Here is a 57,671-nt window from a genome sequence, read left to right as displayed (position 1 = left end):
TAACTTAGTAAGTGGATTGGGAATTGAAATTCCAAAAGCCTTGTTAACGATTCCATCGCAAGGTGGTATGGTGAACTTACCAGCAGTTATTGTTACATTGGTGATAACTTGGCTATTATCACGAGGTACGAAAGAAAGTAAGCGTGTGAATAATATAATGGTATTAATTAAAATTGGTATTGTTGTTTTATTCATCGCAGTCGGTGTATTTTACGTGAAACCAGAAAACTGGGTACCATTTGCACCGTACGGTTTAAGTGGAGTTTTCGCGGGGGGAGCAGCAGTATTCTTTGCTTTCTTAGGATTTGATGCATTAGCAACTTCAGCAGAAGAAGTAAAAAATCCACAGCGTGACCTTCCAATTGGTATCATTGCTTCGTTAGTTATTTGTACGATCATTTATGTTGCGGTTTGTCTTGTTATGACTGGTATGGTTTCTTATAAAGAATTAGATGTACCAGAAGCGATGGCTTATGTACTGGAAGTTGTAGGGCAAGATAAAGTGGCTGGTGTAATTGCTATTGGAGCTGTAATTGGTATTATGGCTGTAATTTTTGCATACATCTACGCAACAACACGTGTATTCTTCGCTATGAGCCGTGACGGTTTATTGCCAGAATCTTTCGCGAAAATTAACAAGAAGACAGAAGCGCCAACATTTTCAGTTTGGTTAACAGGAATCGGTAGTGCTTTAATTGCTGGATTTATCGATTTAAAAGAATTGTCGAATTTAGCGAATATTGGAGCGTTATTAACATTTGCGATGGTTGGTGTATCAGTAATCCTTCTTCGTAAAACACATCCGAAATTACAGCGTGGATTTATGGTGCCACTTGTGCCAACTTTACCGATCATTTCAATCGTGTGCTGTCTATTCTTAATGGTAAACTTACCATTAACGACATGGATATACTTCGGTGCTTGGTTAGCAATTGGAGTAGTCGTATACTTTGTTTATTCGAAAAAACACAGTCATTTAAAAGAAGATGAAAGTTCGCAAGATAGCTTAGAAAAAGCTAATTAAGGGGATATAAAACATGTAAGCCTTGTGCGTCTAGGGAGCGCGCAAGGCTTTTTCTTTTGGCCAAAGGAGGAGAAAATAGCAACTTATGGAATTTGTATGTTGAAATATTCAAAGGGGTGAAATGATGGTTGTAAAAGAAGAATTAAAAATCGTTGTGGGTGCAGGGGAATTTAACAATAACCCGGGTTGGTTACATACAAATGAAGAAGAATTAAATTTATTAAAAAGAGAAGATTGGATAAAAAAGTTTGATCCTAGCTCTTTAGCAGTAATTTTAGCAGAGCATGTATGGGAACATTTATCATATGAAGAAGGCATAGAAGCAGCGAAAGTATGCTATGAATTTTTGAAGCCGGGTGGTTATATTCGATGTGCGGTTCCGGATCGCTTTTTCCCAGATGAAGAATACCAAGAAGGGGTAAAAGTTGGAGGACCTGGACCGTTAGATCATCCAGCAGCGAGCCATAAAATTGTTCATAATTATAAAACGATGACATCTATGTTTGAGAGTGCGGGGTTTCAGGTGAAACTTTTGGAGTATTGTGATGAAGATGGAGAGTTTCATTATAATGATTGGGATGAGAAGAAAGGGTTTATTTATCGTTCTAAGCGTTTTGATTATAGAAATCAGGACGGAAAGTTAGGGTTTGTTTCTTTAATTGTTGATGCTGTGAAGAGTGAATAGATAAGAATAAAGAGGATGTGCTAAAGGGATACGGTTTTAGCAACATCCTCTTTTGTATGAAGCATATAAAGTGTGAGGAGAATATGTTATATATGCTTTCGTTTAAATGTGAACAAAATGTTCGAAAAAATGATTGTGGATTTTATTGACACATATGAACGGACGCTCATATAATAAAGGTATAAGATATATGAATGGCTGTTCATATGTTTAGATAAAGAGGTGAGCTATAATGGCTGAAAATAAAGTGGAAACATGCCAAGAGGCGTGTTCTCAAACGATTATCCATGAAGACGTTGTGGATCAAGTGAAACAAACAATTCCGAATGATGAAAGCTTAAGTAAAGTAGCTGAGTTATTTAAAGTGTTAGGCGACCGTACACGTACGAGAATTTTACACGCATTATTTGAAGCAGAAATGTGCGTGTGTGATTTAGCATATTTACTTGGAATGACACAGTCGTCTATTTCACATCAGCTTCGTGTATTAAAACAAGCAAAGCTTGTGAAAAACCGTAAAGAGGGAAAAGTGGTTTATTATTCATTGGCGGACCATCACGTAATCGGTATCTTTGAGCAAGCATTTGAACACGTAAATGAAGAAGAATAGAAAATAAAAGCACAAGGAGGGAGAAAGATGGCAGAACCACTAGTGAAACGAAAACTTGTGTTAGAAGGACTGGATTGTGCGAACTGTGCGATGAAAATCGAAAAAGGCGTTGGGGGATTAGATGATGTCTTATCTTGTTCCGTGAACTTCGCAACTAAGACAATGGTGTTAGAAACAGAACAAAATAACGAAAAACATGTTATTACTGAGGCGATGCAACTTGTTACGAAATTAGAGCCTCATATTAAAGTACAGGAAGAACAACAATCAAAAGTTGCGAAAGAAGTATTTGTATTAGAAGGATTAGATTGTGCGAATTGTGCGATGAAGATTGAAACAAAGGTAAAGGAAATGCCTTCTGTTTCAAATGCTACAGTGGATTTTGTATCGAAGAAATTAAAAATAGAAGTTGCAAATAAAAAAGAACTTGAAACGACAGTACAAGATATCAAAATGATTGTTCATAAGTTAGAACCAGATGTAAAAGTTGTTCGCGAAGAGAAGGAAAGCCATAATCATAGCCACGACCATGGTGAAGGAAATGTGAAGAAAATGATTTGGCGTTTAGCAATTGGTGGCGTTTTAACAGGGATAGCTGCACTAGCGGGATTACCACAAATGATGACAATTCCACTTTTTGTTATTGCGTACCTACTAATTGGTGGAGATATCGTTTGGCGAGCTGTAAGAAATATAACACGCGGCCAAGTATTTGATGAAAACTTTTTAATGGCGATTGCCACACTTGGAGCTTTTGCGATTGGGCAGTATCCAGAAGCAGTTTCTGTTATGCTCTTTTACCAAGTAGGTGAATTATTCCAAAGTATCGCTGTAAATCGTTCTCGAAAATCAATTACTTCATTAATGGATATTCGTCCTGATTATGCAAACGTGAAAGTTGGAAACGAAACAAAACAAATTTCACCAGAAGATGTTAAAATCGGTGACTACATTATTGTAAAACCAGGTGAGAAAGTACCGTTAGATGGAAAAGTAGTTGAAGGAGCATCGATGGTAGATACTTCAGCGTTAACAGGCGAATCTGTACCGCGTGAAGTAGAGGTTGGTAATGATGTATTAAGTGGTTTCGTGAATCAAAATGGTGTATTGACAATTGAGGTAACGAAAGAGTTTGGTGAATCTACAGTATCTAAAATTTTAGACTTAGTGCAAAATGCAAGTAGTCGAAAAGCACCAACAGAAAACTTTATTACGAAATTTGCTCGTTACTATACGCCAGCTGTCGTAATTACAGCTGCAGTACTAGCGTTTGTTCCACCTCTCATTTTAGAAGGTGCTACATTCTCAGATTGGATTTATCGAGCTTTAGTATTCCTTGTTATTTCTTGTCCTTGTGCGTTAGTGGTGTCCATTCCACTTGGATTCTTTGGCGGTATTGGTGGAGCATCTAAAAACGGGATTTTAATCAAAGGTAGTAACTATTTAGAAGCGCTAAATGATGTGAAATATATCGTCTTTGATAAGACAGGAACATTAACAAAAGGTGTTTTCAAAGTAACGAAGATGGAGCCAAGTGGAACAACTACAAAAGAAGAGCTTCTTGAGTATGCGGCATTTGCAGAAGTGTACTCAAATCATCCAATTGCGCAATCTATTCGGAGTAGCTATGGAAAATCAATTGATGAAAATATGATTGAAGATTATAGTGAAATCTCTGGTCATGGTACAGTTGTAAAAGTGCAAGGTAAAGAAATTTTTGCAGGTAATGCAAAATTAATGAAAAAAGAAAGCATTACATTTGAGCAGCCACAAACTGTAGGTACTCTTGTTCACGTTGCTGTAGATGGTGCATATGCAGGGTATATTGTCATTTCGGATGAAGTGAAAGAGGACTCAAAACAAGCGATTCAAAAATTAAAAGAGCTTGGGATTAAGAAAACAGTCATGTTAACAGGTGATGCAAAGTTAGTTGGAGAAGCGGTTGGTAAAGAGCTTGGTTTAGATGAAGTTCATGCTGAATTATTGCCACAGCAAAAAGTAGAAGAAATTGAAAAAATTGATGGGGCAAAACAAGCAAAAGAAAAAATTGCGTTCGTTGGCGATGGTATTAATGATACACCAGTATTAGCAAGGGCAGACGTCGGAATTGCGATGGGTGGATTAGGATCTGATGCAGCGATTGAAGCAGCGGATATTGTAATCATGACAGATGAACCTTCTAAAATCGCAACGGCTGTCAAAATTGCCAAACGTACACGCAATATTGTATGGCAAAATATTATCTTTGCACTTGGTGTAAAAGGGCTTGTCCTATTACTTGGTGCATTCGGAATTGCAACAATGTGGGAAGCAGTTTTCTCAGACGTGGGTGTTACATTACTTGCTGTATTGAACGCGATGCGTGTGCTTAGAGTGAAAGATTTGTAAAATAAAAAGAGAAGCGAAGGCTTCTCTTTTTATTTTTGTATATTTTTTGCAACTTGATCTCGTACTGTTTGAATATAATTCATTTTATGATCCCAGCACTCTTGACTTAAATCTACAGGATATTCTTCGGGATTTAGCGTTCTCATATATTCTTCCCAGAATAGTGCTAAGCTGCTTTTAGTGTATTTTTGAATGTCTAATATATTTGGTAATTCGTATGTTCTTCTACCATTTGTGAAAATGGCATGATGAAGCTCGCGTGCTTCAAAGTTTGTTACGAATTTACTAATATACGTATGAACAGGATGGAACATTTTTAAACGCTCTTCCTGTTGAGGTTCTTCGGATTCTAAAGCGATATAATCACCTTCTGCATGATTGTTCACGCGATTAATGATTCGATAAATTCGTTTTAATCCTGGTGTTGTGATCTTTTCAGGGTTAGAAGAGATTTTAATTGTGTCATTTAATATGCCATTTGCATCTTCAATCGCAACTAATTTATAGACAGCGCCTAATGCAGGTTGTTCAAATGATGTAATCAGTTTTGTTCCGACGCCCCATACATCAATTTTTGCTCCCTGTGATTTTAAATGCATAATTGTATATTCATCTAAATCACTAGAAGCAATAATTTTTGTATTTGTAAACCCAGCTGCATCAAGTAGTTTTCGTGCTTCTTTTGATAAATAAGCCATATCGCCACTATCGAGACGAATGCCATAAAAATCAATGTGGTCACCGAATTCCTTAGCAACGCGAATCGCATTTGGTACACCAGATTTTAACGTATCATATGTATCAACGAGAAAAACACATTTTTGGTGCGTTTCAGCATACTTTTTAAATGCAACATATTCATCACGATACGCTTGGACAAAGGAATGAGCATGCGTACCAGCAACTGGAATACCAAAGCGTTTTCCAGCACGGACATTGCTTGTAGAAGAAAATCCACCGATAAAGGCCGCTCGTGTACCCCAAAGGGCAGCGTCAAATTCGTGAGCGCGGCGGGTACCAAACTCTAAGAGTTCATCATTGTCCGCTGCATGTTTCATGCGAGCTGCTTTTGTAGCGATTAATGTTTGGTAATTCACAATATTTAACAAGGCGGTCTCAATAATTTGAGCTTCACCAAGAGGTGCGTCAACACGCAATAATGGTTCGTTATTAAAAACAACTTCTCCTTCTTGCATACCACGAATTGTCCCAGTAAATTTCATGTTTTGTAAATAATGTAGGAACTCTTCTTCAAATTGTAGTTCTTTTAAATAAGCGATGTCACTTTCGGTAAAACGAAAAGTCTCTATGTATTCTATAATTTTTTCAAGACCAGCAAAAATGGCGTAACCATTTTCGAATGGGAGCTTTCGGAAATATAAATCAAAAACAGCACGGCGATTATGAATCTTGTCTTTCCAATATGTATAAGCCATGTTGATTTGATATAAATCTGTGTGTAAGGCGTAACTATCATCTTTATAATGATTCATTGTGAAAACACCTCCGTAATTTGGTTATATTATATCGTTTATTTGTAGTTTATCCCGCATTAACCGGCAGTAATACTTTCACCTCAAAATTCAGCGAAAGCATTGTCCGGCTAATAATCAGAGGGGGATGAAGCCCCCTCTGATTAAAGTTTCACTTTATGCCAAAGCAGCTACTTCAATTAAGAGTAGATTTTACCCGGGATTATGCAGTTAATAGAACAATTCCAAAAATGAGCACGAGAGGACCGAATAAAATCCCCCATGCTATGGGGCGAGCGAAATTGAAAGTCCATCCAAGTCCAAAGCGCTTTTCTAACATGAGTGTAGGATCATTTCGATTGTAATAAAATTGTCCCAGTTTCCAAAAATGATCATCATCTTGTTGAATAGAAAAATTTTCATTGCTTGATAAAGTATCTTGATTTATTGGTTTTCGTGCAATAATGATTGCCCAAGTAATTGTTATTGTAGTTATGATAATGGTGCTAATGATTAATTTAAGAGGTGAAAATGGAACGATATAAGAAATTTGGAACAAAGTGAATAGAAATACAGACAGCAAGGAAGATCCAATCATAAATAATGACCACTTTCTGCGGGATTGAATGCTAGAAATTTTAGATGCATCTGCATTTTGAACATTGAGTTGTTGCTTAGCGCGTTTTAATAGTATATTGATACCCATAAAAAGCAGAATTGTTACGAATTGAATAAGTGGAAAAACAGAGAAAAGCCCGATTGTTTTTTCACTATAGGTTGTTATAGTGCCATCCCAATTGAATTTCGTTGGAATTTGATTTGGCAATTCAGGATAGAACGAGATAGTAATAAGAATTGTTATAAAACATATGAATGCATGAATGGAAAATAATCCGTTAGAATAGGTTAATTTTTCATTTCGAAAAGATGTATCAATTACAATAGGTTGCTTTTTTTCAATAGCCCAATTCATATTATTTCGGATGACTTTCATTTTTTTATGACAATGTAAATAAATAAAAAAATCGGCAATTAGAAATCCGATAATACAAATAATAAGGCCTGTTGCTTGTGCTGCTTCATTTGAAAAATATACTGAAATACTGATGAAAAAGATTGTAAATAACAAGCTGAAAAGCAAGTGGGTGTTCCGAAATTTTTTACGCAAGAGGACAATTTCATCTAAGTTATATGCGTTTTCGGGGATTCGGATACCAAAACTATATATATTTGGAGTCATTTGTGGTGTAAAAGTAATAATGAGGAAAAATGGTGCTAGTATCGCTACAAATAGAATGATATTAATCCATATGTCCATGTTTTGTTTCCTCCCATTCAAAATGATTCGCTAAAGATTGTACAAATTGCAAGAGTGCTTTTTTTGAAATACCACGACATTTTGCTTCTGCTATAAATGGTTGTAGATTTAGTTCACTCCTCTCAAAAAATGCGGAGTTATCATGTAATTGTGTTGTATTTACAGTAGCTCCTTTTTGTCGATGAATTTGAATAAATCCTTTTTGTTTTAGCAGCTGATACGCTTTATTAACAGTGAGCATATTTACACCTAAATCAGAAGCAAGTAATCGAACAGAAGGTAAAGTTTCGCCTTCTTTTAGTTCTTCTTTGGCAATTCCTTCGATAATTTGATGAACGAGTTGTTCGTATATTGGAATATCAGACTGTATGTTAATCGTTATAAACATGCTGCACCTCCTTTGTCGCTATAACTGTTATACATATAATATAACAGTTATAGCGACAAAGGGCGAAAAATGTTTAGAAAATTTACATTTATCAATTTATATTTTTGGCATTTTTATGTATTATTAAAGTAGTGGGGGTAAATGAGAATGGAGGAGGACAATGCAACAAACATTAGAGAAAATCGGGAAACAAGTTTTTTATAAGCGACTGCAGCAAAAAATGACACAAGAAGAATTATGTCAGGGCATTTGTTCCGTCTCATATTTAAGTAAGATTGAAAATGGAAAGATAGAAGCATCAGAAGAAATCTTGCAGCTGCTCTGCGCGAGGTTAGAGATTGCTGTGTCGGATTTGAGAGATGTAGAAGAAGAAGTGAAAGAGAAGTTAGATGATTGGTTAAACGCGTTAGTTCATTTGGACAAAGGGCAAGTTGAACGCATATATAATGAGTTACAAGGTGAAATGAAGCATGTTTTAGATTTTGAAATCATAAACTATTATAAATTACTCTATACTCGTTATTTAATTATGAAAAGAGATCTTCCTGCACTTGAAGAAGAACTAGAGAAGTTGAGAAAAATGTATAAGAAGTATTCTCCGTTTCAAAAAATGTTATATACGTATAGTAGAGGGATATTATATTGTTTGCAATATAAGTGGAAAGATGGCCTCGATTATTTACTAGAGACAGAAGTGATGGCTAAAGAACAAGGGTATTATGAAACTGGGATTTATTATAATATTGCTCTTACATATACTCATTTAGAAATTCATCATCTTGCACTGCATTTTGCTAATGTTGCATTAGAGGGATTTCGAGGTGAATACAAGTTTAGGAATGTGATTAACTGTCAAATTCTTATTGCACTAAGTTATGCGGAAAAAGGTCAATATAAAGAGGCTTTGGAAATGTACGAAAGTATATTGAGAGAAGCATCATCTTTTGCAGACGAAGATGTACTTATAGCTATTACTTTAAGTAACATTGGAAATATATACTATAAAAAAAGACAGTATCAGCGGGCGAAAGAATGCTATTTAAAAAGTTTGCAATTTCAGAATCAAATAGATTTAAATTATATAGATACATTATATGAAATGGCATTACAATGCATTAAACTAGAGCAGCTAGAAGAAGCGAAAGAATGGATTGATAAGGGAGTTATTGCTGCTAAGCAGGAAGAAAGATTTAATACAAAGTTATATCTACTTCTCATGCTTCGGTATAAATATTTTGAAGACGCAAAAGCCTATAAATCATTTTTGGAAGCAGAAGCTATTCCTTTTTATAAGTCGGCAGGAAATAAAATTGAATTAAAGAAAGTATATATAGAGCTTGCGGAATATTTCGCTCGGTTACTACATTTTGAAGAAAGTAATCGATATTATAAGTTAGTTATTGAAGTGTTAGAAGATCATAAGGAGGGTTAAAATGAAAAAAATATTAGCAGGAATTTTAGTGGTCGCAGTAGTATTTACCGTGGTAGGTGGTGTGCAATATACGAGTAAACCTGATACTTTTGGATTAGACTCTAATTTATCACAAACAGTAAATGTATAATAATAACCAAAAGGCCCTTTCCAAATTGGAAAGGGCCTTTCTCAATAATTGCTCCCCAAAATTCTACAAAACTTGAGAAAAGAATTTTTTGAATTTTTAGTATATAAATAGTGGAAACTAGATGATAATATAAAACTACTCTTTTTCAAAAAATTTTTTATTAGGGGGAAGGTTATATGAAAAAGAAGAGTTTAGCATTTGTATTAGCGGCAGGAATGGCAGTTACAACATTTGGAGGGACAAGCTCTGCGTTTGCAGATTCAAAGAACGTGCTCTCTACGAAAAAGTACAATGAAGCAGTGCAGTCACCTGAGTTTATCTCTGGAGATTTAACAGGAGCAACTGGAAAGAAAGCAGAATCTGTTGTGTTTGATTATTTAAATGCAGCAAAAAAGGAGTATAAGTTAGGAGAAAAGAGTGCAGAGGATTCTTTCAAAGTGAAACAAGTGAAAAAGGATTCTATAACTGATGCAACAGTGGTACGTATGCAACAAGTATATGAAGGTACACCGGTATGGGGGTCTACCCAACTAGCGCATGTTAGTAAAGATGGTTCATTAAAAGTATTATCTGGAACAGTTGTACCGGATCTAGATAAAAAAGAAAAATTAAAAAATAAAAATAAGATTGAAGGTAAAAAAGCGATTGAAATCGCACAGCAAGATCTAGGGTTAACTCCTAAATATGAGGTAGAGCCATCAGCGGATTTATATGTATATCAAAATGGTGAGGATACAACTTATGCATATGTTGTGAAATTAAATTTCTTAGATCCGAAGCCAGGTAACTATTATTATTTCATTGAGGCAGATAGCGGTAAAGTGTTAAATAAATACAATACAATTGATCATGTAACAGATGAGAATAAATCGCTAGTTAAGCAAGAGGTTGCAAAACAAGATGCGAAAGCAGCTGCAAAACCTGTTACAGGAACAAATAAAGTTGGGACAGGTAAAGGTGTACTAGGAGATACAAAATCTATTAATACAACATTATCTGGATCTACTTATTATTTACAAGATAATACACGTGGAGCGCAGATTTTCACATATGATGCGAAGAACCGCACTACGTTACCAGGAACGTTGTGGGCAGATACAGATAACGTTTTCAATGCAAGCCGTGATGCGGCAGCGGTAGATGCCCATTATTATGCAGGAGTAACATATGATTATTATAAAAAGACGTTCAATCGTAATTCATTTAATGACGCTGGAGCACCGTTAAAATCAACGGTTCATTACAGTAGTGGATATAATAATGCATTCTGGAATGGCTCACAAATGGTATATGGAGACGGGGATGGCTATACATTTACTGCATTATCAGGTGGATTAGATGTAATTGGGCATGAGTTAACGCATGCGGTTACAGAATATAGCTCAAACCTGATTTATCAAAATGAGTCAGGAGCATTAAATGAAGCGATTTCTGATATTTTTGGTACTTTAGTAGAGTACAGTGATAATCGTAATCCAGATTGGGAAATTGGAGAGGATATTTATACGCCTGGTACATCTGGGGATGCACTTCGTTCTATGAGTGACCCAACAAAATATGGTGATCCAGACCATTATTCTAAGCGTTATACTGGTTCAAGTGATAATGGTGGCGTTCATACGAACAGCGGTATTATCAATAAAGCGGCTTACTTACTTGCAAATGGTGGTACGCATTATGGTGTAACAGTGAATGGTATTGGTAAAGATAAAGTAGGTGCAATTTATTATCGTGCAAATACACAATACCTCACTGAATCTACTACATTTAGTCAAGCGCGTGCTGGCTTAGTACAAGCTGCAGCTGATTTATATGGTGCAAGCTCTGCTGAAGTTACAGCAGTGAAGCAGTCATATGATGCAGTTGGTGTAAAATAGGTTCCACTCCTGTGGATTGTAAATAAAGTTTGATAAGGATTGCCCTTAAAGATGGAATGAAATTGAATATTCATTCCATCTTTTTATTGTTCATCATATCACTTTGTGATATATTATCTTTAGATATATCACAAAGTGATATAATGAAGGTAGGGAGAAAATGAAATCATTAGAACAGTTAACCGATTCTGTGTTTTATATTATGGCAGGATTTACAACACCAAGACATGGCTATGCAGTGATGAGCTTGATTGAAGAATTAACAAAGGGGAAAGTAGTAATTGGGCCCGCATCACTATATACAATTATTAAAAAGTTAATAACCGAATCCTACATTGAATTATTTGATGATTCAGACTCACGTAGAAAAGTATATGTTTTGACAGATAAAGGTAGAGAAGTGTTGGAACAGGATATTTTGAGACGTAAAACGATGCTTGATTTTGCTGAAAATGGATTAAAAGGGGAGTACTAAAATGGGGAAAACAAAATACATAATGTCAAATGGGATTGCTTTTTCAGAAGAACAAGATTTAAAAAAGCTAAGAAAGTATGCTGCAAAAGGATGGATTGTGAAACGTTTTAAACGAATGGGATATGAATTAGAAAAGGGTGCTGCTGAAGATACTATATTTAGTCTTGATATAAGACCATTAGCAGAAAACGAATTAGAAGAATATATTGAAATGTTTGAATTGTCAGGTTGGGAATATGTTTGTTCGAGTTATTATGATGTGCACCTATTTAAGGCCAAACCTGGTACAAAACCAATTTATACAGATAAAGAAACAAAACAGGAGAAAATAAAAACACTTAGACAACCAGTTATGTCAGCAGTTGCAATTAGTATGGCTATGCTGATTGTAAGTTATTTCGTTCATTCGGTAAGTTCAGGTGTATTAAGTACAATATTTTCGATAGTTTTCTTATTTTCCCTTGTCATTACCATTCCAATGTTAATGACATTAATGGCGACCTACTACCATTCGTTTAGAACAAAATAGTATAGAAAGAGAATTTCTAAGCTTATAAAGAAGTGGTAGTTATTATAATTTATTTTCCTGTTAAAATAAGCAATCTTTTTATAAAATTTTTGAAAGATAAGTTAAAAATCCCTTATGTTTTGATCAACCTTTGTTCAAAATATAAGGGATTTTTTTATGGTGAAATGAATGTTTTCAGCAACTCCCTTTGATAGAGAATAAAAAAGGAGCAATTGCTCCTTTTTTTATTTTTTCTTCCACTTCTTCCATACATATAATACTCCGATACAACCAGCAATCGTTATAATCCACTTCGCTTCGCTTGTTCCGTTCATTACATGGTATGCAGAATACACTTCAATGAATAATGCTGGTACTTTTCCTATTGCACTTGCAATACTGAAAGAGAATAACGACATTTTTCCTAACGCAGCAAATAAGGTAATAATGCCAGATGGAATAAATGGGACAAGTCGGAATGATAGAACGAGAAAAAATGCTTCTTTACCTTGTACATAAAGAAGACGTTCTACTTTTGGATAGTTGTTTATTTTGTTATGGGCCAATTTTTGAAAACCTAGTCGATAGAAATAAAATGAAACAATTGCTCCCGATACTTCGCCTGCGATCGAAATTATTGTTCCGTCTGTTAAGCCAAAAAGCTGTATGTTGATTGCTGTTAAAAATATGCTTGGAATAAAGCCTGCCAAACTGATGATGATATTGAATAGAATACTAAGTGGAATTGCAATCGTGTAATGCTCTGTGAGTAAATTGTGAATCATTTCTTGCATATCGTTATAGTCCTTTGTCTTTTTTTGCATTACACCACATTTAATCAGTATAGGCAAGTGTAGATTTTAATAGAAAATATAAATTTTCATAATAAAAACCGAAAAATATACCCATTACAGGTATATGGTACGGAAGGTAGGGGGTATATTTTTCGGTTATTTCTTAAATCAAGAGAAGGTAATTCCATACATGGATAGGAAGAAGCTGAGAAAGTTGTAAAATGTTTAAAAAAGATAGAGTATAGATTAGAAAAAAACATTTAAGAAAGTCAGTATTATGTAGACGGACTGATTCACCCCTTTTCTGTGCAAGTAATATGAAATAAATGAGTTTTTTCGTTGTTAAGCGACATGCAAATCATTGGTGTACGCTTTTTTTATATAAAATTGACTTTTTGTGAAGTTATGACGATAATCATGAAAGAGGTGATATGATGAAACGATTATGGAGTATTTTCTTAAGCGGATTACTTGCGATGATACTTGTTTTAAGTGGTTGTGCAGGACAAGAACAGAAAAAAGAAAGTCCAAAAGGAAGCGATTCAGCATCAATAGGGAAAATTAATGATAATATTTTAGATGAAATGGAAGGACCGCCGAAAAATGGTCATACGATAGAACGTCATGTCGGAAAGACAGAAGATCAGCTAAAAGAACGATTACGTACAGATAAAGTATCGGCCGCAAGTACATACTACGATAAAGAGACGGCAACAAAAGCTGTTAAAGATAGTTTGAAACAGCATGAGCAGGAAATTGAGAAGTGGTTAAAGAATTCCAAAGAAAATCGTCTCGTATTAAATACGAAGCATTCGTTTCCTGTTGGAAAAACGGTATTAAAGAAAGATATGAGTGTAAAAGATAAGCTTATGAATACAGTTACTGTTTTAGCAAGAGATAAATCAGGGTCATTAGGATTTAAAATCATTACTTCCTATCCATCAGACAAGTAAGAAAGGGAGAGTAGTATGTATCCAACACTTCAATATTTCTTAAAAACATATTGTACGTTAAGTGTGCATGAGGATGAGATAATCAATGTAATGACTGAGTTCTTAGAGGAAGAAGAGCAAGAAACCGTTGCTAAATTACAACATGAGCTATTACATATAAAGCAAGCGAAGGCATGGGAAGAAGGATCTTTATTAGCGGCTAAACAAGGAAACCGTATATGGTCGTTAGAAGAGGCGAGGGAACATATAGAGGCATTTATACGTTTACTGCAAAACAAAAAGGCGTGAATCATCACGCCTTTTTGTATACACTTTTTGAGATTTGGCCATTTGAGATCACTTGACCGTTTTGTGTTACTTTTTTATATGTAACAGCTGTAATTTTATTTCCAGTATCACTAATTACTTTTGATGAAACTTCTACGTCCTTACCAGTAGGTGTACCGAAAATACGTGTAGTTATACTGCCACCATTAGAGAAGGCTTGAATGTAAATATATTTTCCCGTATTGTTTTGGAATTTTAGATCCGGTCCATAATCTGCTACAGCGGCATCTTGGCCAAGTGGTAAGTAATGAACAGGCATAGAGTGGTTACTACGAGCAACAACTCCTAAATCAGCACGTAATGCTGCACCATATAGCGTACTACTAACTTGACACACACCCCCACCAGCACTTTGGACAACTTTACCATTCAAATATACAGCAGCGGATTTATAGCCATGCGCAGCATCTGTAATACCGACGCGTTCATTGAAACTAAATGTTTCACCAGGTGCTACGAGTGCTCCACTTAAAGTATTAGCAGATTTGTTTACATTAAAGGATTGGCTCCCGTTTCGACCAGCCATAGGAGTAGAATATTCAGCGATTACTTGTGTAATACCCATGTTTTTTATATCTTCTGTAGATCGTTCGGGTTTTGTGGATGCAATTGGAAGTTGAATATCTTGTGTACCAGTAGTAATTGCTTTTGCCGTTAATTCTTTTAATTTTTCTTTATCAACTTTTTCGCCATTTTGACTTTGACTAATGTTTACTGTTGTTCCGGAAACACTTAATTCAGCGTTTACAGGTTCCTTTAATGTTTCGTTATATTTTTCTTTTATAAAAGCCTCATAAGCTGTTGAGTTCAGTTCAGGTGTTAGTTTATATTCACGTTTTAACTCGCCGTTTTCAGCTTGTTTTCGCATGTTATAGCGATTCATAACATTCCCTTTTTGCTCGTTAAAGATTTTTTCGAAAATGTCTTTTTCTTTATAGTCAACACCTAAGTCTTTCCACGTATAAGTTTGTGTATTACTCGGTAATGCATAGTTAAGAGATTTTTTGTTTAATTCATCTACTTTTTGTTGAATAATTTCTTGCACGTCTTTTTTACTTTTACCATCAAGAGAAGTACCTTCAAATGTAGTGTGCGGTAATACGGTTGTATCGAGTTGTTTGTTTAACTTAGAAACGTATTGATAACCACCAATCCCACCTGCACATAGCAATATTCCACCTGCGACAGCAGAACCAATCAGTAAGTTACGTAGCTTCATTTACTTCCCCCCAAAAAGTTAATATATAAGGTTATATGTATTCGTTTTTTATGTATGAATGATAAAAATAGTATTATGTACTAGTATACTATTATTTTAATTATTGGTGTAATGTTTTTATAAAAAATGTTACATTGTTGTAATAATTGTCTCTTTTTGTCATTATTTGCGTAAGAAAATGGAAGTATTTTGTTGGAAATTATAATAAAAAGGCTACTGGGAAAGTCCTAGCAGCCTTTTTATTATAATTTTTTATGTTCAGTTTTATTCGTAACATCGAGATGTTCTTTTAATGTTTTGGATATGTCCTGTACACTTTTTTCATTAGGAATGTAGTAGTAGATGCCGCCGATATATTTATCGCTACCTTTTACTTGGAGTTTATCCATCCTTAAGTTTGATCCCATAATGTTTGTCGTAATTGTCATCATGTCATCAAATGTTAAGTTTGTTTTTAAATCGTGATCAACAGCATCTAATAAGCTGCCAATTTTATTAATAGAGTTTATAGATAGTGCTTTTTGAGCAATTGCTTCCAAAACAAGTTGTTGACGCTGACCACGCATATAATCACTATCAATGTGACGTGTTCTTGCTAAAGCAAGTGCTTCCTCACCATTTAAATGTTGGCGTCCTTTTTTTAGGTGAATGGCACCAGGCTCATCCTTACTATTTTGTTCTGTAAACTCAACAGGAACGTCTACGTCGATGCCACCAAGAGAATCGACAATTTTTATAAATGATTTAAAATTAAATTTTACATAGTAGTCGACAGGAACATTTAAAAAGTTTTCGACTGTATTAATTGTACTATCTACGCCCCCAAATACGTGAGCATGTGTGATTTTATCTTGTTTATCACGTGATTTAATATATACGCGAGAGTCACGGGGGATACTAACAAGTTTTACTGATTTATCATTTTTATTAATTGTAGCAAGCAATAATGCATCTGTACGTGTTGCTTTGCCGTAAGATTTTTCACGAAGGTCACTTTCATCTACCCCCATAATAAGGACAGAAACGTTGTCGGTCATCGGTTTAACAGCTTTATCTCGTTTATCAGATTTATCTCCTCTATCTAGTTCGGAATATGCATTATTTACAATTGATTTTGCTTTACTGTATATGTGGAAGAAATAGCTTCCACCCCCAATTGTTACAATGAGTAATGGAATGAGAACAAACCATAGTAGGCGTCTTTTCTTAAATCTCCTCTTTGAAGTTCTATTTTTGTTTTCTACATCTGAATTCATTCTTTAGTTCTCCTTCAAATCATTCAATTTGTATATTTTCTTATAATGTGTAAACGAGACACATAAAAGATATTGTACGCTAAATAGATATTGTTGTACATGTATAAAAAATAGATGTCTCGATTATTTATGAGACATCTATCCGTATTGTATATAAAAAGGATGAATAAAAAAAAGGATAAAAATTTACCTTCTTATAGCATAATGCTTACCATAATTGCGGATAAAATGCTGACGAGTGTTGCGCCGTACAACAGTTTTAAACCGAAACGAGCAACGACATTCCCTTGTTCTTCATTTAATCCTTTAACGGCACCAGAAATAATTCCGATAGAAGAGAAGTTTGCAAAGGATACAAGGAAAACTGAAATAATACCTACTGTACGAGGAGAGAGACTGGTTGCAAGTTTGCTGAGATCCATCATGGCTACAAACTCATTCGTTACAAGCTTTGTAGCCATAATACTTCCTGCTGTGACAATTTCTTTACTTGGTACACCAATAAGAAAAGCGATAGGTGAGAAAACATAACCAAGTAACTGCTGAAATGTAATTCCAAAAATAAGATGGAATAAATCATTAATACAGCTAATTAAGGCAACAAATCCAATCAACATAGCGCCAACAACAACAGCAACGCGAAATCCATCTAGAATATATTCTCCGAGCATCTCAAAAAAGGTTTGCTTTTCGCCTTTAATTTCTAGAATGTCCTCTTCTTCTCTAACATCATACGGATTAATAATGAGTACGATAATAAAGCCACTAAATAAATTTAAGACAAGAGCGGTTACTACATATTTTGGCTCAATCATTGTCATGTAAGCACCGACAATTGACATCGATACGGTCGACATGGCAGAAGCGCAAAGTGTATACAAGCGATGTTTTGGAATTTGCGCAAGCTGTTTTTTTACGGTAATGAATACTTCTGATTGGCCTACAATAGCAGAGGCAACGGCGTTGTAAGATTCCAGTTTCCCGAGTCCGTTTATTTTGCTAAGGAAAAACCCAATCCAACGAATACAAAATGGCAATATTTTAAAGTGTTGCAAAATACCAATTAGGACAGAAATGAAGACAATTGGCAAGAGAACATTTAAGAAGAAAGGCATTTCGCCTTTATTCGCAATACCACCAAATACGAAATTCACCCCGGATGCAGCATAGTTCAATAACTTCGTAAATAAATTAGAAATCAAGGTTACAAGCACAAGTCCAATTTCTGTATTTAATAACAAATAAGTTAAAATCAACTGTATAATAAGCATGATGAAAATGGGTTTGAATTTAATATGCTTTTTATTATTACTTGCGATAAAGGCAAGAAAGAAAACAACGGCAAGGCCGAGAAAAAAAGTAACAAATTTCATAGTAAACCTCCTTATGAGATGTTCTGTTACATAGGTTTTTCATTTTGAGGGAGAATATGCATGTTTGATAACGAGAGGAATGACGTAGAGCGTGGATATATCTAAAGTGCATCATATTGCAATTATATGTTCTAATTATAAAATATCTAAAAAATTTTATACTGAAATATTGGGATTTAAGGTGTTGAATGAAGTTTACAGGGAAGAAAGGGATTCTTATAAATTAGATTTATGTGTAGGAGGACAGTATCAAATTGAGTTATTTTCATTTTCAGATCCTCCTAAACGGAAAAGTTTTCCTGAAGCAGCTGGTCTTAGACATTTAGCATTTGCAGTTACAGATATACAAGAAGCTGTTCAGCATCTAAAGCGATGCGGAATAAAAACAGAGCCAATACGTGTGGATGAAATAACAGGGAAACAGTTTGTGTTTTTTCAAGATCCAGATGGTTTACCATTGGAGTTATACGAGGATTAAAAATTGGGGAAATTTATATAGGTTTGCTTTTTAACAAATGAAGAGAATAAGAACAAAGTGAAACTTCCATTCGTTTTTTATTCATTCATTTGTTTTGATTGAGAGAAAACTTCTTTTAAAAAGGAGGTGTAACTTTAGCTAAGAAAAGCTAAAGGTGTTCTTTGGAAATTACTAAATTAATCATGGTTGTTATTCTTATTGCATTAACTGGTTTTTTTGTGGCAGTTGAATTTGCAATTATAAAAGTACGCAGTAGTCGCGTGGATCAGCTTGTAGGAGAAAAAAAACGAGGGGCATTAGCAGCTAAGAAAGTGATTTCAAATTTAGACGAATATTTATCAGCATGTCAGCTTGGAATTACAATTACAGCTTTAGGATTAGGGTGGTTAGGCGAACCGACGATAAAGCATTTATTGGAACCGTTATTTTTAAAGATGGAACTTTCACCTGCGATTGCAAGTACAGTTTCGTTTATTATTGCCTTTGCTGTTATTACATTTTTGCATGTCGTGATTGGAGAGTTGGCCCCGAAAACACTTGCCATTCAAAAAGCGGAACAAGTAAGTTTGTTACTATCTCAGCCGCTTATTTATTTTTATCGTATTATGTATCCGTTTATTTGGGCTCTCAATGGTTCAGCTCGCCTCGTGACTGGTATATTTGGATTGCATCCTGCTTCTGAGCATGAAGTTGCACATTCAGAAGAGGAGTTAAGACTTATTTTATCGGAGAGTTATGAAAGCGGAGAAATTAATCAAGCGGAATTTAAGTATGTAAATAATATTTTTGAATTTGATAATCGGTTAGCAAAAGAAATTATGGTTCCGCGTACTGAAATAGTCGGTTTATATGAAGATGAACCGTTTGAGACACATATTAAAGTGATTGGACAAGAAAAGTATACAAGGTATCCTGTATTTGGAGAAGATAAAGATGAAATTATTGGGATGGTCAATGTAAAAGACTTATTTATTCATTATATGGATGGTGAACAAGAGGAAGACCGCTCCATTACTTCGTATACAAGACCTGTTATTGAAGTGCTAGAAAACATTCCAATTCATGATTTGTTATTGCAAATGCAAAAAAAACGAATACCGCTTGCAATTTTATATGATGAATATGGAGGAACAGCAGGAATTGTGACACTTGAAGATATTTTGGAGGAAATAGTCGGTGAGATTCGAGATGAATATGATGAAGATGAACATCCGCCTGTCGAACATATAAGCGAAACATATAAAATTATTGATGGAAAAGTACTCATTAGTGAAGTGAATGATTTGCTTGGTTTACATCTAGTTGCTGATGATGTAGATACGATTGGGGGGTGGATCATGATGCAAAAACAAACAATCACTGAAGGTGATATCATGGAGACAAATGGATGGGTTTTCAAAGTTCTTGAAAAAGATATGCATCAAATTAAACGAGTGGAAATAAAGAAAATTGGGGGAGAAGATACAGCAATAGCGTAATCTTTATACACCAGAAAGAAGTATGAGTGCGGAATCGATTTTGCAGAAAAATGGTATTGTTTGCGCTTTCAAAAAAGGTGAGATATAGTGGAGAAAGATATGGAAATATATCTCTTACAAAAATCATATTTTCTATGAAAATATTTCTAGGTCATTGATTAGAATGAAAAGTATAGGTGATAAAAAATGATAGTAACGAAAGATATACGTATTGAAAAAGACTTTCTGGGGGAAAAGGAAGTACCAAGTGCAGCTTATTATGGTGTTCAAACATTAAGAGCTGTAGAAAATTTTCCGATCACAGGATATCGTATTCATACGTCATTAATTACAGCAATGGCAATGGTCAAAAAAGCGGCAGCGCTTGCAAATATGGAGACAGGTTATTTGCAAGAAAATATTGGGGAAGAAATTGCAAAATCAGCTCAAGAAATTATTAATGGGAAGTTTCATGAGCAATTTATTGTAGATCCGATTCAAGGCGGGGCAGGAACTTCTATTAATATGAATACAAATGAGGTTATTGCAAACCGTGCACTTGAGAGAATGGGTTATGAAAAAGGGAACTATGCAACTATTAGTCCAAATACACATGTGAACATGGCACAATCAACAAATGATGCGTTCCCAACAGGAATTCATATTGCAGTGCTTATGATGCTAGAAGAACTCCTTATTACCATGGATGCATTGCACAGTGCATTTACTGATAAAGCAAAAGAATTTGATCATGTGATAAAAATGGGACGTACGCATTTGCAGGATGCAGTTCCAATTCGTCTTGGACAAGAGTTTGAAGCATATAGCCGAGTGCTTGGGCGCGATATAAAACGCATTAGGCAGTCTCGTCAACATTTGTATGAAGTGAATATGGGCGCAACGGCTGTTGGGACAGGATTAAATGCAAATCCAATTTATATCGAACAAGTTGTAAAGCATTTACGCAATATTAGTGGATTTCCACTTATTGGTGCGGAGCATTTAGTGGATGCAACGCAAAATACAGATGCGTATACGGAAGTATCAGCCGCACTAAAAGTATGTATGATGAACATGTCTAAAATTGCTAATGACTTGCGTATTATGGCATCTGGTCCACGTGTCGGGCTAGCTGAAATTCAATTACCAGCTCGTCAACCAGGATCATCTATTATGCCAGGAAAAGTGAATCCAGTTATGGCAGAAGTGATTAATCAAGTAGCCTTCCAAGTTATTGGAAACGACCATACAATATGTTTAGCATCAGAGGCAGGACAATTAGAATTAAATGTAATGGAGCCGGTGTTAGTATTTAATTTAATTCAATCTATTAGTATTATGAATAATGCATTCCGCGTATTTCGTGAATATTGTATTAAAGGTATTACTGCAAATGAAAAATTGTTAAAACAATATGTTGAGAAAAGCGTTGGAATTATTACAGCGGTGAATCCTCATATTGGGTATGAGACGGCGTCTCGTATTGCTCGGGAGGCAATTGAAACAGGGAAATCTGTTCGTGAGCTTTGCTTAGAACATGGTGTGTTAACAGAAGAAGAGCTCGATATTATTTTGGATCCATATGAAATGACGCATCCAGAGATAGCTGGGGCATCGTTATTAAAAAATAAAAAATCCTGATACGTGTGTATCGGGATTTTTTATACAAAAGTATAAGGTATTCTCACCCGTGTTCGTGATGTGAAAAAGAAGGAAATAAAAACGATCCCTATACAGGGATCGTTTTTATCTTTTAAAAGATATTAAATATAGAGTTAAGTTGAAGTAAGCTAATTACAAGTAAGAAAATTAAACTATATTTCATCGCTGTTTTAAATAGAGCAGATTCTTTACCAACTAGTCCAACTGCTGCACAAGCAACTGCTACAGATTGTGGTGAAACCATTTTTGCCATTGTACCGCCGACTACATTTAGTGCAACGAGTGTAGATGGTACGATATCTAATTGTGTTGCAGTTACTGCTTGAAGCGGTGCGAATAAAGAACCACTTGATACTACTGAACCAGTTAAGAATACGCCGATCCAACCTAAGATTGGAGATAAGATTGGGAAGGCATCGCCTGTAGATGATAAAGCTAGTCCAAGAGTAGAAGACATACCAGAATAGTTTGTTACATATGCTAATGCAATTACACTACAAATTGTATAAATCGGAGCCTTCAGTTCTTTTAATGTTTCAATAGTTAATTCTTTAACCAATTGCCCTTTTGCACGATATACAAGTAAAGATACGATGATTGCCAATACAATTGCAGTAGTTGTAGATGAAAATACATCTAGTTTGAAGATTGCTGCAAATGGTGTATCTGCACTTACAATTGGTGTTGTTTTAATAACGTGATTGTGTAAGCCAGGAATTTGGATGTTCCATACTAAGCTTCCTAATGCACCATCTGGAGCGAATAAACCTTTAATTGCTTTTAAATTGAAAATTGTTACGAATGCAGTTAAGAAAGCAAATGGTGACCAAGCATATAAAATTTGTTTCATTGTGTAACTATGTTTTTCCGCCTGCCCAGCTTCAGCTTGAGATTGAGCTGAAGATTTTGGCTGCCATACACGTAAGAATAAAGCTAATGAAACCATGCTGACAACAGCAGCAAAGATATCAGTTAGTTCTGCACCAAGGAAGTATGTTACAAGGAATTGTGTAATGGCAAAGGAACCACCACTTACAAGGATACCTTGCCAAGTTTCTTTAATTCCCTTAAAACCGTCTACCATTGCAACAAGTAAAAATGGTAGTACAAAGCTAATGAAAGGTAATAATGTTACAGTTTGACGCCCAACAATTAATGGATCTATTTGAGTTAATTGAGCAGGGACTGTAACTGGAATACCCATTGCTCCCATTGCTCCACCAGCAATATTTGCAACTAAACAAATACCTGCTGCTTTTAATGGATTAAAGCCCATACCTACAAGTAATGCTGCTGTAATTGCAACCGGTACACCAAAGCCAGCTGCACCTTCTAAGAAAGCACCGAAAGAATAAGCAATTAATAACACTTGAAGACGACGATCGTTTGTAATACTGGAAATGCTGTCACGAATAACATTAAATTGCTCAGTTTTTACAGTTAATTTGTAAAGGAAGATTGCTGCAATAACAATTGTACAAATTGGATAAAATCCAGCTGCTACACCAAATGCAGCTGATGATACTGCCATAGTTGCTGGCATTTTGAAAACAAAAATAGAAAGAATAATTGCTAAAATCACACTATAAAGTCCTGATAAATATCCTTTGATCTTAAATACTGTTAAACAAAGAACGAAGAATAAGATTGGAAGAGCAGCAACGATTGCTGATAACCAAATGTTGTTTAACGGGTCATAAATTTGTGTCCAAGTACTCATAATAATGACAACTCCTATCTATAATATGTGAAGGTATTCACATTAATTTGTGAAATGATTCACAATCAACTTACATGCTAAGTATATTCTTGTTCAACACTATTGTCAACGTGAAAAAGTATATTTATTCCATAATAGTATTAACTGTAAAAATTCCGCTACATTTTGTTCATAAACTAGACAAAAAGAGAAATCGTGTGTACGAAAGTACACGATTCCCGGTTTATCAAGAATGAAGGAGGAATGCTTAGAATTTGATATGTCACATCTTTATATTTAATAGAACAGTCTGGGGTTGTATAGCCTAAGTACAATACGAATTAAATTTATTATGAACCACTTTTTCATTTTGCATTCTTTTCCTTATCAAAACTTTACTTTTTTATGGTAGCAAAGGGAGAGATAAATGACTAAAAAGATTGCAAGGATGTATCATTTGAGAAAAGTATTTTACAATACCATTACAATGATTATTTTAAGGAAGGAATATAACAAAAAGGTTGATAAAACAGCTTTTAGAAGCAAAGTATTCCTATCTGTTTTTTTTGCTTTTTCACTAAAGCGTGTAGTATAATATTCAAAATCAGCAGGGGTTATTGCTCTTAATGGTATGTTGATAAAAGGAGGAAATAATTTTTTTATTTTGGGTTGATAAAGTTGTGTCGTAACAGGAAATATAAAAACAAATATATAAAAATAAATAAAGAGAAAATAAAAATGAAAAAATGAGGGGAACTTTATGAATCAAAATCAATTTGATTGTCGTATTTCAGAAGAGGATGTACAAATGCTACGAGCGTTAGCTCACCCGCTTCGACTCCGCCTTGTAATGGAGCTTATGGAACGCGGTACTTGTAACGTAACACAATTGCAGGAAGTTTTAGAAATTCCGCAATCTACTGTTTCACAACATTTAACGAAATTAAAACAGAATAAAGTTGTTCGTTTTGAAAGACGTGGCTTAGAAGTATATTATCAAGTGCATAATGAGAAAGTAAGTGAAGTTGTAAAGACATTATTTTTGTAAAATTTTAATATTATGGAAAAAGGCGTATAGAAATATACGTCTTTTTCTTATGGAATATAGTTCAAAGAAATATGAAAAGATAAAAAGAGTGTTATAAATGGAAGGAGAGATACTGAATGGATGTAAAGCGTGTAAAACAAATTTTGTCATCTTCAAGTAGAATTGATGTAACTTACCATGGTGTACCGGTTTGGATTGAAAGTTGTGATGAGGGACGTGGAATCGCAAATGTACATGATGTGAAGACACCGCATGAGACGGTACAAGTAGATGTGACAGCATTAGAAGAGGAATAAAAAAGGCGGAGAATTCTCTCCGCTTTTTTTATTCCATCATATGTGCAATTTTTTTAGAGAACATAAGAAGTATTAAGCCTAGTACGATTACGATAATACCGATACTTGCGAATACTTCTAAGTATCCTAAAGATTGTGTGAAGGAAGCTAATTTACCAGCTAGCCAGTTTGCGCATCCAGTACCAGCCATCCATACACCCATTAATAAAGAAGCTAACTTTATAGGTGCAATTGCACTTACCATTGATAGACCGATTGGTGATAAGAACAATTCACCAATTGTATGGAACAGGTATGTGAAAACGATGAATAATAAATTTGCTTTAGTAGCAATGTGTGCTTCGTCGCTACCAGTTTTCAGAACAGCTAATGTTAAAACAAGGTAACCGATACCTAATAAAATCATACCAAGTGCCATTTTTGTTGGAACTTTTAAGTCACCACGTTTTGTTTTAGAAAGCTTTATCCATAACATAGAAACAAATGGTGCTAATAAAACGATAAATGCTGGGTTAACAGATTGGAACCAAGATGTTGGAACTTCCCATCCGAAAATTGTGCGATCAACAAAAGTGTTTGTATATAGTGTTAAAGAACTACCGGCTTGTTCAAAACCTGCCCAGAAGAAAACAACGAAGCAAGTTAAAATGATGATTGCCCAAGTACGGTTCTTTTCTTGTTTTGTTAAAGGTTTTTTCTCAATAACTTTTGCATTTGTATCTTTTGATTTTTTACCTACAACTGTTGTTCCTGCTTTACCAAGGTAACGTGGAGCTAATAGGTTAAAGAAAATCTGACCGATAATCATACCGATACAAGCAGCCAAGAATCCATATTTATAACCCATAACCATAACGCCATCAGCACTTGTTTTAAAGAAGTCTTCAGCTAGGAAACCACAAATTAGTGGTGCGAAGAAAGCGCCGACGTTGATACCCATGTAAAAGATTGTAAAAGCACTGTCACGACGTGAATCATTTTCACCGTACAGTTCACCTAACAATGTAGAAATATTCGGTTTAAAGAATCCATTACCAATAACTAGTAAGCCTAATCCTAAAAAGAGTCCAGTTTTTGTATTCATCGAGAATAGTACGAAGTTACCAAGTGCCATGATAATACCACCAAGAGTGATTGCATGGCGTTTTGTTATGAAGTGGTCAGTTAACCAACCACCAATAATTGGTGTGAAATATACAAGCATTGTAAATGTACCATAAATTTGTACAGCTACTGCTTTATCAAATCCTAAACCGCCACTAATAGCAGCTGTTGTTAAATAAAGAACTAAAAGACCACGCATTCCGTAATAACTAAATCTTTCCCACATTTCTGTTAAGAACAACAAGTATAATCCAGGTGGATGTTTTTTTGGTGATTGTTGCTCTCCAGCTTTTTCTACTTTTAAAGCTGCATCCATATTGTTTCCCCCTAATCCTGTATAACGGATATTTATGTAATCATTTTAATTTACAAAATATTTAGAAGTCAATAGAATTATATGGAAATAGAAAGAAAATTTATTTAATAATCTATTGAAGCTTCAACCGTTACTGTATTTTTCCCTGAAAACTAGATAATAAGCGTTTTCAAATGTAGTATTTGAATTCCAAAAGAAAATAAAATAATGATTAATCAGAAAATTTAGATTAAAATAACTATTCTGATATAGAGAAAATATATTTTATTTACTATTACAATATAACATATTGAGAATAAAAATACAAAATGAAATAATGTGACACTTCAATGAAATTAAAAAACAGCTCCCAAGAAGGGGAGCTGCTTTAGAAGAATATTATTTTACAAATCGTTTTTCAATATCATCTAGCATTAAGTTTGCTGCCATTACACCGCCAGCTGTATTCCAAATGACATCGTCAACTTTATATACTTTCCCATTTTTAGAAGCATTTAAGTTTTTGAATAGAGGATCATTGATATATTCTTTCTCTAATTCAGAACCTTTTTTCTCATTACCTTTATCATATGTGAAGTAGAAGATGATATCACCATCCATTGCAGGGATGCGCTCTTTAGATACATTGCGTTCTGCAAAGTCATTTTTGTTTTGATCACCAGGACGTTTGAAACCAAGTTCTTTTAAAATAACACCAGAGAATGTATCTCCGTGATAAATACGAACATCACCAGGCATAAAGCGCACCATAGAAATTTCTTGATTTACTTTATCACCAAGTTTGCCTTTTAAGTCTTTGATACGTTTGTCGTAATCAGCTAATACTTTTTGACCTTCTTTTTCTTTATTTACTGCTTTTGCATAAAGTTTAAAGTTATCTTTCCATTCACCGCGTAGTGTTTCTGAGAAAACAGTAGGAGCAATGCCTTTTAATTGCTCGTATATTTTTTCGTGACGCAGTTTGTTACCAATGATTAAGTCGGGTTTTAAAGAAGCAATTGCTTCTACATTGGGTTGAAGCTCGGTACCGACAGTTTTTACATCTTTCAGTTTATCTTTCGTATGTGGATACCATGGGTTACCGGTAGGTGATTCAGCAGCACCGACTGGTGTTATACCAAGGGTAAGTAAGGCTTCGGTTCCTTCATTTGTTAAAATAACGATACGCTTTGGATTAGCAGGAACTTCTGTTTTACCCATTGCATGTTCTACAGTAATCATTTCTTTCTTTTCTTCTTTTTTAGGCTCAGCCTTGTTATCAGATTTCCCACATGCCCCTAAAAGGAGTGAAAATGATAACACGAATACAAATAATACAAATGATTTTTGTTTGATGAAATTCATTATGTATCCCCCTAAATATTGAGAATAATTTTCATTAGCAAGCTTGATGTTAAGGGTTTATAAATAGATTGTCAATAGATTTAATTGAAAATAATTATTAGTATCATTGACAATGCGAATTAAGTTACAATAGACTAACAACGTATCATTATACATTGAAGGAGAAACGCTGCATGTTATTAAAAACAAATCAAGCAAAATGGGTTGGATTATTTGTTGGAATCATTGGAGTTATTGCTTGTATTTGGGGAAGTATTATTTTTGGATATACAAATACAAGTGGGAAATTAGCACTTGATGCTTTTTTTCATTTTAATGGTTCGAATGAACATATTATTATTCAAAATGTACGTCTTCCAAGGGCGTTAATTGCTGCTAGTGTTGGTGCTAGTTTAGCTATCGCTGGTTGCTTAATGCAAACTTTAACTAAGAATCCACTTGCTGCTCCAGATTTTATTGGATTAAACTCAGGTGCTGCCTTTTTCATTGTTGTAGCAATTGTTGTTTTTTCGATAACATCTTTGTCAGCGTTTACCTGGATTGCCTTTTTAGGTACAGCGGTTGCTGCTGCACTTGTATTCGCATCTAGTTCCTTAGGGAAAGAAGGGACAACCCCACTTAAGTTGACTTTGGCGGGGGTAGCAATTAGTGCTTTATTCTCGTCTTTAACACAAGGTTTGCTCGTATTAAACGAGCAAGCATTAGAAGAAGTACTATTTTGGTTAGCTGGTTCTGTACAAGGGAGAAAGTTAGAAATGTTACAGTCTGTATTTCCTTATTTATTAATAGGATGGATCGCTTCTCTGCTAATGGCAGGAAAAGTAAATACATTAATGATGGGAGAAGATGTTGCGAAAGGATTGGGGCAACGAACTGTTTGGATGAAATCTTTGGTACTACTCATTATTGTTTTACTGTCTGGCGGCTCAGTTGCTGTTGCAGGTCCAATTGGCTTTATTGGAATTATTATCCCTCATTTTGCAAGAGCTCTTGTCGGTGTAGATCATCGTTGGAGAGTTCCATATAGTGGGTTGTTAGGTGCCATTTTGTTATTACTTGCAGATATTGCTGCAAGATATGTCATTATGCCACAAGAAGTTCCAGTAGGGGTTATGACAGCATTTATTGGTGCACCATTCTTTATTTATATTGCACGTAAGAGAGGGCTTAGCAAATGAAGAAGTATATTCCGTTTCGTATAGGAAAAGACGGCCTCTCGTTTTTAATGTATAAACGAGTTTTTCTCGTCTTGTCAGGTTTATTAATTGTTTTAATCGGATTATTTTTCGCAAGCGCGGGTATGGGGGAGATGAAAATAGCCCCATATGATGTATGGCAAGCAATTACCGGGAACGGTGATGCAATGTCTAATATGGTCGTAAATAAGTTCCGTATGCCGCGTATTTTAATTGCAATTCTTGTAGGGATAGCTCTTGCTGTAGCTGGTTGTATTTTACAAGGGCTCGTTCGAAATCCACTTGCGTCTCCTGATATTATTGGGATTACGGGGGGGGCAAGTGTAGCAGTTGTCCTATTTCTTGCTTTATTTAGTGATAAAAATAATGCATTAACGGTAAGTATTCATTATATGCCACTGGCAGCCTTTATTGGGGCAACCATCGTTGCACTTTGTGTATATTTATTTGCATGGAGAAATGATGGGTTGTCGCCAATTAGCCTTGTTTTAATTGGTGTTGGATTTTGGGCATTAACGAAGGCAGCTACGACTTTATTTATGTTGTTAGCACCTATTTATCAAGCGAGTCAAGCAAACGTGTGGATTACTGGTACTGTTTACGGTTCATCATGGCAAAATGTAGGGGTGCTAGCACCTTGGGTTCTTATTTTAACAGTGATTGCATTTATATCGGCGAGACATTTAAATGCCCAAGAACTTGGTGATGATATCGCGACTGGACTTGGTATTCGTTTAACGAAATCAAGATTCTTCCTTTTGCTCCTTAGTACAGCGTTAATTGGAGGAGCGGTTGCTTTTGCTGGTGGGATTGGCTTTGTCGGTTTAATGGCACCCCATATTTCAAGAAGATTAGTTGGTTCTTTATATGGTGCGTTACTTCCCGTAGCAGCTATTGTAGGTGCTATTTTAGTACTTGCTGCTGATTTAATTGGCCGTACAGTTTTTGCCCCGCTTGAAATTCCAGCAGGTGTATTTACATCAGCAATTGGTGCTCCGTATTTTATTTATTTACTTTATAAAAGTCGAAATTCATAAAGGTAAAAAGTACATAGATGGCTTTCTATCTATTAAAAAACGGAGTAAAGGGAGATGAACATGCAAAAAGCATTAGAGACGAAATCGTTAACATTGTCTTATGGTGAAACAATTATTATTAATGAATTAAATTTAGAGATCCCAAAAGGGAAAATTACGATTTTTATCGGTTCTAACGGCTGTGGGAAATCAACTTTATTACGCTCGCTTGCTCGTTTATTAAAACCGACATCCGGCGATATTTTATTAGAGGATAATGCGATTCAAAATATGCAAACAAAGCAAATTGCTCGCCAAATGGCAATTTTACCACAAGGGCCTCAAGCTCCAGAAGGACTTACTGTACTGCAACTTGTGAAACAAGGGCGTTATCCATATCAAACATGGCTCAAGCAATGGTCAGAAAAAGATGAAGAAATGGTACAAAAAGCACTTGCAGCAACAGGTATGACTGAATTTGCTGAGCGTGATGTTCACGCACTTTCAGGTGGACAACGTCAGCGCGCTTGGATTGCAATGACACTTGCACAAGATACAGATATTATTCTGTTAGATGAGCCAACAACATACTTGGATATGACACACCAAATTGAAGTGTTAGATTTATTATTTGAATTAAATGAAACAGAGCAAAGAACAATTGTTATGGTACTACATGATTTAAACTTAGCATGTCGCTATGCTGATAATATTGTAGCCATTCAAGACAAACAAATTTATGCACAAGGCAAACCAGAAGAAATTGTCGATTGTAAGCTAGTTCGTGATGTATTCCGTATGGATTGTCAAATTACAACAGATCCTTTATTTGGAACACCGCTATGTATTCCACAGGGAAGAGGAAGATGTTTGCTTCCGCAGAAAGGGCGAGTGGTGAAATAAAAAAGCGATGAAAATTCATCGCTTTTTTATTTTTTACAAGAAAACAAGAGAAAGAGGGGAATACGCAATCTGCGCTTATATTCTTCTTCATTTTGGAAATGTTTTCGCTTTGGTGTTGCTTCTTGTAAGTCTGTAATTGTAAATCCAGCTTGTTGTAAGAGGGTGAAGTACTGTTCAGTAGTACGATGGTATTTGATTACCTCTTGGTCAATCCACGGTTCTGTACGTTTCCCAATTTTAAAATAATCATCAATAAGCCAGCTTGTACGTTTCCCACTACTTTGTAAGCTCTCAAAGGAAGAGGTAATAACGGGATGTTGTACACTAAAGGTGAAAATTCCATCTGTTTTTAAAGTTTGATAGACGTTTTGAAAAATAATATCAAGATGCTCAATATAGTGCAGGGCGAGTCTAGATGTAACGAGATCAAAAGTAGAAGAGGGGTATGTATAGTCTTTGAGGTTCGTGAAATGGACAGTGCCATTTACGTTTTCGAGTTGTTTGATAGCTTCTGTATACATAAGATAAGAGCCTTCAATACCAGTGTAAGATAGGCAGCCTTTTTGCAATAATTCTATACCAAATTTAGCATCACCGCATCCTAAGTCAAGAATGTTCTTTCCTTTCATGTCCCCGATGAGCTGTAATAAAGCTGGCTTTTCCATTGCTTCATTTGGATTGTCTTTTCGATATCTGCGCTTCATGTACTGTTCAAAAAAAGAGTCAATATTATATACTTCAGATTCTGTAAATGCCATTTTCTCAGCTCCTAAAAACATTTTTCTTATTCTATCAAACAATTGAAGTAAATCATAGATTTCTTGTATGTAATCCTATATAATTAAAAGTTGTAAGCGTTTTCTTCAAGCTATTTTTCTATAATAAATTCTGAAAACGTGTTAAGCTAGTAGAGGAATTATTGGAATTGTTAAGATAATGATTCGCTTACATGAACGATGGGGAGGCTTCACGATGTCTAGTAAAACACTTGCAAACTTTTTAGAAGAAAATTTAGAGGATTTAAAAGCAAAAGGGCTTTATAACGTAATTGATCCGCTGGAAAGTCCAAATGGACCGATCATTACAATTGGCGGGAAAGAATATATTAACTTATCTTCAAATAACTATCTTGGTTTAGCAACAGATAATCGTCTGCAAGAAGCAGCAATTGGTGCGATTCATAAGTATGGCGTTGGTGCAGGAGCGGTTCGTACAATTAACGGTACTCTTGATTTGCATATCAAATTAGAAGAAACAATTGCGAAATTTAAACATACAGAAGCAGCAATTGCATATCAATCAGGATTTAACTGTAATATGGCAGCGATTTCAGCTGTTATGGATAAAAATGATGCAATTCTCTCTGATGAATTAAACCATGCGTCTATTATTGACGGCAGTCGTTTATCAAAAGCAAAAATTATTGTGTATAAACATTCTGATATGGAAGATTTACGTAAAAAAGCAACCGAGGCGAAGGAATCGGGGCTTTATAATAAATTAATGGTTATCACAGATGGTGTGTTCTCAATGGATGGTGATGTTGCGAAACTACCAGAAATTGTTGAGATTGCAGAGGAACTAGATTTAATGACATATGTTGATGATGCACATGGTTCAGGTGTACTTGGAAAAGGTGCAGGTACTGTAAAACATTTCGGTCTTTCTGATAAAGTAGATTTCCAAATTGGTACATTATCAAAAGCGATCGGTGTAGTCGGTGGATATGTAGCAGGAAAACAAAACTTAATTGATTGGCTAAAAGTTCGTTCACGTCCATTCTTATTCTCAACAGCGCTAACGCCAGCAGATGCAGCAGCTTGTATGAGATCGATTGAGATTTTAATGGAAAGTACGGAATTACATGATCGCTTATGGGAAAATGGTCGTTATTTAAAACAAGGTTTAAAAGAACTTGGATTCAATATTGGCGAAAGTGAAACACCAATTACACCTTGTATCATCGGCGATGAAGTATTAACACAAGAATTTAGTAAACGTCTAAATGAAGAAGGCGTATATGCAAAATCTATTGTGTTCCCGACTGTAGCAAAAGGGACAGGGCGTGTTCGTAATATGCCAACAGCAGCTCATACGAAAGAAATGCTGGATGAAGCGATTCGTACGTATGAAAAAGTGGGTAAAGAAATGGGAATCATTTAACACAATTACATCTTTTGAAAGCTTGCAAATGAGGAGTGGAGAAAATGAAAAAAATTCTAGTAACCGGTTCTTTAGGACAAATTGGTTCTGAGCTTGTGATGAAACTTCGTGATGTATACGGCGCATCAAACATTATTGCAACAGATATTCGTGAAACGGACAGTGAAGTGGTAAAGTCTGGTCCATTTGAAACATTAGATGTAACTGATGGTCAAAAACTACACGACATTGCGAAACGTAATGAAGTGGATACAATTATTCATTTAGCAGCTTTACTTTCAGCAACTGCAGAAAAAAATCCGCTATTCGCTTGGAATTTAAATATGGGTGGACTTGTAAATGCATTAGAAGCAGCACGTGAACTAGACTGTAAATTTTTCACGCCAAGTTCTATTGGCGCATTTGGTCCAACAACGCCAAAAGATAATACACCACAAGATACAATCCAACGCCCTACTACGATGTATGGAGTAAACAAAGTAGCAGGAGAATTATTATGTGATTATTATCATCAAAAATTTGGCGTTGATACGCGCGGTGTACGTTTCCCAGGCTTAATTTCTTATGTAGCTCCTCCAGGAGGCGGTACAACTGATTATGCAGTTGAAATTTATTATGAAGCAATTAAAAAAGGTACCTACACCTCTTACATTGCGGAAGGCACCTACATGGATATGATGTATATGCCAGATGCACTGCAAGCAATTGTTTCTTTAATGGAAGCAGATCCAAGTAAGTTAATACACCGTAACGCTTTTAATATTACTGCAATGAGTTTCGAGCCAGAGCAAATCGCAGCAGCAATCCGTAAGCATATTCCGACGTTTACAATGGATTACGCTGTAGATCCAGCTCGTCAAACAATCGCAAACAGCTGGCCGAATTCAATCGATGCAACCGCAGCGAAAGAAGAGTGGGGCTTTAAAGCGGAGTATGATTTAGATAAAATGACAGCTGATATGCTGGCGAAATTAAAAAAAAAGTTAACAGCTGAGTTAGTGCTTAGTTAATGAAAAAAGAGTCGATTCAATTCTTTGAATCGGCTCTTTTTTTCAACATACTTAAACTTAGTCTGAGGAAGAAATAAGTTTTCTCGTTATATAGATTTTACCTTATTCGTATCTACACTTCTTGGTTCGGTGCTAGCCTCAGGATATTGCTGCTTTGTTTCTTCATAAGGTTTTTCATATTCGTAACTAAATGCCTTATGTGTTTTTTGATCATCCTCCCAAGGAGACGATTTTCCTAACTTTCTGTTAGTGGAGGAACCGTAAGGCCCATCAGGAAACTCTTCGGGAATGACAAATTCATGTCTTGCTTCAGCAACTGTAACATCCGTATATTGTTCATCCTTTTTTGGGGACAAATGAAACATCCTTTCAAATATATTTGATAGTAGACTTCTTCCTTAATATACCCAAAAAGATTTCTATGAATTTTTCATTATTCAGAAAGAGGGATAAGGAAGATACGTGGGGAACAGGCTGATAATTAGTAGGGGATGAAGAAAACACCACTGATTAAAGTTTCACTTTATCGGAAATTGAATCAGGATTAGATATGTAAAAAGTACAATAGGGGGAAACACATATGAAAAGAGTCGATGTTGTATATGCACTCATTTATAATAAGGCACGAGATCAAGTATTAATGGTACATAATGTAGAACAAGATGTTTGGTCATTGCCAGGAGGCGCAGTGGAAAAAGAAGAAACATTAGAAGCTGCAGCTGTAAGAGAGGCAAAGGAAGAAACCGGTTTAACTGTAGAGATACAGGGGATTGCAGCAATAAACGAAAAGTTTTTTACTGAGGTAGGCAACCATGCATTGCTGATTACTTTTCACGCCAATGTGATAGATGGGGATATTGATGTACAGGATGTGGATGAAATTTCGGCAATAGAATGGGTTGATATGAAAGCGGCAAACGAGCGGTTTCCATATTATGATGGGGGAATTGAATCGTTATTAAAAACATCTATTCCATATAAATTTCAAAAAGAAACAAAATAGTAAATGGAATTTTATCGGCAATTCGAAAGGAGAACATCAACTGCTCAACAAATAACGACTAAAAAACAGGGCCCATATAGGACCCTGTTTGCTATTCAATCGTCTTCAGTAATAATTTCTTCAATAACGGCTTAATCTTCAATCGTAAATCTTCAGCATGATTGGCAACTAGGAAATGATGATTGTAAATATTTTTCATTAACTGATATGTCGCTTCTTTCGCTTCGCCTTCTTCGATAAAGATACCGATAACTTCCATACCGCTTTTACGAGCGAGTTTAACAGCTTCATGTGTGTCTAAAATACCATCTTGTTGGTAGTCTAAAGCAGATGGCTCACCGTCTGTAAATACGAGTAGGAACTTATGTTTCTCTGGTCTTTTTGCAAGTTTTTCTGAAACGATACGGATAATGTAACCGTCACGATTGTCTTCTTCTTCGCGAAGTTGCATAATCTCAGGTCCAACGTTTGGAAGGGTTGAATTCTTGTATGTTACTACTTCATGAATCACGTTTGGTTTATCTTCTGGTGTCGCACTAGAAGCATCTTCCCAAAATCCGCTAATTGCATGTGGAATTTTCAATGACTTTAACGCTTCATGGAACAGAACAACACTTTTTTTCGTTTCTTCCATTTTGTTATACATAGAGCCCGAGCAGTCTACTAATAGCTGAAAGGCAACATCAAGCTCTTGTGATTCCTGCCCTTTTTTATAAAACATCCGTGGTTGCTTTTCTGTATAAATACGAAGGAATTTTTTACGAAGTCTTCCGTAATATTTATCACTATTTGCGTTGGTTTTATTTTCGATCGTCTTCTCAATGATTTTCTTTAACTCTTTTACATCTTTATTAATGACTGATTTGATCGCTTGATAATCTTTTTTATCATCAGGATTTGGCTTGCGTGCTTCTTTAAATGTATGAGAGGCACCGACGTTATATTTACCGTATATGCCTTCATTTTGACTAGAAGTGTGTGAGGCTTGCGCATCTTGCGCATCTGCCTGATCGAAGTTTGATTGCGTACTTTTTTGAGAAGTCCCCTGTACAGAACCAAGTGCTTGATCGCCATCTTCTGATTCACGAGCAGTATCACCCATCATATTTGTTTTTGTTCCGCTTTCTAATTCAAAGCGTAAAAAGTTCTCGTTTTCGTTATTTTTATTTTCACGATGCCATGTCGAGAAGCTTTCATTAATTTTATTTTTATTCTCATCATCTACGATTTGAGTATCATCATTTGCTAAATCTTCGACGCGCCCATCTTTTTCTTCGGCAATAACAGATAAATATAGCGGTGCGTGTCCAAAGTAGTTGTTAATCATATCATTTTCAAGAAAACCTTCTAAGCGATAGCGAATTTTTTCAATGATATACATTGTATCTTCTGTATTACGAGCTTGAAATGTTTCATGTAAAATAGCTTCAATTTGCTCAAAATATTCGTTGTGAAACATTTCGTATTTATCGCTTGTTAAAGAAAGATAGCATAGACAAAATAGACGGTCTCCATGATAGTTACGAACACGGTTGATTTCATTTTGTGAACCGAAGTAATTACGGTACATCTCTTTACGTCTTTTAAAAATGTGTTTTGTACCAGGACGTAAGTTTTTGACAATTTCCTCTACGCGTAAATCTTCTAACAGAACAAATAATTGTGTTAAAAATTTTTTAAGAGGAGAATCTTGCAATTCAATTGCATAAGAACGAATGAGCTTCATGTCTGAGTAATGTTTATTACCAAGTGCCTTTAAAAACACTTCGCTTTTTAAGCCGATTACCATATCCTCTTCTTTACGATCATCCCAAAAGTGACTGATGACAACTTTCTTTTCGATTTCGTCGTAATATGCCTTATAGCCATACTCTAAGTAAGCATCATCTTCTTTTAGAAGAGCATACATTAAATTTTCCATTTGAAGAAACAGCGACGCATCAATTTTTTTGTCACTAAAAATTTGTCTCATGAATTATCCCTCAAAGAAATAGCTTTCTGCTAATTCACGGACAGTCATTTGTTCTGTTTCATCATTTAATTTTGCAATAATGCTTCGCTCAATTGCACGTATAACAGGAATATATACACCTAAGTCACATGCGTCAATAATACCACGAATACTTGCTGCTTCTTCACTTACGCGTCCGTCACGGGCAAGTGGCATGAGGTCACTTGCGAATGCAACAAACTTTTCAATTGTTGCAATGTCTTTCAATTTTGATTCAGATAATAATAGTTGTTTTAATGTATTACCTTGAATATAAGGAACTTCAATGATAACAAATCGATTTTTTAATGCTTCATTTAATTCGCTTGTTCCAACGTAACCTTCGTTGATTGCAGCGATTACACGGTATTCTTCATCACCATATACAACTTGTTGTGTAAATGGGTTTGTGATCATTTTACGGTAATCTAATGCACCATGAAGAAGAGGAAGTGTTTCCGGTTTTGCCATATTAATTTCATCGATATATAGGAAGTGTCCATTTTTCATCGCTTTCATAAGAGGACCATCAACGAAGGAAACTTCAGATGCTCCGTCTTTTGTTTTTAAAGTATTATATCCTAAAATACCCTCGACATCTAAATCGACAGAACAGTTAATACTGTGCATTGGTTTTTGGAATAAGGAAGATAGCGTTTCTGCAAGAACGGTTTTTCCACTTCCAGTTGGTCCTTTTAATAAAATATTTTTGCCAAGCAGAAGGGCTGTAATTGCATCTTCAATAATGCTGTTATCCGATGCTTTGTACATTTTTGTTCCGATTAAATGTGCATTTTCACCAACTACTTGTTTATTTTTTTCGTGAATTGTTGCTAATTGCTGTTTTAAATCAGCATGTATATGAAATTGTTCTAACATGTATTTCCCACCTAACATTATTTTCATAAAGTAAACAATACATCTTATGATAACTTGTTTTAATATGGTATGCAAAGAAAAGGAGAGGGGAGAAGAGTACGACATTATAAAAGAAAAAAGTAACCAAATTTACTTTGATTACTTTTTTCATATTTATAGTAAAGGGGAAATTAGACGCATTAGAGATTCTAGTATTCGTTTTTTAATACTTCTTTTTTGGAATGACTTCCATCTAATTTCAGTGGAATGGTTAAAATCTTCTTCAAAATCATGTTTAATATCAAGAACTGTTTTGGATTCATAAAGTACGCTAATGATTTCATAATTTAGTTCAAAGCTGCGGACATCCATATTTGCCGTGCCAATTGTTGCAATTGTATCATCAACGAGTACAATTTTAGCGTGCATAAAACCATCTTTATAGCTGTAAATTGAAGCTCCTGCTTTTAGGAGTGGTGTAAAGTATGATTGAGATGCTTGATCACTAATGATACTATCACTTTTACCCGGATATAGAATGCGGACATCTATTCCAGCCAGTGCACTTAAACGAAGTAATGTTAATGTTTCTTGATCAGGAATGAAGTAGGGTGTCGCAATCCAAATTGATTTCTTAGCAGAAGCTATAACAGCAAGTAACGTATTGCGAATGCTTGTATCATCTGAACTTGGTCCACTTGCTACAATTTGAACAGCACCTTCTGCATCAGAAATTTCTTTGCCAGGAAAGTATTTTGTATTCATAAATTGATCCCAAGAATATGTATTTAAACCACTAGAGGCATAGAGCCAATCCTCAAGAAATATTGCTTGTAATTTGTACAATGCTTTCCCATCTATTCGTAAGTGACTGTCACGCCAAATTGGGAATTTTTTAGAACGACCAAGATACTCATCACCAACGTTGAGTCCGCCGGTAAAACCAATTTCTCCGTCGATAATGATGATTTTACGATGGTTACGATAATTGACTGTTTCAAGTAGCCACGCTGAGAATATAGGATCGAATTCCACAATTTCAATTCCAGCATCTTTCATAGGCTGTAAGAAGCGTTTTCGCAACGTATTGCTTCCGAGTCCATCATAAAGGAAGCGTACAATTACACCGGAATTTGCTTTTTTTATTAAAGCGTCTCGAATTTGTGTACCAATTTCATCAGCTCGATAAATGTAGTATTGAATATGTATATGGTGCTTCGCCTGTTCAATCGCTTGTAAAATTTCTGGAAATGTTTGTTCACCGTTAGTTAAAAGTTTTGTGGTTGTTGCATCGGCAACAGGGCCGCCTCCAAATTTTTGCACCACTTTTGTTAAATGTGTTGAGTGTTCACTTAGGGAAGATATGGCTAATATATCTTCACGTCTGCCTTCTAATATTTCACGGAACAATTTTCGCTGCTCTTCTGAACGGTGGAGATGTTTTTTTCTTCTCCAGCGACTGCGGCCAAAAATAGAGTATAGAAGTACACCGATAATAGGGAGAAGAGCCAATACTAAAAACCATGCTAATGTGCTTTGTGGGGAACGATTTTCAATGAAAATTACGAAAGAAATTCCGATAATTGTAATAGACCATAAAGCACCAATAAAAGTATATAGTGAAATATTGGATGTATCTAAAAGGAAAAGCACAATCGATATAATGGTAAATACAAACAATAACTGAACGATGGGTTTTTTCATCTGAATAAATTTCACCTATTCTTTCTTAAATATATGCTTCTTATATGGAAGCTGTCTTCTAACATTTCTATTATAAACGTTTTATTTTTTTGTACCAACATAGATATTTTGCTCATGCCTTCCACATTTGTCCCACATAGCGTATATTATTACGTTTTTATATGAAAAGGAGTTTGAATGATATGCATAGAATCAGTCGTCCATTTGGTTGATATGGCTATCCATACTATTCATATAGCTCATATTGATGGAAGGAGGAGAGTGAGGACTACTTATAATTTCTATATTTGTCAGGTTTATGGTAGTGAATAATTAGAACAAAGGGAGATGAAGATAAAATGAATGAGATGCGGAACCATAGTGGACATCACCATAATCACCACGGAGGTCACAATCATGGAGGTTATCATCACCATAATCACCACGGAGGCCATAATCACGGAGGCTATCATCACCATGGCGGCGGTAGTAGTTGGGGATGGGGAGGAGGCACATTTGCCCCAGTTGGAAGTTTTGCGGGCGGGATGCTAGGCGGACTAACAGCTGGAGCATTAACGAGCGGCGGAGGCTATTATCCGGCGCCGTATCCAGCACCATATCCAATGCCGGTCCCTACACCATACCCAACAACATATCCAATACCGTATCCAACACAATATCCATATGGGGGTTATTAATAAATAAGTGATAAAAAACAGACTATTGTAATCTGTTTTTTAGTAGTTAAGGCAATCGTGCGTATAGCTAATCTAATTCGTAAGTAAGCGGAACTTTAGATGTGACTGATTAAAAAAAGCTGTTAACTAACAACTTATTTTTTAGATAAATTGTAGTTAACAGCTTTTTGGATTAGCTAATTTTCGTATTTTGTTGCTTTGCCATGGATGATACTGAATTTTTCATAAGAATTGGGTAAAGAATGAGTCCTAATATAAATAATCCAATGCCTAAGAAAAATGTTTTCAGATCAGCTGTTCCTGTTTTAATTACCCAAATAGAGTATCCGAGTGCAAGTACGGTAATGATTCCATCTTTTATTCGAGAGCCTGGTGTTATATCGTATGTTTCTCCTGTAACAACAAGTTTTAATTGGTATAGAGTGGAAACAAGGTATGGAATTAAATAAGCTAAAGTTGCAACAACAATGGCAAAATTATAGGCTTCTGAAACCGTGCCAGATATTGTTGAGAACAGGAAAATTTGCGTCATAATATTTGTAACAAGCAATGATTTTGACGGACTGCCTTTTTTGTTTGTTTTTCCAAAGAATTTTGGGAAAAGTCCGTTCTTTGCTGCTTGATAAGGAACTTCTGAACTTACAACAATCCAGCCAACGGTAGATCCGAATAATGATACAAGTGCAAGCAGTGCCATGATGTAAGCACCTTTATTACCGATTGCTAGGTTTAAAGCATCTACTAACGGTTTTTGAGAATCTTTTAAAGCATCTTGCGGAAGAGCACCCATTGTTAGTAAAGTAATTGACATGTAAATAAGAAGGGCAATGATTAACCCGAAAATTGTTGCCTTTTTCACATCACGCTGAGACTTTGCACGGTTGGATAGCATAACTGCTGATTCAATCCCTATAAATGCCCAAAGTGTTGCAATGGCAGCAGCATTTACTTGACCACCTAATGGAATTGCCTTTCCAGCCTCGTTCATAAATGTTTGCCCATCGCCAAAATTAGAAGCATTAAAAATAAATAGTGTGATGACAATGAACATTGTAAATCCGATAATTTTTGCGATTGTTGCAAGTAGGTTCATGTTACCTGCACGATCAATATTTTGAGAAAGAATATATTGAATGCCCCATAGCATAATGCTACATACAGCAAATGTTAATCCTTTTCCGAGTTCTAATGAAAATCCGTTTAGCGAAAAAAGAACTTGCTTACTTTGTAAAACTGGGAAGAATGTAGATAGGTATCCTGCAAATGAAATAATAACAGAAGCAGTTGCAGCCCAGTTAGCAGCCCAGTATCCCCATGCCATACTATATCCAGCAACCTTACCGGCCTTTTGCGAGGTGAACATTGCTTGTGCATAACTTTGTGGACCAGCTTTTAATTCCGGTTTACGAACTGCAAGGTTACCAAATACAAGAGCAATCATAAATACACCAAGTCCTGTAATTGTCCATGCAAGTGTTGATCCCATTGGTCCTGATACTTGCGCTAAATTCGATGGAAGCATAAATACGCCGCCTCCAACCATATTTCCAACAACAAATGCTGTTAAAATCCATAAACCCCATTTTTTCGTTTCCATGTTTGGCTATCTCCTTTGTAGTAGTTTTGCTTATTCATCATCTTTTTACTAACGTTTTTTGAAAATAAAAAAGAGCCATGTAGATAAAAAATACCTACATGGCTCTTTTTGCCTAACGTAGGTACAACGGGAATAACCCTTGTACCTACGCGTAATTTTTCCGCTAGGTTTCAAGGGTTAAGTATGATGATGATGTTTTTGTGCAAATGTAACTACAGTTGTATTCATAAGCATAGTTCTTTGCTCCCTTTCTCCTCTGATTTTGAAGTTAGTATACTACATGTTTTTTGGAATGAAAAGAGAAATCTGAAAAAAATTATAAAAATGCGCATTGGTGACTAAATATTTATATAGATATTTCTTGTGCTGGACAATAAGTAAGAGATTGGCATGAATTTCTGTCATGCTATAATACAAGTAGAAATAGAAGGTGACGAGGGGTTATTCAAAATGATGAGTAAGTATGAACAGATTTATACGGAGATAAGTGATTCAATTGATAATCGCAAGTTAACAGAGGGGTGCAAAATCCCATCTGAAACAGAATTGATGAAGCAGTATGAAGCGAGCCGTGGGACGGTAAGAAAAGCTGTTGATTTATTGCAGGAACGTGGATACGTACAGAAAATACATGGTAAAGGTGTTTTTGTTTTAAAACGAAAAAACATTGAATTTAACTTTGGAGGTATTGTGAGTTTTCAGGAGGAAAATGAACGATTAGGGCGCCAATGTATAACAAATGTAGTAGAGATGGAGAAAATCTTAGCGACGAAAGAGCTAGCAAAATTATTGAATGTAAAAACGAGAACGAAGATAGATCATATTAAACGTGTTCGAAATATTGACGGAGAAAAGGTAATCTTAGATGTGAATTATTTTGTATCTGAACATATTCCAGAGTTAACAAAGGAAATAGCTGAGAAATCGATTTATAAATATATTGAGAAAGAATTAGGATTACATATTAGTTATTCACAGCGTGTTATTGAAGTGCAACCTTGTACAGATGACGATAGAAAGTATTTAGATTTAAATGGAACTGACTATGTTGTTGTTGTGAAAAATTTTACGCATCTTTATGATGGTAGTCAATTTGAATATACAGAATCACGTCACCGACTTGATATTTTTCATTTTTCTGATGTGGCGCGGAGAAAATAAAAAGATGAAACCGTACAGTGTTTCATCTTTTTTTGTATATTTTGAGAACAAATAAAAAATACATATTAACTCGTATATACGAGTGTTGACTAACTTATATATACGAGTTAATATGTATTTGTAAACGGTATCAAAAAAAGAAAAGAGGGACGGAGTATGGGGAAGGATTATCGTAAGACAGCAGAACAAGTGTTGCAATATATCGGTGGGAAAGAAAATATTGACCAAGCAGCGCATTGTGTAACGAGATTACGTATTGCACTGAAGGATGAAAGTAAAATAAATAACGATAAATTACAAGCGGTTTCATTAGTGAAAGGTGTATTTCATAACGCTGGTGTATTTCAAATTGTTATTGGCCCAGGAGATGTAGATCGAGTATACGCAGAATTGATAACGCTTGCAGGTATGGAGGAATCGACAGTAGCGGATGTAAAGGATTCGGGGAATCAAAAATTAAATCCAATGCAAAAGTTTGTCAAAATATTTTCTGATGTATTTATGCCGATTTTACCAGCAATTGTTACAGCTGGTTTATTGATGGGTGTTAATAATTTATTAGGCGCTAAGGATTTATTTTTTGATGGAAAGAACTTATTGGAGGTATATCCAAACTTAGGTGGACTATGGGATTTAATTAATATGATGGCGAATACGGCATTCGTATTTTTACCAGCACTTGTTGGTTGGTCAGCGACGAAACGGTTTGGCGGCAGCCCGATACTGGGTATTGTTATGGGGTTAATGCTTGTACATCCTGATTTATTAAATGCATGGAATTATGGAAAAGCAGCAGCAGGCCTAGATGGACAAAAAATAGAGTACTTCAATATTTTAGGATTATTCCAAATTGAAAAAGTAGGTTACCAAGGACAAATTTTACCGATATTAGTAGCGGCATTTGTTTTAAGTAAAGTTGAGATTTTTCTTAAGAAACGTGTACCAAATGCGATTCAATTATTAGTTGTTCCGATTACAACAATTGTTGTAACTGGTGTATTAGCGTTAGGAGTTATTGGCCCAGTTACACGTCATATCGGTGATTTATTAACAGCTGGCTTAGTTGGCGTATATGAAACAGTTCCTGTACTTGGCGCAGTATTATTTGGCGCATTGTATGCACCGTTAGTTATTACGGGTATGCATCATATGTTTATTGCAATTGATTTACAGTTAATCGCGCAAAATGGTGGCACATTTATTTGGCCAATGATTGCACTTTCTAACCTCGCACAAGGTAGTGCAGCGCTTGCAATGTTTTGGATTTCTAAAAATCAAAATGATAAAAGTATGGCGTCAACATCGGCGATTTCAGCATACTTCGGTATTACAGAGCCAGCGATGTTTGGGGTGAATTTAAGAAATAAATTTCCGTTTTATGCAGCTATTACAGGATCGGCAGTTGCAGCAGTATTTATCACGTTAAATGGGGTATTAGCACCAGCAATTGGAATTGGCGGATTACCAGCATTTATTTCTATCATTCCGAAATCGATTCCAATGTTTGTGGTTGGTATGGTAATTGCGATAGTGATTCCATTTGTTTTAACATGGTTATTTGGAAAACGAGTAAAACAGAAGTAGGAGGCAGGGGAGCATGAAAGATTGGTATAAAAGCGTTGTCTATCAAATTTATCCCAAAAGCTTTAATAGCTATTACAATACAGAAACAGGCGATATAAAAGGTGTAACAGAGAAATTAGGTTATTTAAAAGAACTAGGTATTGATTATATTTGGTTAACACCAATTTACCGTTCACCGCAAAATGATAATGGCTATGATGTGAGCGACTATTATTCAATAGATCCATCTTATGGAACGATGGAGGAGTTTGAAGAATTACTAGCAGAAGCGAGAAAACATGAGATTGATATTATGCTTGATATCGTTGTAAATCATAGTTCAACGGAGCATAAATGGTTCAAAGAAGCGAGTGAAAATAAAAATAGCCCGTACCGTGATTTTTATATATGGCGCGATGAAAAGAATAATTGGCAGTCTAAGTTTGGCGGCTCCGCTTGGGAGTATGATGAGAAAACAAAGCAATATTATTTGCATCTATTTGATAAAACACAGGCTGATTTAAATTGGGAAAATGAACAACTACGAAAAGAAGTATACGAGATGATGCGCTTTTGGCTTGAAAAAGGGGTTAAAGGATTCCGTCTTGATGTAATTAACTTAATTTCGAAAGATCAACGATTTTTAGATGACGAAGGAACAGCGGCTACAAGCGACGGACGTAAATATTATACAGATGGACCGCGTGTTCATACATATTTACAAGAGATGAATTACGAAGTGTTTGAAGGAAAAGATGTGATTACAGTTGGAGAGATGTCTTCTACAACAATTGAGAATTGTATCAAGTATTCGGATCCAGGGCGTAGGGAATTAAGTATGACATTTAGTTTTCATCATTTAAAGGTAGATTATCCAAATGGAGAGAAATGGACAAGAGCAGATTTCAATTTCGGTCAATTAAAAGAAATTATGTCGAAGTGGCAAACTGAGATGCAAGATGGTGGAGGATGGAACGCATTATTTTGGTGTAATCATGATCAACCGCGCATCGTATCGCGTTTTGGTAATGATAAAAAATATAGAAACGAATCAGCAAAAATGTTAGCTACTGCGCTGCATATGTTACAAGGAACACCTTATATTTATCAAGGTGAAGAAATTGGGATGACAAATCCAGAGTTTGATAATATAGATTTATATCGTGATGTGGAATCTTTAAATATTTATGAAATGAAGCAGGAAAAAGGAATGTCAGATGAAGAAATCATTGGCATTTTGCAGCAAAAATCTCGTGATAATTCGCGTACGCCTATGCAGTGGAATACAGAAGAAAATGCTGGCTTTACAACAAATACACCGTGGATTTCTGTTGCAGAGAATTATAAAGAAATTAATGTGGAAAAGGCACTTGAAGATAAACAATCTATTTTCTATCACTATAAAAAGCTAATTGAACTTAGAAAGAAATATAATGTTATTACAAATGGTAAATATGCAATTATAGATGCAAACCACCCAAATGTATGGGTATATACACGTGAGCTAGAAGATGAAATGCTACTCGTTGTCAATAATTTTTATGAAGAAACAATTGTATATTCTGTACCAGACAAAGTTATAGGAAACGAAATAAAGCAAGAAATATTAATATCAAATTATGAGGATTCAGGTGAAGATATTAGAAACCTTGTACTTAGACCATATGAATCTATTGTGTATCGATTTACTAAATAATTGGAATAAGAGGTTGGATGCTAATAGCATCAAACCTCTTATTAATTTAAAACACCGCTACTTCAGGAGTAAATTACACCATTCATATATACCTTTTGTACTATAGAGATTACGTCCAATGATATGTACAATTACATCATTTGATTAATAGGGAATTTATGGAAAGTGATTTATACTAGTATTGTGTCTTGCCTTTTTAGGTTTCGTACACAGCCGGTGATTGGCTAGTGGAGGTTTTTCCATTTTGCCCGTGCCGGTTTTTTGTTGGATAATAGAGAAAATATATTTTTACAAAGAAAGAAGGGACTGTTTTGAAAGATGTAGATTCTATTTCTATGAGAGAAAAAGTTGCTAGTTTTTATCTTTATTTTATTTCTTTTCTTGGTTTGATTACTATAACTATATCTTTACTTGAAATTAAAATCCCTTCTCATCCAACGATAATAGTATTGTTAATACTATTTATGGGGATTACTGAGTATTTTCCTGTACGATTCTGGAGGGGAGTAAGCTCACTTAGCTTTCCAATCATTTATTCTATGCTTTTGTTGTTTGGCACACATATAACTGTGCTCTCTCTTGTGTTTGTTACATTAATTATCCACTTACTCCGCCGTTCGCCGGTAGAAAGGATACTTTTTTAATAGTACTCAGCATGCTCTTAGCCTTATACTAGCAGAATGGTTTTCTAGCAAATGTATGCTTTTGTTGACGAGTGGGATGAATATGGCAGTTTTATATGAAAAATTAATACTTTTACTGTTGTTTAGCATATTCTTTTGTTTTTTCAACAACCTTTTTTATGATTTATTAATAGTACTCCTTCCTCAGACATATTCGTTGCGTCGATGGAATCAAAAAAACATATCAGTATTTCTTTGTGAAAGTTTTTGTTTATTCTATGCTGCTCTTATGCATATATTAGGTACGCAATATCGTTTAGAAATGAATGAAATTGTATTTTTTTTCTTCTTCTTTCCGCTTGTGGCAATTTCTATTATTAATTCATTTTCTGCACGAGTACGGATGGAAAAAGAAAGATTGTATGAATTCTTTCTTATTACGACCGAAATAAGCCGTGGATTATCTGATGGAAATCTGCAACATATAAAAAAATCACTTAAAGGATTTCTAGGGATACAAGCATATGTATTATGGACAAAAGGCGAAGATGGATGGAGTATTCAGTTGAAAGATGGCAAGTTGAAGGAAAAAATAACTGATTATTCTAATGATGCAGAAAAGTTTGAGGGGATAACTAAAAATATCGTTTTTAATAATTGGAAAATTGGTACAGCACCGGGAGATAGAGTGTTTGAGGACGTTATACGCTCTCTTGTTTATTTTCCTCTTATTGTAAATGATGAGTTAATCGGAATGTTTGTTACAGGAAAAAGTAGAAGTTCTGGCTTTTTTCTAGAAGACGTGCAGCTATTAGAAACTTTTTCTAATCAATTAGCTAACATAGTTAAAACGAGAATACTTATTTCCGAACAAGAAAAAAGGATGATTTTAGAAGAAAGAAATCGAATTGCACGCGAAATTCATGATGGTATAGCACAAGCATTGGCCGGGGTGATATTTCAACTAGAATCAGCTCAGAAAAAATACCGTGATAAACCAACTGATATGCAGCAAGTAGTGGAGAAAAGTATAAGAAAATTAAGAGAGAGTTTAAGCGAAGTTCGCTATTCTATTTATGCTTTAAAGCCATATCCAACACAACAATTAGGGCTCAAGCAAGCAATAGCAAGTAAAATAAAATCTGTAAAACAAGAATATGAACTAGACATTAGATACCATGAAAGAGGACATTCTCGCACACTCAGTTTTTCTAAAGAAAGGGTCATTTTGGTGATCACATCCGCGTCGATTTCTTATGGAACTTGGACAAAAATACAGTGCCTGTATGGTCTACTACATTGTCTGAGTTGAAGAAAGCTACGCAAAATGGAAATGTACTTGACCTTGTGCAAAAAGGTGTTGTAGATCGAGAAGGAGATGGACTTGCTCCTGGTGATGATGACACATTCTATGTCATGTTCACATTTGTAGATAACGGTGAAGATCAAAATATGTTCCAAGGAGATGCATTGAAATTGAACTGGCCATTCAACTCAATGCAGACAGAAGGTGAGGATAAGTAAATATAAAGATTCTCGTACTTATACAAGGATAAGATGATAGCGTTATATCTTTAGCTATAATTTAAACATTTTTTGGATAATTTCTTTCAAATATTGTACAGATTGATTTGATAAATCAATCTGTTTTTTGTTGTCAGATAGAGTTTGAGTTTTTTAATCATCATAGCAGTATTTTTTCATATTCCTATCGAATTAAATATAAGGATACATAAAGGGGGAATACATATGGAAATAGCTGTAGAGAGAGTTTTTACAACTGAAATTTTGGAGGAAGCTGCAAGACGATTTAACGTTACAGTGGAAGAAACACCACTTGGTGATTTTGAAAACTATATTTTTCATGCAAAGCATGAAAGCGGGGAATCTTACGTATTAAGATTAACGCACTCTTCTCATCGATTTAAAAAACAGGTGGAAGCAGAGTTAGACTTTTTACGGTATCTTGCAGAGAACGGAGCTAAGGTTGCTGCGCCACATTGTTCAATATCTAAAAAACTTGTAGAAGGGATACAAGCAGCAGATGGAACTATCTTTTATACTTCTCTTTTTACATATGCCAAAGGAGAGAGAGTAAAAGGAGAAACATCAGTGTATTGGGGCGATGATTTTTTTGAAGCATGGGGAAAAGCGATTGGTCAACTGCATCGTCTTACAATTGATTATCCAAAAACGGAATATCGTGATACCTGGGAAGTAGAGGAGAAAGCGATTATTAATGAGCTAGAAGATAGACAAGTAAAAAAGATTGCATATGCATTAATTGATAAAATAAAGATGCTTCCGATAGAAAAGGGAACTTTTGGACTTATGCACGGTGATATTCATCAAGGGAATTTCCATTATGATGGGAAAGAATTGACAATTTTTGATTTTGATGATGCAACGTATAATTATTTTATTCATGATTTAGCGATGGTTATTTATTATTCTGTTCTTTCAAATGCATGGACTGAACAAGAGAAAACATTGTTTGTACGTAAACAATTACAAGTATTAAGAAAAGGATATGAATTGGAACATCAATTAGAAGAAAGGTGGTATGAATCACTACCACTATTTTTACGTCTTCGTGATATCGGTTTATATGGTACGATTCAGAAAAAATTCAAAGGAAAAGAAATGCCAGTATATTTCCAAGAACTAGCAGAAGCGCTTTATGTAAGGATTATAAAGCAGGAAGCCATTGTGAATATATAATACACATGTAACGTAACAAAGTATATATATCGAATATATACTTTGTTTTTTTATACAAAAATATGTTTGTTTTATCAAAATAATATTGTCATAGACTATAGATACATTTATAATTTTTATATATTCTGAATATTCTTTATAAGGAAAAGGAGGGGGAATGGATTGGAGTCCTTTGTTACTTGGCTAAATAATATTGTATGGAGTCCCGCACTTGTTTATTTATGTTTAGGAGTAGGTTTATATTTTTCAATACGAACGAGATTTTTACAAGTTAGGCATGCAGGTGAAATGGTAAGACTGACATTTCAAGGGGAAAAATCGGAAGCGGGTGTCTCTTCTTTCCAAGCGTTAGCACTTTCTCTATCAGGGCGCGTTGGAACGGGGAATATTGCTGGTGTAGCAACAGCGATTGCTTTTGGTGGTCCAGGGGCTGTCTTTTGGATGTGGGCTGTGGCGTTTTTAGGGGCAGGCTCTGCTTATGTGGAATCAACACTTGCTCAAATATATAAAACGAAGCATCAAGGGCAATTTCGTGGTGGTCCAGCTTATTACATTGAAAAAGGCTTAGGGGTTAAGTGGTATGCACTTGTGTTTGTCGCTGCTACAATTCTTGCAACAGGGATGCTACTTCCAGGTGTTCAAGCAAATAGTATTGCTTTGAGTTTAGAAACAGCTTTTGGTATTAATACATCTGTTTCAGGAGCAGTATTAGTTGTTGTATTAGCACTTATTATTTTTGGTGGAGTTAAGCGAATTGTTAATGTAGCTCAAGTTGTTGTACCGTTTATGGCAGCTGGATATATTCTTGTTGCTTGTGTAATTGTAGCTATGAATATCGAAAAGTTGCCAGAAGCATTCATGTTGATTTTAAAAAGTGCATTTGCCTTAGATGCTGCGTTTGGAGGAATTATTGGTTTAGCGATTTCTTGGGGAGTAAAACGTGGTATTTATTCGAATGAAGCTGGTCAAGGAACTGGGGCACATGCGGCTGCAGCTGCTGAAGTATCTCATCCAGCAAAGCAAGGCCTTGTGCAAGCTTTTTCCGTTTACATTGATACATTATTCGTTTGTTCAGCAACAGCATTTATGATGATTATTACAGGCATGTATAACGTATTTGATGCAAGCGGAAAAAATTTCATTGTGAATAAACTGAATGGTGTAGAACCAGGTCCTGGATATACACAAGCTGCAGTAGAATCTGTGTTTCCTGGATTTGGAAATGGTTTTGTTGCAATTTCTCTATTATTCTTTGCTTTTACAACGATTATGGCGTATTACTACATTGCAGAAACAAATATTGCCTATTTAAATCGTGATAAGGATCGTCCATGGATGTCACTTGTTTTAAAAATTGTTTTCTTAGGTGTTGTATTCTACGGCTGTGTCAAAACAGCAGCAACAGCTTGGGCGCTTGGAGATATCGGTGTAGGGATTATGGCATGGGTCAATATCATTGCAATCATACTTTTACAAAAACCGGCACTGCTAGCACTGAAAGACTATGAAAAACAGAAAAAAGAAGGAAAAGATCCTGTATTTGACCCAAAGGAGCTAGGAATCAAAAATGCTGATTTCTGGGAACACGAATACGGAAAAGATAAGAAAGAAGAAGTGTCATAATAGAGTATTTGCAAAACAATAAAGTGGAGTGTATCTGTCCGTTATTGTTCAAATAATGGGAATTTCTATTTGCATGGCCGAATAAAATTTGAATCAGGTAAGCTTCACTTTATTAATAATTGGGTCAGAAAGGGGGAAAAAGATTGATTGCTTTTCGTAATGTAAACAAGTTTTATGGTAACTTTCAAGTTTTGAAAAATATTAATTTACAAGTCCAAAAAGGAGAAGTAGTTGTAATCGTAGGACCATCGGGATCTGGAAAAAGTACATTACTTCGCTGCATTAACCAATTGGAAACAATCACAGAAGGAGACTTAGTAGTACAAGATGTTGAAGTACATAATCCGAAAACAGATATGAATGAGTTACGCCGGAATATTGGAATGGTGTTTCAACATTTTTATTTATATCCACACAAAACAGTGCTCCAAAATATTACACTTGCACCAATAAAAGTGAATAAGACTTCAAAAGAAGAAGCGGAAAAAACAGCAATGTATTATTTAGAAAAAGTGGGAATTCCAGAGAAAGCGAATGTGTATCCGCAGCAATTATCTGGTGGACAACAGCAACGGGTAGCGATTGCAAGGGGATTAGCGATGAAACCAGAAATCATGTTATTCGATGAGCCAACTTCTGCACTTGATCCAGAAATGATTGGAGAAGTGCTTGATGTAATGAAAACCCTAGCAAAGGAAGGGATGACGATGGTTGTCGTCACTCATGAAATGGGATTTGCACGTGAAGTAGCAGACCGCATTATATTCATGGATGAAGGGCAAATCATTGAAGATACAAAGCCAGTAGATTTCTTTGCAAATCCAAAGCAAGAAAGAGCACGATTGTTTTTAAGCCGAGTGTTAAATCATTAGAGGAGGGGTTTTATGTTTAAAATGAAGAAACTGTTCGTTTTAATTGTATTTTCATGCTTATTTGCTCTTATCATAGCAGGTTGCGGGAGTAAGAAGGAAACGTCCAAAGAAGTTTCTAAAGAAACTTCAGGCGGAAAAGTGGTAGATCAAATTAAAAAGCGTGGGAAATTAGTAGTTGGGGTTAAGAATGATACAAACTTATTTGGATTAAAAGATCCTGCAACAGGGAAGGTAGAAGGATTTGATGTTGATGTAGCAAAAGCGCTTGCGAAAAAAATTCTCGGAGACGAGAGTAAATTAGAATTAAAAGAGGTAACTTCTAAAACGCGTATTCCAATGTTGAAAAACGGTGATATTGATGCGATTATCGCAACGATGACAATTACAGAAGAGCGTAAAAAAGAAGTTGATTTTTCAGATGTATATTTTAAAGCAGGGCAGTCATTACTTGTAAAAAAAGGAAGCAAGATTAAGAGTATTGATGATGTGAAAAGTGGTGTGACAGTATTGGCGGTAAAAGGATCAACTTCTACGCAAAATATTCGTAAAAAGTCCCCAGAGGCAAAAGTACTAGAATTTGAAAATTATAGTGAGGCATTTACAGCATTAAAAGCAGGAAAAGGGGATGTCCTTACAACGGATAACGCTATTTTATACGGCATGGCAAAACAAGATGCAAATTATCAAGTTGTTGGAAAGATTTTCACGGATGAACCGTATGGAATTGCTGTTCAAAAAGGAGCAACTGATTTAACAAAGGTAATTAATGATTTGTTAAAAGAGATGAAAGCGAACGGTGAATACGATAAATTATATGAAAAATGGATTGGTGAAAAACCAGAGAAGTAAAGTATAGAAAGAGTAAGAGGATGAGAGGTACTCATCCTCTTCTTGTAAAGAAAGAGGGGGGAGCATTTGCCTGATTTTTCTATTCTTACAAACAATCTTGATTTGTATTTAGAAGGATTTAAATATACAGTGATGTCTAGCATTGTTGCACTGATTGGGAGTTTTATTCTCGGTACGATTATGGCAGTGATGCGAATTGCACCCATTCGAGTTTTGAATTGGTTTGGCGCAGCTTATGTAGAATTCATTCGGAATATTCCACTTGTTTTAATTGCATTTGTATTTTATTTTGCTTTTCCAGTAATGGGTGTTACATTAAATGGGTTTATTGCTGGGACGGCCGCACTTACAATCTATACAGCAGCGTTTATTGCAGAAGCAATTCGAGCTGGAATCTTGTCAGTTCCCAAAGGACAGATGGAAGCAGCGCGTTCTTCGGGCCTAACGTACGTGCAAGCGATGTATTATGTCGTTTTACCACAAGCTATTAAAATAGTAATTCCACCATTAGGTAATCAGTTTCTCAATTTAGTAAAGAACTCATCTATCCTTGGCATTATTGCCGGAGCAGATTTGATGTATCAAGGGGATTTAATTTCAACAAGAACATTTGTTACATTCGATGTATATATATTTGTTGGTATGTTTTATTTACTATTGACTGTACCGCTTAGTATGCTTGTGCGTTACTTTGAGAAACGCTTAGCGAAAGGAGCGGTGTAAATGGATTTTCGAGGTGCTTATACAGGCGATCATGTCTTATTTTTATTAAAAGGACTACTTGTTACGTTAGAAATAGCTGTTGTAGCAATTTTGCTTAGTTTTATTATTGGTAGTGTAGTAGGGACGCTGCGATATACAAGAATCCCAGTCGTATCACATTTATTAGGATTTATCGTTGAAATCATTCGTAATTTACCATTACTTTTAATCATCTTCTTTACGTATTTTGCGCTTCCAGAAGCTGGACTGAAATTAGAGATTAAAACGGCAGCCATTGTTGCTTTAACAATATTTGAAGCAGCGATGATATCAGAAATTGTACGAAGCGGTTTATTATCGATTGAAAAAGGACAAATTGAAGCAGCACGTGCCTCTGGATTATCATACGTACAAACACTTTGGCATATTATTTTGCCACAAGCTTTGCGACGTATGGTACCACCGCTCGTTAGTCAATTTATCTCTTTATTAAAAGATACATCACTAGCGGTTGTGATCTCATTACCAGAACTTATGCATAACGCCCAAATTATAAATGGACAGAACGTAAATTATATGATTCCTACATTAATACTTGTTGCGTTTATGTATTTTGTTGTCAATTACAGTTTATCAATTGTATCTAGAAAATTGGAAAGTCGTTAACTCTTACATGAAATGAGATGTAAGAGTTTTTTATTTTTTACATAGTATAGGAGCTATGATTTGGAAGATATTTGTTTTTTTTATGGGTGTAATTATAATTTAGATAAAAAAATATATATTTTATCAGAAAAGTTTTAATTTTATATAGAAATTGTAACCGCTTTCGTGTATATTTTTGTTATCAGAAAATTTTAAAAAGAGATAGAGGGTAGTTATAGGGGAGGATTACGATGCAGCAAACAACGAACGAGAAATTACATCGCACGATGAAGAGTAGACATTTATTTATGATTGCACTTGGAGGGGTAATCGGAACAGGTTTTTTTCTTGGATCAGGCTATACTATTAACCAAGCAGGACCAGGAGGAGCAATTCTTTCTTATTTAGTCGGTGGATTTATTATGTATTTAACAATGCTTTGCCTCGGTGAGCTAACAGTAGCGATGCCAGTTTCTGGTTCTTTTCAGAAATATGCGACGAAGTTTATCGGCCCGGGGACAGGATTTATGATTGGATGGCTTTACTGGCTTGGATGGGCAGTTACAGTTGGCTTAGAGCTGACATCGATCGGTTTAATGATGAAAAGATGGTTTCCAAATGTAGATGTTTGGGTATGGTGTCTTGTATTTGGAGTTATTTTATATATGGCCAATGCTATTTCAGCAAAGAGTTATGCGGAATTAGAATTTTGGTTCTCAAGTATTAAAGTTATTACAATTATTGCATTTATTGTTCTTGGTGGTAGTGCGTTATTTGGTTTCTTGCCATATGACGGAAAAGAAGCAGCACCTCTTTTTTCTAACTTTGTGAGTGATGGCGGATTGTTCCCAAATGGACTTACAGCGGTACTTCTTACTATGATTACAGTTAACTTCTCGTTCCAAGGTACAGAGTTAATTGGGATTGCAGCAGGGGAGAGTCAAGAACCAGAAAAAACAATTCCACGTGCTATTCGTAATACAGTATGGCGTATTATGTTGTTCTTTATTTTAACGATGACGATTTTAGTAGGTTTAATTTCATGGAAAGATGCAGGGGTTATTGAAAGCCCGTTCGTTGTTGTATTTGATAAGATCGGCATTCCATATGCAGCAGATATTATGAACTTTGTTATTATCACTGCTTTATTGTCTGTAGCAAATTCAGGATTATATGCAGCAACGCGTATACTATGGTCACTTGCAAATGAGGGAATGGCACCAACTTCCTTCAAAAAGGTAAATAAACGCGGTATTCCGATTATGGCATTAGTAGTTACAATTGCGGTAGCGGCACTATCTTTACTAACGAGCTTTTTGGCAGAGGATACAGTATATATGTACTTATTATCTGTTGCTGGTTTATCTGCAGTTGCAAGTTGGATTATCATTGCATTGTCACAACTTCGCTTTAGAAGCCAGTACGTAAAGGGTGGCGGGAAATTAGAGGACTTAAAATATAGAACACCGCTATATCCAATTGTCCCAATTTTAGCGTTAATTACAAATAGTATCGTTGTGATTAGTTTAGCGTTTATTCCAGAACAGCGCATGGCATTATATTGTGGTATTCCATTTATCATTTTCTGCTACGTGTATTATTATATGAGTAAGAAGCGACAGCAAATTACGAAAGTGGAGATGGGCACAACGTATGAAACTAACAATCAAGCATGATGATATTGAGGCAGAACTTTCACATGGTCAATTGTCTATTGGAAAAGAAAGTGGATATACACCGTTAGAATTACTAGTTTCTTCTATTGCAGGATGCAGTGCAATTGTATTTCGGACAATTCTAGAAAAGAAGCGTATTACATATGATACGTTTACAATTGAAACTGAAATTGGAAGAAGTGAAGTTTTATCAAGACCGGTAGAAAGTGTTCATTTGTACTATAAAGTAAAAGCAGAAGGGATTACACAGATACAGTTAGAGAAAGCGTTAGAGCTTGCGGTGAAGAATTGTACGATTGCTCAATCTGTGAAGGATAGTATAAAAATTACGGAAACAGTTGAGTTAATGGGTGAATGAACTTTTGTGAGTGGTATGTAAAGTCAGAAGAAATTGAGAATAAGATCGTATAAAGTGAAGTAAGCGTCAAGTAACTCTAAAATCAACCTTTATTGTATATTTTGGAGTTACTTGACGTTTGCGTTTTTTTACTTGTATATATAGTTTTACAACACCTTCATTAGTTTATTACTAACATTATGAATAAATGATATAATCTATTTTTATCTTAGTGTAATAAATTAATTGAAAAGGTGAGAAGGCATGGGGAAATGGTTTACACTTCGAGAAATTTCTCGAAATACATCTATACCTATTCAAACGGTAAAGCGCTATGTAGAAGATTATCAGTCATATTTAAATATGCGTAACGAAGAAGGCGTTTATATATTTCATGAAACATGTATTTCTACACTACAAGAGGTTAGACAATGCTATAAACAAGGAAAGAATAAAGAAGAAATTAAAGGGATTTTGAACAAAGTTTGTAGCAATTCCACGGCGATGATAGTCAAAGAGAGTACATGTAATGAGGACCCTGTATTATTAGGAATACATAAACATTTAGAAAAAGAAAATAATGTTCATCAAAATCTTATGAAAATGATTCGGGAGCAAAGTAAAGAGATAAGTAAACTACATCAAAAATTAAATGAGCATTTAGAACAAAAAGAGCGTATCGCAATAGAAGAAAGAGATCGTACATTAACACAGTTACTTAGAGAGATGCAAAATGTAAAAAGAGAAATAGCAAAATCAAAAAAGAAACCTTGGTGGAAAACTTTCTTTTTTGAAAAGAACTGAAATCACATTTATATACATATTTATCTCGCTATTCGCGGACAGTAAAACCTCGACTGATTAAAGTTTCACTTTATTTTTAGTGGAATCACGTATGTTTCCTTTCTTTTTGAAAATGCTAGACTTTTTTTGACGATTTTATTAAGGTAAATATTGTGCACAAAAAGGAAAGCTCAAATTTGAGCGTTGGGAGTAGTTTATGACAGAAAATAAACAACAAAAACGCTTAATATTCTTGCTAACTGTTGTGCTGGTTGCAGTATTCATATGCGTTAGTTTTCAAAACAAGAAAACAAATTCGAATAAGTCTAATAATCATGTAGCGGATGTACGTGAGGATAAAAATTCTGAAAAATCCAGTAAGAGCGATTTTTCCAACGTAAAAGTTACAAATAATGTTTCTGATCAATCACTAAAAGAGAAGCTCTCGAATTCAGAAGATGAAGGTAATATTTCGAAACAATCAATTGAGATAGATCATGCTAGTGATTTACCTCAAAATAAGAATTATAGAGATTCAAGTGAAAAAATTTTTTCTACTGAAGTACACAAGGAAGCTACTTTCGTTAAGTTAGGAAAAAAGGACAGCGACAATGATCACACTTTAAACAACATGAATAATTTAATACAACCAGTACAAGTTAGTGAGGCA

Annotated in this window: 52 protein-coding genes and 2 pseudogenes (1 of these 54 cut by a window edge); 38 read left to right on the top strand and 16 right to left on the bottom strand. The window is 35.2% G+C overall.

Going from position 1 to position 57,671, the window contains the following annotated elements; all coding sequences use genetic code 11:
• The 4 genes from M014_RS0123840 to M014_RS0123825 all read left to right on the top strand — a co-directional run.
• A protein-coding gene (locus M014_RS0123840; RefSeq protein WP_026593941.1) for an amino acid permease crosses the window boundary here: on the top strand, positions 1-1,024 show its 3' portion. Its footprint begins 392 nt before the window's first position; the window shows 1,024 of its 1,416 coding nt (coding positions 393-1,416); the start codon falls outside the window, past its left edge; it ends in the stop codon at positions 1,022-1,024.
• Positions 1,025-1,148: 124 nt separating this feature from the next.
• Positions 1,149-1,709, top strand: coding sequence for a class I SAM-dependent methyltransferase (locus tag M014_RS0123835; RefSeq protein ID WP_026593940.1), 561 nt, complete (start codon positions 1,149-1,151; stop codon positions 1,707-1,709).
• A 232-nt stretch (positions 1,710-1,941) separates the two neighbouring features.
• Positions 1,942-2,319 (top strand): ArsR/SmtB family transcription factor, encoded by a 378-nt coding sequence (locus tag M014_RS0123830; RefSeq protein ID WP_026593939.1) that lies wholly within the window; start codon positions 1,942-1,944, stop codon positions 2,317-2,319.
• Positions 2,320-2,346: 27 nt separating this feature from the next.
• Positions 2,347-4,707, top strand: a complete 2,361-nt coding sequence (locus M014_RS0123825) for a heavy metal translocating P-type ATPase (RefSeq protein ID WP_026593938.1) — start codon at positions 2,347-2,349, stop codon at positions 4,705-4,707.
• Between the two features lie 29 nt (positions 4,708-4,736).
• On the opposite strand, the gene M014_RS0123820 is transcribed toward M014_RS0123825, so the two are convergent.
• From M014_RS0123820 to M014_RS27450, 3 genes are all read right to left on the bottom strand, one after another.
• Positions 4,737-6,200 (bottom strand): nicotinate phosphoribosyltransferase, encoded by a 1,464-nt coding sequence (locus tag M014_RS0123820; protein WP_026593937.1) that lies wholly within the window; start codon positions 6,198-6,200, stop codon positions 4,737-4,739.
• Between the two features lie 202 nt (positions 6,201-6,402).
• Positions 6,403-7,497, bottom strand: coding sequence for a DUF1648 domain-containing protein (locus M014_RS0123815; protein ID WP_026593936.1), 1,095 nt, complete (start codon positions 7,495-7,497; stop codon positions 6,403-6,405).
• Positions 7,481-7,885: a GntR family transcriptional regulator gene (locus tag M014_RS27450; protein ID WP_035415680.1), complete on the bottom strand. Its 405-nt coding sequence runs from the start codon at positions 7,883-7,885 to the stop codon at positions 7,481-7,483. The genes M014_RS0123815 and M014_RS27450 overlap by 17 nt, the downstream gene beginning before the upstream one ends.
• Before the next feature lie 160 nt (positions 7,886-8,045).
• Here M014_RS27450 and M014_RS0123805 point away from each other — a divergent pair, with 160 nt between their 5' ends.
• From M014_RS0123805 to M014_RS0123785, 5 genes are all read left to right on the top strand, one after another.
• Positions 8,046-9,317, top strand: a complete 1,272-nt coding sequence (locus M014_RS0123805; protein ID WP_026593935.1) for a helix-turn-helix transcriptional regulator — start codon at positions 8,046-8,048, stop codon at positions 9,315-9,317.
• Position 9,318: 1 nt separating this feature from the next.
• On the top strand, positions 9,319-9,447 hold the full coding sequence (locus M014_RS29430) for an NprX family peptide pheromone (RefSeq protein ID WP_090692926.1): 129 nt from the start codon (positions 9,319-9,321) through the stop codon (positions 9,445-9,447).
• 176 nt (positions 9,448-9,623) lie between these two features.
• Positions 9,624-11,324, top strand: coding sequence for a M4 family metallopeptidase (locus tag M014_RS0123795; protein WP_026593934.1), 1,701 nt, complete (start codon positions 9,624-9,626; stop codon positions 11,322-11,324).
• A gap of 160 nt (positions 11,325-11,484) precedes the next feature.
• Positions 11,485-11,799, top strand: coding sequence for a PadR family transcriptional regulator (locus tag M014_RS0123790; protein ID WP_026593933.1), 315 nt, complete (start codon positions 11,485-11,487; stop codon positions 11,797-11,799).
• Position 11,800: 1 nt separating this feature from the next.
• Positions 11,801-12,328, top strand: coding sequence for a DUF2812 domain-containing protein (locus M014_RS0123785; protein ID WP_026593932.1), 528 nt, complete (start codon positions 11,801-11,803; stop codon positions 12,326-12,328).
• 224 nt (positions 12,329-12,552) lie between these two features.
• Here the strand turns inward: M014_RS0123785 and M014_RS0123780 are convergent, their stop codons facing one another.
• A complete protein-coding gene (locus M014_RS0123780; protein WP_026593931.1) occupies positions 12,553-13,101 on the bottom strand; it encodes a TVP38/TMEM64 family protein in 549 nt (182 codons plus the stop codon).
• Positions 13,102-13,535: 434 nt separating this feature from the next.
• Here M014_RS0123780 and M014_RS0123775 point away from each other — a divergent pair, with 434 nt between their 5' ends.
• A complete protein-coding gene (locus M014_RS0123775; protein ID WP_026593930.1) occupies positions 13,536-14,054 on the top strand; it encodes an RNase A-like domain-containing lipoprotein in 519 nt (172 codons plus the stop codon).
• A gap of 15 nt (positions 14,055-14,069) precedes the next feature.
• Positions 14,070-14,342 carry a hypothetical protein gene (locus tag M014_RS0123770; protein ID WP_026593929.1) on the top strand — a complete coding sequence of 91 codons (273 nt, stop codon included), beginning with the start codon at positions 14,070-14,072 and terminating at the stop codon, positions 14,340-14,342.
• A 4-nt stretch (positions 14,343-14,346) separates the two neighbouring features.
• On the opposite strand, the gene M014_RS0123765 is transcribed toward M014_RS0123770, so the two are convergent.
• The 3 genes from M014_RS0123765 to M014_RS0123755 form a co-directional block, all read right to left on the bottom strand.
• A complete protein-coding gene (locus M014_RS0123765; RefSeq protein WP_026593928.1) occupies positions 14,347-15,600 on the bottom strand; it encodes a VanW family protein in 1,254 nt (417 codons plus the stop codon).
• A gap of 242 nt (positions 15,601-15,842) precedes the next feature.
• A complete protein-coding gene (locus tag M014_RS0123760) occupies positions 15,843-16,856 on the bottom strand; it encodes an LCP family glycopolymer transferase (RefSeq protein WP_026593927.1) in 1,014 nt (337 codons plus the stop codon).
• A 194-nt stretch (positions 16,857-17,050) separates the two neighbouring features.
• Positions 17,051-18,229 carry a NupC/NupG family nucleoside CNT transporter gene (locus M014_RS0123755; protein ID WP_026593926.1) on the bottom strand — a complete coding sequence of 393 codons (1,179 nt, stop codon included), beginning with the start codon at positions 18,227-18,229 and terminating at the stop codon, positions 17,051-17,053.
• 91 nt (positions 18,230-18,320) lie between these two features.
• Here M014_RS0123755 and gloA2 point away from each other — a divergent pair, with 91 nt between their 5' ends.
• From gloA2 to aspA, 3 genes are all read left to right on the top strand, one after another.
• On the top strand, positions 18,321-18,707 hold the full coding sequence (gloA2, locus tag M014_RS0123750) for an SMU1112c/YaeR family gloxylase I-like metalloprotein (RefSeq protein WP_026593925.1): 387 nt from the start codon (positions 18,321-18,323) through the stop codon (positions 18,705-18,707).
• 161 nt (positions 18,708-18,868) lie between these two features.
• Positions 18,869-20,185 carry a hemolysin family protein gene (locus tag M014_RS0123745; protein WP_026593924.1) on the top strand — a complete coding sequence of 439 codons (1,317 nt, stop codon included), beginning with the start codon at positions 18,869-18,871 and terminating at the stop codon, positions 20,183-20,185.
• Between the two features lie 186 nt (positions 20,186-20,371).
• Positions 20,372-21,805 carry an aspartate ammonia-lyase gene (gene aspA / locus M014_RS0123740; protein WP_026593923.1) on the top strand — a complete coding sequence of 478 codons (1,434 nt, stop codon included), beginning with the start codon at positions 20,372-20,374 and terminating at the stop codon, positions 21,803-21,805.
• 112 nt (positions 21,806-21,917) lie between these two features.
• Here the strand turns inward: aspA and M014_RS0123735 are convergent, their stop codons facing one another.
• Positions 21,918-23,546, bottom strand: a complete 1,629-nt coding sequence (locus M014_RS0123735; protein ID WP_026593922.1) for a lactate permease LctP family transporter — start codon at positions 23,544-23,546, stop codon at positions 21,918-21,920.
• 739 nt (positions 23,547-24,285) lie between these two features.
• Here M014_RS0123735 and M014_RS0123725 point away from each other — a divergent pair.
• Positions 24,286-24,573 carry an ArsR/SmtB family transcription factor gene (locus M014_RS0123725; protein ID WP_026593921.1) on the top strand — a complete coding sequence of 96 codons (288 nt, stop codon included), beginning with the start codon at positions 24,286-24,288 and terminating at the stop codon, positions 24,571-24,573.
• A gap of 116 nt (positions 24,574-24,689) precedes the next feature.
• Positions 24,690-24,869, top strand: a complete 180-nt coding sequence (locus M014_RS0123720; protein ID WP_026593920.1) for an acid-soluble spore protein H — start codon at positions 24,690-24,692, stop codon at positions 24,867-24,869.
• A 28-nt stretch (positions 24,870-24,897) separates the two neighbouring features.
• On the opposite strand, the gene M014_RS0123715 is transcribed toward M014_RS0123720, so the two are convergent.
• Together M014_RS0123715 and M014_RS0123710 are read right to left on the bottom strand one after the other, a co-directional pair.
• On the bottom strand, positions 24,898-26,289 hold the full coding sequence (locus tag M014_RS0123715; protein ID WP_026593919.1) for a peptide MFS transporter: 1,392 nt from the start codon (positions 26,287-26,289) through the stop codon (positions 24,898-24,900).
• Between the two features lie 378 nt (positions 26,290-26,667).
• Entirely contained in the window at positions 26,668-27,633 is a 966-nt protein-coding gene (locus tag M014_RS0123710) for an ABC transporter substrate-binding protein (protein WP_026593918.1), read from the bottom strand.
• 173 nt (positions 27,634-27,806) lie between these two features.
• Here M014_RS0123710 and M014_RS0123705 point away from each other — a divergent pair, with 173 nt between their 5' ends.
• Genes M014_RS0123705 through M014_RS0123695 form a run of 3 tightly spaced genes read left to right on the top strand, consistent with a single transcriptional unit; the run spans position 27,807 to position 30,748 of the window.
• Positions 27,807-28,811, top strand: a complete 1,005-nt coding sequence (locus tag M014_RS0123705; protein ID WP_026593917.1) for a FecCD family ABC transporter permease — start codon at positions 27,807-27,809, stop codon at positions 28,809-28,811.
• A complete protein-coding gene (locus M014_RS0123700) occupies positions 28,808-29,866 on the top strand; it encodes a FecCD family ABC transporter permease (RefSeq protein ID WP_026593916.1) in 1,059 nt (352 codons plus the stop codon). The genes M014_RS0123705 and M014_RS0123700 overlap by 4 nt, the downstream gene beginning before the upstream one ends.
• A gap of 54 nt (positions 29,867-29,920) precedes the next feature.
• Entirely contained in the window at positions 29,921-30,748 is an 828-nt protein-coding gene (locus M014_RS0123695) for an ABC transporter ATP-binding protein (RefSeq protein ID WP_026593915.1), read from the top strand.
• A 26-nt stretch (positions 30,749-30,774) separates the two neighbouring features.
• Here M014_RS0123695 and M014_RS0123690 read toward each other — a convergent pair whose 3' ends face one another.
• Positions 30,775-31,506, bottom strand: a complete 732-nt coding sequence (locus tag M014_RS0123690; RefSeq protein ID WP_026593914.1) for a class I SAM-dependent methyltransferase — start codon at positions 31,504-31,506, stop codon at positions 30,775-30,777.
• A 214-nt stretch (positions 31,507-31,720) separates the two neighbouring features.
• On the opposite strand from M014_RS0123690, the gene M014_RS0123685 reads away from it, so the two are divergent.
• Both M014_RS0123685 and M014_RS0123680 read left to right on the top strand, forming a co-directional pair.
• The gene (locus M014_RS0123685) at positions 31,721-32,911 is read left to right on the top strand and encodes a glycine C-acetyltransferase (protein ID WP_026593913.1); all 1,191 of its coding nucleotides are present in this window, start codon (positions 31,721-31,723) and stop codon (positions 32,909-32,911) included.
• A 44-nt stretch (positions 32,912-32,955) separates the two neighbouring features.
• The gene (locus M014_RS0123680) at positions 32,956-33,921 is read left to right on the top strand and encodes an L-threonine 3-dehydrogenase (RefSeq protein ID WP_035415678.1); all 966 of its coding nucleotides are present in this window, start codon (positions 32,956-32,958) and stop codon (positions 33,919-33,921) included.
• A gap of 86 nt (positions 33,922-34,007) precedes the next feature.
• On the opposite strand, the gene M014_RS0123675 is transcribed toward M014_RS0123680, so the two are convergent.
• A complete protein-coding gene (locus M014_RS0123675) occupies positions 34,008-34,286 on the bottom strand; it encodes a hypothetical protein (protein ID WP_035415677.1) in 279 nt (92 codons plus the stop codon).
• Between the two features lie 215 nt (positions 34,287-34,501).
• On the opposite strand from M014_RS0123675, the gene M014_RS0123670 reads away from it, so the two are divergent.
• Positions 34,502-34,924, top strand: coding sequence for an NUDIX hydrolase (locus M014_RS0123670; protein ID WP_026593910.1), 423 nt, complete (start codon positions 34,502-34,504; stop codon positions 34,922-34,924).
• A gap of 91 nt (positions 34,925-35,015) precedes the next feature.
• Here the strand turns inward: M014_RS0123670 and M014_RS0123665 are convergent, their stop codons facing one another.
• From M014_RS0123665 to M014_RS0123655, 3 genes are all read right to left on the bottom strand, one after another.
• Positions 35,016-36,896, bottom strand: coding sequence for a vWA domain-containing protein (locus M014_RS0123665; RefSeq protein WP_026593909.1), 1,881 nt, complete (start codon positions 36,894-36,896; stop codon positions 35,016-35,018).
• 3 nt (positions 36,897-36,899) lie between these two features.
• A complete protein-coding gene (locus M014_RS0123660; RefSeq protein WP_026593908.1) occupies positions 36,900-37,793 on the bottom strand; it encodes an ATP-binding protein in 894 nt (297 codons plus the stop codon).
• A gap of 153 nt (positions 37,794-37,946) precedes the next feature.
• Complete coding sequence (locus M014_RS0123655) at positions 37,947-39,476, bottom strand: cardiolipin synthase (RefSeq protein WP_026593907.1); 1,530 nt, start codon at positions 39,474-39,476, stop codon at positions 37,947-37,949.
• Between the two features lie 338 nt (positions 39,477-39,814).
• Here M014_RS0123655 and M014_RS0123650 point away from each other — a divergent pair, with 338 nt between their 5' ends.
• On the top strand, positions 39,815-40,153 hold the full coding sequence (locus M014_RS0123650; protein ID WP_026593906.1) for a hypothetical protein: 339 nt from the start codon (positions 39,815-39,817) through the stop codon (positions 40,151-40,153).
• Positions 40,154-40,325: 172 nt separating this feature from the next.
• On the opposite strand, the gene M014_RS0123645 is transcribed toward M014_RS0123650, so the two are convergent.
• The gene (locus M014_RS0123645; protein WP_026593905.1) at positions 40,326-41,750 is read right to left on the bottom strand and encodes an amino acid permease; all 1,425 of its coding nucleotides are present in this window, start codon (positions 41,748-41,750) and stop codon (positions 40,326-40,328) included.
• A gap of 450 nt (positions 41,751-42,200) precedes the next feature.
• Here M014_RS0123645 and treR point away from each other — a divergent pair, with 450 nt between their 5' ends.
• The 15 genes and pseudogenes from treR to M014_RS30705 form a co-directional block, all read left to right on the top strand.
• Positions 42,201-42,911, top strand: a complete 711-nt coding sequence (gene treR, locus M014_RS0123640) for a trehalose operon repressor (protein ID WP_026593904.1) — start codon at positions 42,201-42,203, stop codon at positions 42,909-42,911.
• Positions 42,912-43,067: 156 nt separating this feature from the next.
• Positions 43,068-44,495 (top strand): PTS system trehalose-specific EIIBC component, encoded by a 1,428-nt coding sequence (treP, locus tag M014_RS0123635; protein ID WP_026593903.1) that lies wholly within the window; start codon positions 43,068-43,070, stop codon positions 44,493-44,495.
• A 13-nt stretch (positions 44,496-44,508) separates the two neighbouring features.
• A complete protein-coding gene (gene treC, locus M014_RS0123630) occupies positions 44,509-46,170 on the top strand; it encodes an alpha,alpha-phosphotrehalase (protein WP_026593902.1) in 1,662 nt (553 codons plus the stop codon).
• A gap of 311 nt (positions 46,171-46,481) precedes the next feature.
• Positions 46,482-48,021 (top strand): annotated as a pseudogene (locus M014_RS27445) (GAF domain-containing sensor histidine kinase); the annotation flags it as partial.
• Positions 48,021-48,317 (top strand): annotated as a pseudogene (locus M014_RS0123620) (TasA family protein); the annotation flags it as partial. The pseudogenes M014_RS27445 and M014_RS0123620, both read left to right, overlap by 1 nt.
• A 225-nt stretch (positions 48,318-48,542) precedes the next feature.
• Entirely contained in the window at positions 48,543-49,514 is a 972-nt protein-coding gene (locus M014_RS0123615; RefSeq protein ID WP_026593900.1) for a phosphotransferase enzyme family protein, read from the top strand.
• Between the two features lie 162 nt (positions 49,515-49,676).
• A complete protein-coding gene (locus tag M014_RS0123610) occupies positions 49,677-51,137 on the top strand; it encodes an alanine/glycine:cation symporter family protein (RefSeq protein WP_026593899.1) in 1,461 nt (486 codons plus the stop codon).
• Positions 51,138-51,280: 143 nt separating this feature from the next.
• Entirely contained in the window at positions 51,281-52,009 is a 729-nt protein-coding gene (locus tag M014_RS0123605) for an amino acid ABC transporter ATP-binding protein (RefSeq protein WP_026593898.1), read from the top strand.
• A gap of 12 nt (positions 52,010-52,021) precedes the next feature.
• The gene (locus M014_RS0123600; RefSeq protein ID WP_026593897.1) at positions 52,022-52,858 is read left to right on the top strand and encodes a glutamate ABC transporter substrate-binding protein; all 837 of its coding nucleotides are present in this window, start codon (positions 52,022-52,024) and stop codon (positions 52,856-52,858) included.
• 66 nt (positions 52,859-52,924) lie between these two features.
• Complete coding sequence (locus tag M014_RS0123595; protein ID WP_026593896.1) at positions 52,925-53,581, top strand: amino acid ABC transporter permease; 657 nt, start codon at positions 52,925-52,927, stop codon at positions 53,579-53,581.
• Positions 53,582-54,226 (top strand): amino acid ABC transporter permease, encoded by a 645-nt coding sequence (locus M014_RS0123590; RefSeq protein WP_026593895.1) that lies wholly within the window; start codon positions 53,582-53,584, stop codon positions 54,224-54,226.
• Positions 54,227-54,456: 230 nt separating this feature from the next.
• On the top strand, positions 54,457-55,881 hold the full coding sequence (locus M014_RS0123585; RefSeq protein WP_026593894.1) for an amino acid permease: 1,425 nt from the start codon (positions 54,457-54,459) through the stop codon (positions 55,879-55,881).
• A complete protein-coding gene (locus tag M014_RS0123580) occupies positions 55,859-56,239 on the top strand; it encodes an OsmC family protein (protein WP_026593893.1) in 381 nt (126 codons plus the stop codon). Before M014_RS0123585 ends, M014_RS0123580 begins: the two co-directional genes overlap by 23 nt.
• A gap of 243 nt (positions 56,240-56,482) precedes the next feature.
• Entirely contained in the window at positions 56,483-57,022 is a 540-nt protein-coding gene (locus tag M014_RS0123575) for a DUF3967 domain-containing protein (RefSeq protein WP_026593892.1), read from the top strand.
• 196 nt (positions 57,023-57,218) lie between these two features.
• On the top strand, positions 57,219-57,671 hold a 453-nt coding region (locus tag M014_RS30705), incomplete at its 3' end, for a hypothetical protein (protein WP_197030420.1).

Source organism: Bacillus sp. UNC437CL72CviS29, from assembly GCF_000482345.1.
Classification (GTDB): domain Bacteria; phylum Bacillota; class Bacilli; order Bacillales; family Bacillaceae_G; genus Bacillus_A; species Bacillus_A arachidis.
Note: the sequence above shows the minus strand (reverse complement) of the source record. Positions and strands in the feature narration are given on the sequence as shown.

Excerpts from the sequence above, each read along its gene's own strand:
- M014_RS0123725 (WP_026593921.1), top strand. The coding sequence starts at position 24,286 with ATGAATCAAAATCAATTTGATTGTCGTATTTCAGAAGAGGATGTACAA.
- M014_RS27450 (WP_035415680.1), bottom strand. The coding sequence starts at position 7,885 with ATGTTTATAACGATTAACATACAGTCTGATATTCCAATATACGAACAA.
- M014_RS0123700 (WP_026593916.1), top strand. The coding sequence starts at position 28,808 with ATGAAGAAGTATATTCCGTTTCGTATAGGAAAAGACGGCCTCTCGTTT.
- M014_RS0123755 (WP_026593926.1), bottom strand. The coding sequence starts at position 18,229 with ATGAAATTTGTTACTTTTTTTCTCGGCCTTGCCGTTGTTTTCTTTCTT.
- M014_RS0123815 (WP_026593936.1), bottom strand. The coding sequence starts at position 7,497 with ATGGACATATGGATTAATATCATTCTATTTGTAGCGATACTAGCACCA.
- M014_RS0123765 (WP_026593928.1), bottom strand. The coding sequence starts at position 15,600 with ATGAAGCTACGTAACTTACTGATTGGTTCTGCTGTCGCAGGTGGAATA.
- M014_RS29430 (WP_090692926.1), top strand. The coding sequence starts at position 9,319 with ATGAAAAAAATATTAGCAGGAATTTTAGTGGTCGCAGTAGTATTTACC.
- M014_RS0123770 (WP_026593929.1), top strand. The coding sequence starts at position 14,070 with ATGTATCCAACACTTCAATATTTCTTAAAAACATATTGTACGTTAAGT.
- M014_RS0123705 (WP_026593917.1), top strand. The coding sequence starts at position 27,807 with ATGTTATTAAAAACAAATCAAGCAAAATGGGTTGGATTATTTGTTGGA.
- M014_RS0123680 (WP_035415678.1), top strand. The coding sequence starts at position 32,956 with ATGAAAAAAATTCTAGTAACCGGTTCTTTAGGACAAATTGGTTCTGAG.
- treC (WP_026593902.1), top strand. The coding sequence starts at position 44,509 with ATGAAAGATTGGTATAAAAGCGTTGTCTATCAAATTTATCCCAAAAGC.
- M014_RS0123760 (WP_026593927.1), bottom strand. The coding sequence starts at position 16,856 with ATGAATTCAGATGTAGAAAACAAAAATAGAACTTCAAAGAGGAGATTT.
- M014_RS0123780 (WP_026593931.1), bottom strand. The coding sequence starts at position 13,101 with ATGCAAGAAATGATTCACAATTTACTCACAGAGCATTACACGATTGCA.
- M014_RS0123785 (WP_026593932.1), top strand. The coding sequence starts at position 11,801 with ATGGGGAAAACAAAATACATAATGTCAAATGGGATTGCTTTTTCAGAA.
- M014_RS0123660 (WP_026593908.1), bottom strand. The coding sequence starts at position 37,793 with ATGTTAGAACAATTTCATATACATGCTGATTTAAAACAGCAATTAGCA.
- aspA (WP_026593923.1), top strand. The coding sequence starts at position 20,372 with ATGATAGTAACGAAAGATATACGTATTGAAAAAGACTTTCTGGGGGAA.
- M014_RS0123590 (WP_026593895.1), top strand. The coding sequence starts at position 53,582 with ATGGATTTTCGAGGTGCTTATACAGGCGATCATGTCTTATTTTTATTA.
- M014_RS0123795 (WP_026593934.1), top strand. The coding sequence starts at position 9,624 with ATGAAAAAGAAGAGTTTAGCATTTGTATTAGCGGCAGGAATGGCAGTT.
- M014_RS0123575 (WP_026593892.1), top strand. The coding sequence starts at position 56,483 with ATGGGGAAATGGTTTACACTTCGAGAAATTTCTCGAAATACATCTATA.
- M014_RS0123685 (WP_026593913.1), top strand. The coding sequence starts at position 31,721 with ATGTCTAGTAAAACACTTGCAAACTTTTTAGAAGAAAATTTAGAGGAT.
- M014_RS0123645 (WP_026593905.1), bottom strand. The coding sequence starts at position 41,750 with ATGGAAACGAAAAAATGGGGTTTATGGATTTTAACAGCATTTGTTGTT.
- M014_RS0123670 (WP_026593910.1), top strand. The coding sequence starts at position 34,502 with ATGAAAAGAGTCGATGTTGTATATGCACTCATTTATAATAAGGCACGA.
- M014_RS0123735 (WP_026593922.1), bottom strand. The coding sequence starts at position 23,546 with ATGAGTACTTGGACACAAATTTATGACCCGTTAAACAACATTTGGTTA.
- M014_RS0123650 (WP_026593906.1), top strand. The coding sequence starts at position 39,815 with ATGAATGAGATGCGGAACCATAGTGGACATCACCATAATCACCACGGA.
- M014_RS0123580 (WP_026593893.1), top strand. The coding sequence starts at position 55,859 with ATGAAACTAACAATCAAGCATGATGATATTGAGGCAGAACTTTCACAT.
- treP (WP_026593903.1), top strand. The coding sequence starts at position 43,068 with ATGGGGAAGGATTATCGTAAGACAGCAGAACAAGTGTTGCAATATATC.
- M014_RS0123675 (WP_035415677.1), bottom strand. The coding sequence starts at position 34,286 with ATGTTTCATTTGTCCCCAAAAAAGGATGAACAATATACGGATGTTACA.
- M014_RS0123820 (WP_026593937.1), bottom strand. The coding sequence starts at position 6,200 with ATGAATCATTATAAAGATGATAGTTACGCCTTACACACAGATTTATAT.
- M014_RS0123665 (WP_026593909.1), bottom strand. The coding sequence starts at position 36,896 with ATGAGACAAATTTTTAGTGACAAAAAAATTGATGCGTCGCTGTTTCTT.
- M014_RS0123775 (WP_026593930.1), top strand. The coding sequence starts at position 13,536 with ATGAAACGATTATGGAGTATTTTCTTAAGCGGATTACTTGCGATGATA.
- M014_RS0123695 (WP_026593915.1), top strand. The coding sequence starts at position 29,921 with ATGAACATGCAAAAAGCATTAGAGACGAAATCGTTAACATTGTCTTAT.
- treR (WP_026593904.1), top strand. The coding sequence starts at position 42,201 with ATGATGAGTAAGTATGAACAGATTTATACGGAGATAAGTGATTCAATT.
- M014_RS0123710 (WP_026593918.1), bottom strand. The coding sequence starts at position 27,633 with ATGAATTTCATCAAACAAAAATCATTTGTATTATTTGTATTCGTGTTA.
- M014_RS0123830 (WP_026593939.1), top strand. The coding sequence starts at position 1,942 with ATGGCTGAAAATAAAGTGGAAACATGCCAAGAGGCGTGTTCTCAAACG.
- M014_RS0123790 (WP_026593933.1), top strand. The coding sequence starts at position 11,485 with ATGAAATCATTAGAACAGTTAACCGATTCTGTGTTTTATATTATGGCA.
- M014_RS0123585 (WP_026593894.1), top strand. The coding sequence starts at position 54,457 with ATGCAGCAAACAACGAACGAGAAATTACATCGCACGATGAAGAGTAGA.
- M014_RS0123690 (WP_026593914.1), bottom strand. The coding sequence starts at position 31,506 with ATGGCATTTACAGAATCTGAAGTATATAATATTGACTCTTTTTTTGAA.
- M014_RS0123715 (WP_026593919.1), bottom strand. The coding sequence starts at position 26,289 with ATGGATGCAGCTTTAAAAGTAGAAAAAGCTGGAGAGCAACAATCACCA.
- M014_RS0123805 (WP_026593935.1), top strand. The coding sequence starts at position 8,046 with ATGCAACAAACATTAGAGAAAATCGGGAAACAAGTTTTTTATAAGCGA.
- M014_RS0123825 (WP_026593938.1), top strand. The coding sequence starts at position 2,347 with ATGGCAGAACCACTAGTGAAACGAAAACTTGTGTTAGAAGGACTGGAT.
- M014_RS0123615 (WP_026593900.1), top strand. The coding sequence starts at position 48,543 with ATGGAAATAGCTGTAGAGAGAGTTTTTACAACTGAAATTTTGGAGGAA.
- M014_RS0123720 (WP_026593920.1), top strand. The coding sequence starts at position 24,690 with ATGGATGTAAAGCGTGTAAAACAAATTTTGTCATCTTCAAGTAGAATT.
- M014_RS0123600 (WP_026593897.1), top strand. The coding sequence starts at position 52,022 with ATGTTTAAAATGAAGAAACTGTTCGTTTTAATTGTATTTTCATGCTTA.
- M014_RS0123835 (WP_026593940.1), top strand. The coding sequence starts at position 1,149 with ATGGTTGTAAAAGAAGAATTAAAAATCGTTGTGGGTGCAGGGGAATTT.
- M014_RS0123655 (WP_026593907.1), bottom strand. The coding sequence starts at position 39,476 with ATGAAAAAACCCATCGTTCAGTTATTGTTTGTATTTACCATTATATCG.